General features: G+C 43.6%; 49 protein-coding genes, 1 tRNA gene, 1 pseudogene and 1 riboswitch (1 of these 52 cut by a window edge). Of the genes and pseudogenes, 17 read left to right on the forward strand and 34 right to left on the reverse strand.

What is annotated here, in order from left to right; all coding sequences use genetic code 11:
- Positions 1–235, forward strand: partial view of an OsmC family protein gene (locus tag M3221_RS15660; protein ID WP_251272671.1) — the 3' portion only. Its footprint begins 212 nt before the window's first position; 235 of the gene's 447 nt are visible here — the last part of the coding sequence; its start codon lies off the left edge, out of view; its stop codon occupies positions 233–235.
- A gap of 44 nt (positions 236–279) precedes the next feature.
- Here the strand turns inward: M3221_RS15660 and M3221_RS15665 are convergent, their stop codons facing one another.
- From M3221_RS15665 to M3221_RS15680, 4 genes are all read right to left on the reverse strand, one after another.
- Positions 280–858, reverse strand: a complete 579-nt coding sequence (locus tag M3221_RS15665) for an SCO family protein (protein ID WP_251272672.1) — start codon at positions 856–858, stop codon at positions 280–282.
- A 17-nt stretch (positions 859–875) separates the two neighbouring features.
- Positions 876–1,319, reverse strand: coding sequence for a hypothetical protein (locus M3221_RS15670; RefSeq protein ID WP_251272673.1), 444 nt, complete (start codon positions 1,317–1,319; stop codon positions 876–878).
- Positions 1,320–1,324: 5 nt separating this feature from the next.
- Entirely contained in the window at positions 1,325–1,744 is a 420-nt protein-coding gene (locus tag M3221_RS15675) for a hypothetical protein (protein ID WP_251272674.1), read from the reverse strand.
- Between the two features lie 161 nt (positions 1,745–1,905).
- A complete protein-coding gene (locus M3221_RS15680; RefSeq protein ID WP_251272675.1) occupies positions 1,906–2,451 on the reverse strand; it encodes a hypothetical protein in 546 nt (181 codons plus the stop codon).
- A gap of 329 nt (positions 2,452–2,780) precedes the next feature.
- Between M3221_RS15680 and M3221_RS15685 the strand changes: the two genes are divergently transcribed.
- The 4 genes from M3221_RS15685 (at position 2,781) to M3221_RS15700 (ending at position 8,141) form a co-directional block, all read left to right on the forward strand.
- On the forward strand, positions 2,781–3,539 hold the full coding sequence (locus tag M3221_RS15685) for a hypothetical protein (RefSeq protein ID WP_251272676.1): 759 nt from the start codon (positions 2,781–2,783) through the stop codon (positions 3,537–3,539).
- 79 nt (positions 3,540–3,618) lie between these two features.
- Positions 3,619–4,152 (forward strand): hypothetical protein, encoded by a 534-nt coding sequence (locus tag M3221_RS15690; RefSeq protein ID WP_251272677.1) that lies wholly within the window; start codon positions 3,619–3,621, stop codon positions 4,150–4,152.
- 27 nt (positions 4,153–4,179) lie between these two features.
- Positions 4,180–4,476, forward strand: a complete 297-nt coding sequence (locus M3221_RS15695; RefSeq protein WP_251272678.1) for a hypothetical protein — start codon at positions 4,180–4,182, stop codon at positions 4,474–4,476.
- A 14-nt stretch (positions 4,477–4,490) separates the two neighbouring features.
- Entirely contained in the window at positions 4,491–8,141 is a 3,651-nt protein-coding gene (locus tag M3221_RS15700) for a multicopper oxidase domain-containing protein (RefSeq protein ID WP_251272679.1), read from the forward strand.
- An 84-nt stretch (positions 8,142–8,225) separates the two neighbouring features.
- On the opposite strand, the gene M3221_RS15705 is transcribed toward M3221_RS15700, so the two are convergent.
- Positions 8,226–8,681, reverse strand: coding sequence for a hypothetical protein (locus M3221_RS15705; RefSeq protein WP_251272680.1), 456 nt, complete (start codon positions 8,679–8,681; stop codon positions 8,226–8,228).
- A gap of 274 nt (positions 8,682–8,955) precedes the next feature.
- On the opposite strand from M3221_RS15705, the gene M3221_RS15710 reads away from it, so the two are divergent.
- Both M3221_RS15710 and M3221_RS15715 read left to right on the forward strand, forming a co-directional pair.
- Positions 8,956–9,822 carry an LSm family protein gene (locus M3221_RS15710; protein WP_251272681.1) on the forward strand — a complete coding sequence of 289 codons (867 nt, stop codon included), beginning with the start codon at positions 8,956–8,958 and terminating at the stop codon, positions 9,820–9,822.
- Between the two features lie 302 nt (positions 9,823–10,124).
- The gene (locus M3221_RS15715) at positions 10,125–11,585 is read left to right on the forward strand and encodes a YndM family protein (protein ID WP_251272682.1); all 1,461 of its coding nucleotides are present in this window, start codon (positions 10,125–10,127) and stop codon (positions 11,583–11,585) included.
- A gap of 103 nt (positions 11,586–11,688) precedes the next feature.
- Here the strand turns inward: M3221_RS15715 and uvsE are convergent, their stop codons facing one another.
- Positions 11,689–12,660 carry a UV DNA damage repair endonuclease UvsE gene (gene uvsE / locus M3221_RS15720; protein ID WP_251272683.1) on the reverse strand — a complete coding sequence of 324 codons (972 nt, stop codon included), beginning with the start codon at positions 12,658–12,660 and terminating at the stop codon, positions 11,689–11,691.
- Positions 12,661–12,781: 121 nt separating this feature from the next.
- Between uvsE and M3221_RS15725 the strand changes: the two genes are divergently transcribed.
- Positions 12,782–13,969: a DHH family phosphoesterase gene (locus M3221_RS15725; RefSeq protein ID WP_251272684.1), complete on the forward strand. Its 1,188-nt coding sequence runs from the start codon at positions 12,782–12,784 to the stop codon at positions 13,967–13,969.
- Positions 13,970–14,016: 47 nt separating this feature from the next.
- Here the strand turns inward: M3221_RS15725 and M3221_RS15730 are convergent, their stop codons facing one another.
- From M3221_RS15730 to M3221_RS15740, 3 genes and pseudogenes are all read right to left on the reverse strand, one after another.
- Positions 14,017–14,643 (reverse strand): YdcF family protein, encoded by a 627-nt coding sequence (locus M3221_RS15730; RefSeq protein ID WP_396120288.1) that lies wholly within the window; start codon positions 14,641–14,643, stop codon positions 14,017–14,019.
- 145 nt (positions 14,644–14,788) lie between these two features.
- Positions 14,789–16,095, reverse strand: a pseudogene (locus M3221_RS15735) (ammonium transporter).
- On the reverse strand, positions 16,095–16,457 hold the full coding sequence (locus tag M3221_RS15740) for a P-II family nitrogen regulator (protein ID WP_251272685.1): 363 nt from the start codon (positions 16,455–16,457) through the stop codon (positions 16,095–16,097). Before M3221_RS15740 ends, M3221_RS15735 begins: the two are co-directional and overlap by 1 nt.
- Positions 16,458–16,694: 237 nt before the next feature.
- Here M3221_RS15740 and M3221_RS15745 point away from each other — a divergent pair, with 237 nt between their 5' ends.
- Together M3221_RS15745 and M3221_RS15750 are read left to right on the forward strand one after the other, a co-directional pair.
- Positions 16,695–16,925: a DUF2188 domain-containing protein gene (locus M3221_RS15745; protein WP_251272686.1), complete on the forward strand. Its 231-nt coding sequence runs from the start codon at positions 16,695–16,697 to the stop codon at positions 16,923–16,925.
- 171 nt (positions 16,926–17,096) lie between these two features.
- Complete coding sequence (locus M3221_RS15750; RefSeq protein WP_251272687.1) at positions 17,097–17,705, forward strand: hypothetical protein; 609 nt, start codon at positions 17,097–17,099, stop codon at positions 17,703–17,705.
- Between the two features lie 392 nt (positions 17,706–18,097).
- Here the strand turns inward: M3221_RS15750 and M3221_RS15755 are convergent, their stop codons facing one another.
- The 9 genes from M3221_RS15755 to nikA all read right to left on the reverse strand — a co-directional run bounded on the left by M3221_RS15755 (position 18,098) and on the right by nikA (position 27,087).
- The gene (locus M3221_RS15755) at positions 18,098–18,874 is read right to left on the reverse strand and encodes an NERD domain-containing protein (protein ID WP_251272688.1); all 777 of its coding nucleotides are present in this window, start codon (positions 18,872–18,874) and stop codon (positions 18,098–18,100) included.
- A 151-nt stretch (positions 18,875–19,025) separates the two neighbouring features.
- Positions 19,026–20,867 carry a DHA2 family efflux MFS transporter permease subunit gene (locus tag M3221_RS15760; protein WP_251272689.1) on the reverse strand — a complete coding sequence of 614 codons (1,842 nt, stop codon included), beginning with the start codon at positions 20,865–20,867 and terminating at the stop codon, positions 19,026–19,028.
- 8 nt (positions 20,868–20,875) lie between these two features.
- Positions 20,876–21,529, reverse strand: coding sequence for an HlyD family secretion protein (locus M3221_RS15765; protein WP_251272690.1), 654 nt, complete (start codon positions 21,527–21,529; stop codon positions 20,876–20,878).
- Positions 21,526–21,969 carry a MarR family winged helix-turn-helix transcriptional regulator gene (locus M3221_RS15770; protein WP_251272691.1) on the reverse strand — a complete coding sequence of 148 codons (444 nt, stop codon included), beginning with the start codon at positions 21,967–21,969 and terminating at the stop codon, positions 21,526–21,528. The genes M3221_RS15765 and M3221_RS15770 overlap by 4 nt, the downstream gene beginning before the upstream one ends.
- 243 nt (positions 21,970–22,212) lie before the next feature.
- Positions 22,213–22,974 carry an ABC transporter ATP-binding protein gene (locus tag M3221_RS15775; protein ID WP_251272692.1) on the reverse strand — a complete coding sequence of 254 codons (762 nt, stop codon included), beginning with the start codon at positions 22,972–22,974 and terminating at the stop codon, positions 22,213–22,215.
- The gene (locus tag M3221_RS15780) at positions 22,971–23,771 is read right to left on the reverse strand and encodes an ABC transporter ATP-binding protein (RefSeq protein ID WP_251272693.1); all 801 of its coding nucleotides are present in this window, start codon (positions 23,769–23,771) and stop codon (positions 22,971–22,973) included. Before M3221_RS15780 ends, M3221_RS15775 begins: the two co-directional genes overlap by 4 nt.
- On the reverse strand, positions 23,768–24,616 hold the full coding sequence (gene nikC / locus M3221_RS15785; protein ID WP_251272714.1) for a nickel transporter permease: 849 nt from the start codon (positions 24,614–24,616) through the stop codon (positions 23,768–23,770). The genes M3221_RS15780 and nikC overlap by 4 nt, the downstream gene beginning before the upstream one ends.
- Positions 24,616–25,560 carry a nickel ABC transporter permease gene (gene nikB, locus M3221_RS15790; RefSeq protein ID WP_251272694.1) on the reverse strand — a complete coding sequence of 315 codons (945 nt, stop codon included), beginning with the start codon at positions 25,558–25,560 and terminating at the stop codon, positions 24,616–24,618. Before nikB ends, nikC begins: the two co-directional genes overlap by 1 nt.
- Entirely contained in the window at positions 25,561–27,087 is a 1,527-nt protein-coding gene (gene nikA, locus M3221_RS15795; protein ID WP_396120290.1) for a nickel ABC transporter substrate-binding protein, read from the reverse strand. It lies immediately after the preceding gene.
- A 365-nt stretch (positions 27,088–27,452) separates the two neighbouring features.
- On the opposite strand from nikA, the gene M3221_RS15800 reads away from it, so the two are divergent.
- Together M3221_RS15800 and M3221_RS15805 are read left to right on the forward strand one after the other, a co-directional pair.
- Positions 27,453–27,614: a hypothetical protein gene (locus tag M3221_RS15800; RefSeq protein WP_251272695.1), complete on the forward strand. Its 162-nt coding sequence runs from the start codon at positions 27,453–27,455 to the stop codon at positions 27,612–27,614.
- Positions 27,615–27,830 carry an ATP-grasp domain-containing protein gene (locus M3221_RS15805; RefSeq protein WP_251272696.1) on the forward strand — a complete coding sequence of 72 codons (216 nt, stop codon included), beginning with the start codon at positions 27,615–27,617 and terminating at the stop codon, positions 27,828–27,830. It abuts the gene before it with no gap.
- Positions 27,831–28,505: 675 nt separating this feature from the next.
- Here the strand turns inward: M3221_RS15805 and M3221_RS15810 are convergent.
- The 5 genes from M3221_RS15810 to M3221_RS15830 form a co-directional block, all read right to left on the reverse strand.
- On the reverse strand, positions 28,506–29,861 hold the full coding sequence (locus tag M3221_RS15810) for an arsenic transporter (RefSeq protein WP_251272697.1): 1,356 nt from the start codon (positions 29,859–29,861) through the stop codon (positions 28,506–28,508).
- A gap of 1,300 nt (positions 29,862–31,161) precedes the next feature.
- Entirely contained in the window at positions 31,162–32,247 is a 1,086-nt protein-coding gene (locus M3221_RS15815) for a CotH kinase family protein (RefSeq protein WP_251272698.1), read from the reverse strand.
- A gap of 537 nt (positions 32,248–32,784) precedes the next feature.
- Positions 32,785–33,174, reverse strand: coding sequence for an SET domain-containing protein (locus M3221_RS15820; protein ID WP_251272699.1), 390 nt, complete (start codon positions 33,172–33,174; stop codon positions 32,785–32,787).
- Between the two features lie 185 nt (positions 33,175–33,359).
- Positions 33,360–33,848 carry a hypothetical protein gene (locus tag M3221_RS15825; protein WP_251272700.1) on the reverse strand — a complete coding sequence of 163 codons (489 nt, stop codon included), beginning with the start codon at positions 33,846–33,848 and terminating at the stop codon, positions 33,360–33,362.
- Between the two features lie 689 nt (positions 33,849–34,537).
- Positions 34,538–35,731 carry a nucleoside transporter C-terminal domain-containing protein gene (locus tag M3221_RS15830; protein ID WP_251272701.1) on the reverse strand — a complete coding sequence of 398 codons (1,194 nt, stop codon included), beginning with the start codon at positions 35,729–35,731 and terminating at the stop codon, positions 34,538–34,540.
- 161 nt (positions 35,732–35,892) lie between these two features.
- Positions 35,893–35,993: riboswitch (purine riboswitch) on the reverse strand.
- A gap of 261 nt (positions 35,994–36,254) precedes the next feature.
- On the opposite strand from M3221_RS15830, the gene M3221_RS15835 reads away from it, so the two are divergent.
- Positions 36,255–37,436 carry a DUF4317 domain-containing protein gene (locus M3221_RS15835; protein ID WP_251272702.1) on the forward strand — a complete coding sequence of 394 codons (1,182 nt, stop codon included), beginning with the start codon at positions 36,255–36,257 and terminating at the stop codon, positions 37,434–37,436.
- A gap of 263 nt (positions 37,437–37,699) precedes the next feature.
- Positions 37,700–37,948, forward strand: a complete 249-nt coding sequence (locus M3221_RS15840; RefSeq protein ID WP_251272703.1) for a site-specific integrase — start codon at positions 37,700–37,702, stop codon at positions 37,946–37,948.
- 148 nt (positions 37,949–38,096) lie between these two features.
- On the opposite strand, the gene M3221_RS15845 is transcribed toward M3221_RS15840, so the two are convergent.
- The 3 genes from M3221_RS15845 to groES form a co-directional block, all read right to left on the reverse strand.
- On the reverse strand, positions 38,097–38,594 hold the full coding sequence (locus tag M3221_RS15845) for a hypothetical protein (RefSeq protein WP_251272704.1): 498 nt from the start codon (positions 38,592–38,594) through the stop codon (positions 38,097–38,099).
- Between the two features lie 350 nt (positions 38,595–38,944).
- The gene (gene groL / locus M3221_RS15850) at positions 38,945–40,576 is read right to left on the reverse strand and encodes a chaperonin GroEL (RefSeq protein WP_251272705.1); all 1,632 of its coding nucleotides are present in this window, start codon (positions 40,574–40,576) and stop codon (positions 38,945–38,947) included.
- Between the two features lie 79 nt (positions 40,577–40,655).
- Positions 40,656–40,940 (reverse strand): co-chaperone GroES, encoded by a 285-nt coding sequence (gene groES, locus M3221_RS15855; protein WP_050184120.1) that lies wholly within the window; start codon positions 40,938–40,940, stop codon positions 40,656–40,658.
- Positions 40,941–41,157: 217 nt separating this feature from the next.
- Here groES and M3221_RS15860 point away from each other — a divergent pair, with 217 nt between their 5' ends.
- Together M3221_RS15860 and M3221_RS15865 are read left to right on the forward strand one after the other, a co-directional pair.
- Complete coding sequence (locus M3221_RS15860) at positions 41,158–41,901, forward strand: CPBP family intramembrane glutamic endopeptidase (RefSeq protein ID WP_251272706.1); 744 nt, start codon at positions 41,158–41,160, stop codon at positions 41,899–41,901.
- Positions 41,902–41,916: 15 nt separating this feature from the next.
- On the forward strand, positions 41,917–42,111 hold the full coding sequence (locus tag M3221_RS15865; protein ID WP_242237722.1) for a YdiK family protein: 195 nt from the start codon (positions 41,917–41,919) through the stop codon (positions 42,109–42,111).
- 12 nt (positions 42,112–42,123) lie between these two features.
- On the opposite strand, the gene tatC is transcribed toward M3221_RS15865, so the two are convergent.
- From tatC to M3221_RS15880, 3 genes are read right to left on the reverse strand one after another with little or no spacing between them, the layout of a single operon-like run.
- Entirely contained in the window at positions 42,124–42,885 is a 762-nt protein-coding gene (tatC, locus tag M3221_RS15870) for a twin-arginine translocase subunit TatC (protein WP_251272707.1), read from the reverse strand.
- A gap of 18 nt (positions 42,886–42,903) precedes the next feature.
- Positions 42,904–43,080, reverse strand: a complete 177-nt coding sequence (locus M3221_RS15875) for a twin-arginine translocase TatA/TatE family subunit (RefSeq protein WP_242237718.1) — start codon at positions 43,078–43,080, stop codon at positions 42,904–42,906.
- A 55-nt stretch (positions 43,081–43,135) separates the two neighbouring features.
- A complete protein-coding gene (locus M3221_RS15880; protein WP_251272708.1) occupies positions 43,136–43,789 on the reverse strand; it encodes a redox-sensing transcriptional repressor Rex in 654 nt (217 codons plus the stop codon).
- 149 nt (positions 43,790–43,938) lie between these two features.
- Here M3221_RS15880 and M3221_RS15885 point away from each other — a divergent pair, with 149 nt between their 5' ends.
- Entirely contained in the window at positions 43,939–45,861 is a 1,923-nt protein-coding gene (locus M3221_RS15885) for an ABC-F family ATP-binding cassette domain-containing protein (RefSeq protein WP_251272709.1), read from the forward strand.
- Between the two features lie 165 nt (positions 45,862–46,026).
- Here the strand turns inward: M3221_RS15885 and tsaD are convergent, their stop codons facing one another.
- The 5 genes from tsaD to M3221_RS15910 form a co-directional block, all read right to left on the reverse strand.
- Positions 46,027–47,046, reverse strand: a complete 1,020-nt coding sequence (gene tsaD, locus M3221_RS15890; RefSeq protein WP_251272710.1) for a tRNA (adenosine(37)-N6)-threonylcarbamoyltransferase complex transferase subunit TsaD — start codon at positions 47,044–47,046, stop codon at positions 46,027–46,029.
- On the reverse strand, positions 47,046–47,513 hold the full coding sequence (gene rimI, locus M3221_RS15895; RefSeq protein ID WP_396120289.1) for a ribosomal protein S18-alanine N-acetyltransferase: 468 nt from the start codon (positions 47,511–47,513) through the stop codon (positions 47,046–47,048). Before rimI ends, tsaD begins: the two co-directional genes overlap by 1 nt.
- Positions 47,485–48,195: a tRNA (adenosine(37)-N6)-threonylcarbamoyltransferase complex dimerization subunit type 1 TsaB gene (tsaB, locus tag M3221_RS15900; protein WP_251272711.1), complete on the reverse strand. Its 711-nt coding sequence runs from the start codon at positions 48,193–48,195 to the stop codon at positions 47,485–47,487. Before tsaB ends, rimI begins: the two co-directional genes overlap by 29 nt.
- On the reverse strand, positions 48,176–48,655 hold the full coding sequence (tsaE, locus tag M3221_RS15905; protein WP_285880845.1) for a tRNA (adenosine(37)-N6)-threonylcarbamoyltransferase complex ATPase subunit type 1 TsaE: 480 nt from the start codon (positions 48,653–48,655) through the stop codon (positions 48,176–48,178). The genes tsaB and tsaE overlap by 20 nt, the downstream gene beginning before the upstream one ends.
- 104 nt (positions 48,656–48,759) lie before the next feature.
- Positions 48,760–48,836: transfer RNA gene (locus M3221_RS15910), tRNA-Asp, on the reverse strand.
- Positions 48,837–48,882 lie beyond the last annotated feature (46 nt).

The following is a 48,882-nucleotide window of genomic DNA, read 5'->3' on the forward strand; positions in this document are numbered from 1 at the left end:
TGACCTTCAATCCATGGAGATGGATGTAAAAGGCGCACTTGATCCGCTCGGTATGCGGGGAGAGCCAGGAGTTCAAGTGTTTTTTGAAAAAGTTTCCTTTAAAGCAAAGGTTTCCACAAGCGAATCGGAAGAACGCCTTGCGGAATTACAAGAAAAAACCGACGCCCGGTGCCCGGTGCTGACGATGATGAGAGCAGCCGGCATTGAATTAGAAACCGAATGGGTAAAAGCGTAAATGATATCCCAGTCAGCCCAATTGAATCATTTGGGCTGACTTTTTTATTCGATTAACTGTATAAGATGGTCGGCTGCTTTCTCAATATCCACTCTTTTGTTCCCCGATGCCATATCATGAACGGCTCTTATCCGGCCATCCGCGTCTACCATGTACATGGAAGTTGAATGCGTAATGACGCCCTCCTCGCTTTTTTCATATACCATGTTAAATTGCTCAGCGTATTCTCTCGTTTGCTGTTCAGTGCCGCGCAGAAACAGCCAGTTTGATGATTGAATATCAAAGGCTTCCTTATATTGCAAAATGACTGGGACGGTATCAAACGCCGGATCAAGCGTAACAGATAAGATACTATACTGCGCTTCTTCTATTCCTTTTTCCGCCAATGCTCGCTGAAGCTTTTTTAAATCCTGTATCGTAAAAGGGCAGACGTCCGGGCATTTTGTATAAAAAAACGACACAAGCATCGGCTTGCCGCTTACCGAAAAGTCATTTCCGCTTACCTCCTGCAATGAAAAATCATCCACTTCACCAAGCTTGGGCAGTTCTGACAAGGAAGTCCATACATAATAAAAGAAAAAACACCCTATAACAACGGCAGCGGCGAGTGCTGTTTTCTTCATCGCATCTACTCTCCTTTCTACATGCGAAGCGAATAGCGAATAGATAACAGAATACAGGCATAAAAGCAGGAAGCAGCAAATGGAATAGTGTACAGATCCATAGCGGCGGCTGATTCGACCGGTATTCTACATAAAGCCGGGTTCTGCAGAACAGCACCAAGCATCGTACCCATTGCGCCTCCGATTGCTCCATTATATAACCCATTCAATTGAGCTGGATTTCGCAGCAATTTGCCAAAATTCCAGCCAACCCATGCCCCGAAAAGCAAAGAAGCGCCATAAAAGCCTGGAAAAAGCAAAATCAAGTACATACTAAAAAGGAAGGAAGTCAGCATCGTGATAGTCATACAAATGACAAGTGTAAAATGATCGTCAAAAAGCAGCCGCTTTTTCTTCAATAAATGATAAATGCGATATAATTCAACTCCATTCCAGCTGCTTAATAATAAGATGAATAGCAATTTCCTCACGACCTTTGAATAGAGATAATAATAAAAAAGAAGCAGAACAAAAAGAGACCGTGAACGAACAAAATGATTTGGCCTGGCATATCTAGTACTGATCCCAGCATAGGAGCCATAATACCAACCATGAAGCCGTTTGTTACTCCAGCTAAACAGGTTTGATAATCAAAAAGCAGCCCAAACGCTGCGCCTGCTGCAGCACCGATTGCAGCGGAAGCGATTGTAATCAGCGAAAAATGAAAAGGAAAGGCCAAAATCAAAACAATCCCAGCTAGCAGAGCCGCGACTCCGCCCATCACCTGGCTGATATTCATTCCAAGTTGAATGCCGACCCATTTTTTCCGGCGAAATACATACACGAATAGAATACTGCATAATAGTATGTCTATAGTTAGAAGATACAGCAGAGTAACTTCCTTCATTCTTGCACCTCACTTTCACAGGCTGAATAATTTAATAAAAACAACTTTCTTTGCAATTTTCGCTTTTTATAGCTATGCGTATTCTTAAACAGATATCTCTTGCTCACACAAATAAGACCCCTTCTAGCTCAGGGGTCTTACAAAACATCAATAATGCTGTTTTACTTCTTTTCCAGCAAAACAAAATCTTTGAATGAGAATAAAGCGGCTGTTACTGCTGCGCCTGCTGCCGGCTCTTCTTCCTCTTCTTCTTCCAGTCCTAGCACGTCAATTTCTTCTACCGGCTCTGCTGCTTCTGCTTCTGCGCTGTAAGAAACAGCATTAAAAACAACTTTTGCATCAGGATCCTTACTGATGACTGTGATGCGAATTTCAAATGAAAGAACCGGTGTTGCCATAGGACCGCCATTTAGTAAGTCTGCAAAAAAGTGCTGCGTCTGATGGCATGGAATTTTCGTTTTTTCTGCCGGCATGACCGGTACAGCCATCGCTTTCATTGGAACAGCCATACCAACAGGTGTAGTCATAAGTCCAGCAGAAATAGCCGGGTCGCCCCAGTTCAATACTTCTACTTTCACCTGTACAGAATCTTTGTCAAAGTTTGTGGCAGATACCCATAGTTCTTGGGCGACCTGAGCCCCTGCTGCCGCATTCGAAATAGGCCCCGTCGTATATACTTTTTTGTGTTTTTGCTTTTTACACTCCATATCCTTTTCCTCCTTTTTATAATAATAGGCATTGCAACGTTTGCAATTTTTCACCTTATCGTCATTCTTAGACTTGCAATGATAACATTTCCAACTACCCATGTATTCGTTAACCCCCTCCCTATTTATTCCAAGTTTTTTCTTGGTTCTATATCGTATGAACGTACTTACAGCCCCGTATAATGCATCTAACCATTTTTACTGATTTTTTAAAGTTAATCACTCAGCAGAGTACAAAAAACAACCTGCTGTCCTCGATGTTTTTTATAAGAATAATCATTCTGCGTGTACATATACATTTTCTGTAGTTTGGCATAAGGGGGAACATAATGAAAACCCATATGAGATTTGATCAATACCTTTCCGCATTGCTCGAAAAAAGAAAACAGGAACCGCGAACTGAAAGCAAAACAGACGAAACAAAAGAAAGATTCAGCTCTCCTGCTGGAGCAGCGCCTACAGAAGAAATACGCTTGTTTACTGAATACAAAGAACAGGCGAATCTGCTGCAGATCGCAAAATTTGCTCCTCAAAAAAGAAAGTTTTTAATACTGAAAAAATTCTTTAAGATGAGACGAAATCAGCAGGTAATCGTTTTTCTGAAAAACAGTAGGCAAGTTGTTGAAACAACGGGCAAAGTGAATGCGGTTGGCCGTGATTTTGTGATGCTCACAAATGCAAAAGAGCGGATTTGGATTCCTTTTCAAGCAATTGAATCCGCTAATATTCCAACAGGTATTCCTCTTTATTCCACTACCCACCAAAACCTTATTTATGATAATCAGCTAAAACAGCGTTTACTTTCCAATTTTGGTGAGACCGTTGCCGCGAGAGATGTACTCATTCAGCAGTTTTACGAGGAAACACTTTTAACAAATTTGAATTCCTGGAAGTACTTATGGGTGAAGGTCGAGACTGAAAAAAAAACTTTATTCGGAAAAATGAAGGATACGGACAGCCAAACTCTCCGTCTATCTTTTTGGAAGGAAAAGCACGAAATTGAGATTGCGCATATTGTTACAATTCAAAGCATACGTTACATAAGTCTATTTCCATTAATTGTAACAAGGCTTTCCCGAATATTTTAAGTGAATGTGTTCCCCATTTCTCACTGCCTCAGCCTTCACATGTCTTGCCTGCGGATTCTTTTAGTAAAGGAGAGATAGAATGAGCAACAAACGGGATGAGAAAGAAAAACAAGATGAAAACCTAATTGCCGCGGAAAATGAAAATACGAATAAAGAACTTGAGATATCAGAGGACAACACGGAAGAAAAGGAACATGCAGCAGAACAAGGAAACGATAAAAAAGAGGATGAGGAAAAAGACCGCGAGGAGCAAGAAGAAGAAGAAGAAGAAGAAGAAGAAGAGGATGAGGAAGACGATGAGGAAGACGATGAGGAAGATGAAGACGACGAAGACGATGATGAATTTTTTGAAGAATTGACCACTTTGATAGGCCAAAGTGTATTAATTATTACCGAAGCGTCTCAACTAAATTTGCTTGGCCAGACATTCAGACCTATTTTTTGCGGACCGATTGTTGAAGTGGAAAGAAGCCACCTGACGATTGATCCGGTCACCATTAAAATTTTGAATGCACCATTTTTCCAGTTTCCGCTGCCGCTGTCCATTCCTTTTGAAAAAATTGCCCAGCTGACGCCTTGTTTTGATTGCAGTGAGCGGTTTCCGCTTATTTAAAATCAGGAAGAAAGGAAGTGTAAAAAAATGACGCCTAGATCTTCCGGTTTAAATGACCATAACGGTATGCATGATGCTGCGCTGGTGGAACACTTCAGGGCAGCCATTGGCCAGAGGGCTTTTCTACTGACTCCTTCTTATCCCTTTATGTTTATCGGTGAAATTGTTTCCTTGATAGGAGACCAGGTAGAGCTTGCAGTCGAAACGACCCACTTTGCTCAGCTGGAAAACCGAAATTGGCTCATTCATATTCATAATATCGAAGTGTTTTATATCGAGTTTCCTGGCGATCCGCGCATCCCAGAGTTAAATGACATGCTGTAACGAGGAGGAAAACGATGATACGTCGTTATCATGTAGTCGCGATTCCCATCCGGATGGTGGTAAACAATTTTGGCGACCATAACCCTGATGGACAGATGTATGTGTTAAAGGAAAATGAAGCAAAGATAAAAGAGCTGATCCGCAAAAACCCTTTTACCCCGGTAGACCTGGTGCAGCCGCTGACAATCAGGGCGAACGAAGGGGATACTGTCGAAATTCTCTTTGAAAATCAGCTTCCTTTTGCAGCGGGCATGCATTTTCAAGATATTGATTATAATGTGCTGACCTCAGACGGAGCCAATGTCGGCTTTAATCCGAGCTCACTGGCTGAATGCGGTGAAAAGCTTCTGTACAAGCTGGAGGCTACGTATGAAGGAATTTGCTTTTTCACCGATGTCGGCAACGTATCGAGTACCGAAGAAGGCTCCAGTATCCAGGGCCTTTTCGGTACTCTGCTCGTTGAAAAAAGAGGCTCCTGGTGGACCGACCCCGTAACAGGCGGGCCGATCAACAGCGGCGTGTTCGCGGATATTCACAACCCTTTTCTTCCCTCCTTCCGTGAGTATGCATGGTTTTTCCATGATGAAATGGAAGTCGATGATTTAACGGGCAACCGGCCGCTTAACCCGATGACCAATCAGGAAGCTGAATCGTTTCACGGTGTTAACTACCGATATGAACCGCTTCATAACCGCCTAAAGCTGATAGAAGAAGGTGTTGTATCTCCCGAGGTTGAAGGGGAAGAAGTTCATCACGATTCCTGGATGTTCGGTGATCCTGCAACGCCTATTTTGCGCGGGTACCGGGATGACCCGGCTACTATCCGCCTTATTCATGCGGCTTCAAAAGAAACACACGTCTTTCACTACCATGCGCACCAATGGCTGAGAGATCCAAGTAACGTTCAGTCTGAAATCGTGGATGCGCAGGCGATCAGTCCGCAATCCCACTACAGCGTTCAGCCTTTATACGGACTTGGAAGTCTGCCTGGTACAATCGGGGATGTGATTATTCACTGCCACCTGTATCCACATTTTGAAGCCGGCATGTGGGGGATGAACCGGATTTTTGATACATTGCAGGACGGGAGCCAATGCTACCCAAATGGCAAACCCATTGCACCGCTTCAGCCGCTGCCGGACCGCCCTTGTCCGCCGCGCCCAACAAAAGAAAGACCGGGATTCCCGAACTTCATTCCCGGAAAAGTCGGCTGCAAGGCACCCCGCCCTCCTCTCGGCATTGTCGGCGGCCGCGAAATGACCGAGCTTGAGAAAAATGCCGCTGTCCCGAATGCAAGGCCGGGAGCTGTTTTTGTAGATCCGTGCATGAATAACCCGGTTGTTGTCGAGTTTAATATATCCGTCATTGAAATGCCGATCGTTTATAACAAACAAGGCTGGTATGACCCAAAAGGCAGATTCTATGTACTGGATGAAGACCTGGATGACGTGCTTTCCGGAAAAAAAGAACCTGAACCGCTTGTTTTGCATGTACCAGCCGGCACCTGCATCCGAATCAACTTTACGAATCGGCTGCCTCATATTTTGGATGGCGACGCTTTTCAGCTGGTGACCCGGACCTATGAGGTCGGTTTCCACATTCATTTCGTAAAATTCGATGTTCTTGTATGTGACGGCGCTAACGTAGGCTGGAATTATGACAGCTCTGTTTTGCCAAATGAAACTGCCCGGTATGAGTATTTTGCCGATACGGAATTAAAAGCCTTTTTCGTTCATGACCATTTGTTTCCTGTTTCTCATCAGCAGCATGGCATTTTTGGAACGATTATTGTACAGCCGCGCTTTTCTCAGTTTTTGGATTCTAAAACAGGCGAAGAAACGGATCAGGGAGCCGAAATTACCGTCCGCCACCCATTTATCGCTGATTATCGTGACTTTGCACTGTTTGTCCAGGATTTCGCCTTATTGTTTGATAAAGATGGCTGCCCGATTCAGCCGCCGCAGTTCCCCGGCTCACAGGATGATCCCGGTATTTTTGCGGTCAATTACAAAAATGAGCCGCTGCAGTTCCGGCTCGGCAAAGACTGTGACCCTGCCTACTCTTTCAGCTCTTATGTAAATGGAGATCCCCTCACCCCTGTTTTCCGGGCATATGAAGGAGATTCCATCCGCATTCGGCTGCTGCAGGGTGCCCATGAGGAATCGCACAGCTTTAACCTCCATGGACTAAGGTGGAGATCAGAACGGCCCAGCAATGATTCCCAGATCCGTTCGCAGCAGCATATCGGCATTTCAGAATCTTTTACGTTTGAAATGGATATTCCCAGAGCCGGCGATTATTTGTGGGCTTTTGAAACAGAAGAAGATATCTGGAACGGCACGTGGGGACTGATTCGTGCATACGATCAAGAAGTAGAGGATTTAATCCCGCTGTCTGGCCAGCCTTTGCCGGAACCAAGAACAAAACCGCTGCCTAAAGTAACCGGAAAGCCGCCGGCTCCTGCCGATCCGCAGTCTACCCTTCCGCCTGAAGTAGCGCACAATGCACCGATTCGCCGATACAGTGTTGTTGCTTTTCAAACGCCCATTTTATACAACTCGTTTGGGGACCATGATCCTTACGGCATCGTGTTTGCTTTAGAAGAAGATGTAGAGGACATTCTGTCAGGCAAAAAAAATCCGGAGCCGCTTGTGCTTAGAGGAAACGCCGGCGATCTTGTGGAAGTGACACTGACAAGCCGGCTCAAGTTTGACTTGTTCCCGTTTCCGGATGGCATTCATCCTTATCCGCCAGTAAAAGAGCAGGCTTTTTACCCGCCGTCCCTGCGGATTTCCCTGCATGTCAATATGCTGGACTATGATGTGACCACATCAAGCGGCGCCACGGTCGGTTTTAATCCAGATCAAACGGTAGGACCTGGCGAAACGATCACGTACCGCTGGCATGTGCAGGACAGCATGGGCACCTGCGCCATGTGGGATATGGCTGACTTGCGCAATCACCGCTCCTTTGGAACATTTGGGGCTTTTATAGCGGAACCACGCTTTACCACCTATCTCGATCCTTACACGCTGGAACCTGTGCGAACGGGCACAAATGTGCTACTTCAACACCCACTCAACGACAGGTATAGAGAATTTGTGCTGGTGATGCATGACGGTGTTCGTCTAGAAGATAAGCATGGCAAAGTGATTATCGATCCACTGGACGGCGTCATTCCAAAACCTGATCCTGAAGACGATGAAGTAGACACCTATGATTTCGGGTCACGCGGATTCAATTACAGGACAGAACGATTAATTAACCGCTTTAGAAAACATCCTGTTTTAGGTGATTTATTTAGTTCAGAGGTACACGGTGATCCGGCCACACCTGTTTTTGAAGCGTATCCTGGTGATCCGATCGTAATCCGGCTCACTAATCCGTCCGAACGCAGAAGGGCCCATACATTCCATCTGCACGGTCACAATTGGAAATTCGACCCGAGAGATATTGAATCCCGCATTGATTCATACACCGGCCACATGGTGCCAGGTGTTACTGAAGATTTGCTTTTAATTGGCGGTGCCGGAGGAACGTATAACTATCCGGGGGATTATATGTATCGGGCCGGCAACATTCGCTGGGATATCGAACAGGGAATGTGGGGAATCATTCGGGTTCACAGCAAAGTACAGCCCCATTTGCCGCCTTTATCTCATTGACACTGATAAGATTAAACGGTTTGTTTCCTTTTCACACGGAAAAGCGGTGTTCCATAAGGAATACCGCTTTTTTCATAGAGCTTGTCAGCAAAATTTATCAAGCCGTTCTACCCATTTGATTTGATCAAATTGGACAAGGAACACTTTTTTCTTGAATCCATGATTAGGCTTCTCTTTTTTCACTTTCACAACAATCTCAATAAAATCATTGCCTACAAAAGTAATTCTCCCTTGAACAACCTTTTCTTCTTCAAGGATAACCTTAACACGCTCACCGATCAGCTGCCGCAAACGAAACGCCATACTGCTTCTTAACCCGCTCAAGCGGACGCGGAAACGATCGTCACACAAGCATTTATCCATAAAATGATGGTTCACATGCCCGTGTCCACAGCGGCTGCATAAACCGTGATGCTGGAAATCGTGATGCTGGTGGTGGTTGTGCGAATGAAACTGGCTGAAAGAATGGCCTTTGTTGCAGCCGCAGGAATGATGATGGTCTTTGCCAAAATCATGACAATTACAGTTTAGCATACTCATATTTTTCCTCCTTTCCCATTACAATGAAGTATTAGGACTGAGAAAAGCGCAGGCTGTAAACCGTTTTGCTGCTTTCATCTGCTTCTCACAGTCTACTATCATCCTATGCTTAACTAGTAAATCCGAATAAACTACCGTCCCCTTTTCTAGAAAAAAATAGAATTATTTTTCCAAGTCACCAGCGAAAAATGATCACATACGATATGAAGAAAGAGTAACGTTGTTTCTTTACGCGCGATAAAAAGGAAAGCTTGAGCAAAAAGGAAGTGACTCCATGCAGGAACATTCACATTTCGATGATTCTTTTAGCCATAAAGAGGACTGTTCAAAGAGCGAAAACAGACCGGCTTTTCCATCCCCTCCTTCCTGCCTCCCTGAGAGACAGCAAGAGGAGCTCGAAGCCAAAATTGATGAAACGAACGCATTACTGCTTAACCTTGCTTTGTCGAATGAACAGTCAGAAGAAGGACGAAGAGTATCATTTGAAGGATTAGTCGGCCAGTGGGCAGAAGTTGTGCTTACGCGTGAAGGAGAAGCAGGCCTGCGGGCTGTTAAAAAAGGTAATCGAACAAAAATAAAAAACAGTAAAGAAAGTTTATTTAAGAAAAAGCTGGAAGCGAGAAAGCGCAGAAAAAGACGGGCTGTCCGGCCGAAAGCGCATGCCGGCAAAAAAAAGCTGCCGCAGACAGCATTACCCAAAAGCAGCGTGCGCCTTTACAAGCAATCCGGGCGTGTTCAGCTGGCTGGACGTAATTTTGTGCTTCTCAAGAAAAAAGAGCGGGAAATGATCATTCCTTTTTCAAAAATACAATCGATCAAGTCCTTTACACGCCATCCCGGACTCGAAAAAAAGCCGGCTTTGCTTGACATTGACCCCGCTCTTCGACGTGCACTTATGTTTAAATTCGGGGAAACGGTTGCTTCTTCTCCTGAATTGATTCACCTTTTCTTTAAAATGACACTCCCTATTTTCTTATTAGGTTACATCGACAAAAAGGTAAATATTGTATTATCCAAAAAAGCCATATCCGGCCATATTCATGAAGTGGATGAAGAAACAGTTACGATCGTCACAGCTAAAAAAAAGCAACGTGTAATTCCTCTGGATTCCATTTATTTAATTGTTTCATCATCCCATTAATACAACAGCTGCCTTCTTTTCTTTATTTTTCTTTTCCGGATCCGTTTTATACTGACTCATTGATAAAAAAAAGCCGGCCCTTTCAAACAAAGGGCCGGCTTTTTTTTATTGCCCAAACTCCTGAATCCTTAAAAAGCAAAAAACAAAATAAATTTAAATATTTTCACCGCCAACTCCACATCCTACGTAAAGGCATGACCAATCAGTGATGGTCCATCCGCTGTTTACCCGGTATTGCGCTCTTATTGTATGCAGGAAAGCATAACGGCCACGATTCTAAAGATGGAGGAGGAACGAACACGATGAAATATGTATCAGCATTGTTAATAAAATTTGTCATGGTAACGCTCGTTCTTTGGATTATTCTAGGCGGATTCTTTAATATTTCCTTGGGTGACATCTTCACAATCAGCGTTCTGCTCACTGCCGCCGGCTTTCTGATCGGTGATTTATTTATTTTACCGAGATTCGGAAATCCTACAGCATCTGCTGCTGATTTTGGCTTAACACTTATTGGTGTCTGGCTGCTGGGAGCCCTTTTGTTTGAACCGCGTATTTCATTATGGGCAGCCGCTCTTTTATGCGCCGTTGTCATTGCGATTGGCGAGTATTTTTTCCATATGTATATGCTAAAGCAGGGACCCGCTGGACAATCTCAGCAAAACAAGAAAAAGGCCGGCGGCCAAAATGCTGGCAAAAACGCCAACCAGGCTGTATCTACTTATAAATATCAAACCGAAGCCGGCTCCGATATGGCCGTTCGGCCGAATGTCAACAAAGCCAATATTGATCAACAAGGCGCCGTCATTCAAGATCAAAAAAAGAAAACCATTTCAGTGGACCGATACCAAACCGAAGCCGGCTCCGATATCTCTGTAAAACCGGCTGACGAGCAAAATAAAAAGAACAAGCAAGGCGAAGCGGCAAAGTCTGAGAAAAAACAAAAAGATTCAACCGGCCAATACGGGACAGAAGCCGGCTTAGATATGTCCTTCGCTTCCCGTATTCAAAAAACCGGGAAGAACAGCAAGAAAGGCGTGTCAGCACAATCCGGGAAAAACCAGCAGAATTCGTCTGATCAGTATGGCACAGAAGCCGGTTCCGATATGTCCGTTACTTCCGGCAATCAAAAAGCCGGGCAAAACAACAAGCAGGGCGGCTCGGCACAATCTGGGAAAAATCAGCAGAATTCATCCGATCAGTATGGTACAGAAGCCGGCTCGGATACGTCCTTTACTTTCGGCAATCAAAAACCGGGACGAAGCAACAAACAGGGCAGCTCTGCACAGACTGGAAAAAGCCAGCAAAATGCGTCGGATCAATATAGTACAGAAGCCGGCTCGGATACGTCCTTTACTTTCGGCAATCAAAAACCGGGACGGAGCAACAAACAGGGCAGCTCTGCACAAGCCGGGAAAAGCCAGCAGAATTCATCCGATCAGTATGGTACAGAAGCCGGCTCGGATACGTCCTTTACTTTCGGCAATCAAAAACCGGGACGGAGCAACAAACAGGACAGCTCTGCACAAGCCGGGAAAAGTCGACAGAATGCCTCAGATCCGTATAGCACAGAAGCCGGATCTGATATGTCTGTTGCCTCTTCTAACCAACAAGCTGGTACGAGCAATAAACAAGGGCAGCCATCACAGTCCGGAAAAGCGGATCAAGGCTCAAGCGATCCATACGGTACAGAAGCCGGCTGTGAGCTGACTATTATAGATGTACCAAGAAAACGCAAGAAGATGAACCTGAAACGAAAATAAGGCAGGACCATATAAAGCCAATCCTTTATTAAAAAGGATTGGCTTTATGTTTTGGCACCTGTTTTAAAGATCAAATATGCGTTTATACATATTCTTCTTTCCTTTATCCCTGTAAATAAAAGCTGGCTCCATCCACTTGTTCAATTCCTTCTTTTTTCAATCCCCTCATCAAGGCAAAAAGAGCATTATCTTTTTGTTTCGCTTCAATCATGACATCGATTTGCGGCACGCTTCCTTTCACACGATGAAGAAAATGCAGAAATTCCTTTTCATCAATAAAATCCGCATGGGCTCTGAAATCTTCTTCTGACTTCGGACTCGACATATGCATTTTCACTGGCAGCGCAGAGGATTGCCATGTAGCGGTGACGCGCTCCCATGCCGCCTCCCATTCTGCTTCCTTTTCATGGTTGGCTGCATGGTGATGATAATCGAACACCGCCGGAACACCAAGCTTTTCACATAAGTACAGCGTTTCATTGATCGTAAAGGTTTTATCATCATTTTCAAGCATCATCATGCGCTGCAAAGGAGCGGGAAGAAGCCCCCAATTTTCCACGAACTGCTCGAGTGCCGCTTCTTTGTCACGATAGCCGCCGCCTACGTGTACAACACATCGGTGTTCGGGGGCAATCCCCATTCCTTTTAACAGCAGCCGATGCATACGGAGTGTTTGAACAGCCGTTTTTAAAATATCAGGTTTCGGTGAGTTTAACACAACAAAATGATCCGGATGAAAGTCAATCCGCATGTCCTGATGCTCTTTTAAATACGAGCGAATCGCCTTCAAGCTTTCTCCAAGCGGCTTTATGTAATTCCAATCCGAAAGTTCCGGGTGATTCGCCATTGGAATCAGTTTGGAACTAAGCCGAAAAAAGTGAATATCATGCGCCGCATTGTGCCGAAGCAGGCGCAGACAATTATGGAGGTTTGACATCGCAATACGTTCTAGTTTATGGATGGCCGCTTCCCTGTCCCCAATTTTCGAAAACTGAGCATGGGTCATTGTTTGAGAAGGAGAACCATTTTGAACATTCATGCTCATAGCTGCGTAACCGAGACGGACCAGCGTCATTCTTTCACCCCTTTTCTTTCTATTTTATCCAAAATAAAAGACGGCATACCCGTCAGAAAGAAAGAGCACTTTTCAATATTTTTTGCCCTTTGTCCTCATACTACGTTTTGAGGTGAAAAATATGTACAAACTGTTATCTCATAATGACCTGGACGGTGTTTCATGCGGGATTTTAGCAAAACTTGCCTTTGGCTCTGATGTAAGTGTCCGCTACAATTCCATTTCCGGACTAAACCAGGAAGTCGAATGGTTTTTAGAAAACGGAGATCCGGACACGTTTCTGTTTATTACCGATTTATCCGTGAACGAAGAAAACGAAGAAAAGCTGAATCAGTTTTATCAAAACGGCGGAAAAGTTCAGCTGCTCGATCACCATCAAACGGCACTGCACCTGAACAACTACAAATGGGGACATGTGGTGATTGAAGAAAAGGCAGACCGCCCAGCCTCGGCCACTTCTTTATTTTATGAATATCTCCTGAAACACGAACACCTTACACACTCGACAGCTGTAGCCGAATTTGTAGAGCTCGTCCGCCAGTACGATACGTGGGACTGGGAAAAGCTCAACAATCGAAAAGCCCAGCGGCTGAATGCCCTTTTCTTTTTAGTCTCCATTGACGAATTTGAAGAAGCCATGCTGAACCGGCTGAACACAGGCGACCACTTTTTCTTCAATGAATTTGAAGAGAAAATTCTGGATATGGAAGAAAGAAAAACAGAGCGATACATCCGCCGGAAAAAGCGCGAGGTTATACAGGCCTATGTCCACGACCAATGGGCCGGCGTTGTTCATGCAGAATCGTACCATTCTGAGCTTGGCAATGAACTAAGTAAAGAGTTTTCCCATCTCGATTACATCGCCATCATCAGTGTGGGCAGCAGGCGGATCAGTCTCCGGACTATTCACGATGACGTTGATGTTTCGCGCACTGCCGGGCTTTTTGGCGGCGGCGGCCATGCAAAAGCCTCGGGCTGCTCTTTATCAGCAGAAGCGTTTGAGCTGTTTGTAACAGCTGTATTCGGCCGCGAGCCGCTCAAAGAAGATGCGAAACGTAACCGCTACAACCTGCCAGAAAGTTCTTTTGGCGCCCTGTACACAAACAGGCAGAATGATGGCTTTTTACTGCATCCTCTGTCTTCTGAACAATGGGGTATTGAACAGAATCATGAACAGCGGCCGGAAACGTTCACAAGCTTTGAAGAAGGAGAACATTTTTTAAAACGGCAGGAATCCGTCTGGCTGGCTCGTGACGAAGTATTTGTCCAGTATTTAATGAATGCGAAAAAACGCCACTCTACTCATTAAAAAAGCCGTCCATCCTTTTACAGCAGGGATGGACGGCTTTATTTACACTAAAACAAGACCTTCATTCGTCTCTTGATATCCTCTAACGGTCGGCTTACCACATAGCCTATGTACAAAAACACTTCCCGGCAGAGAAACGGGATTTGGCTGTTGATCGTTTGATAAGCGGACGTCTGGGCAGGTGACGAATAAACATTCATTCCGATTGTTTTCGCCAGCAGCATAGCACGCTTCATATGCAGCGGATCACTGACAAGCGCAAAAGTTTTCAGCTTTTTTTCTTTCGCCAGCTCGTAAGCATATTGAAGGTTTTCTTCCGTAATGGCGGATTCTGTTTCAATCAAGATGTCATCCGTCTGTACGGCTTTCTTCATTGCATAGTCTCTTGCCGCCTCCGATTCCGCTGCTTTCTCTCCATCGCCTCTTCCGCCCGTAAAAATCAGCTTGTCCACATAGCCATTCTTATACAGCCAAAGGGCATGATCGACTCTTTCACGCAAAACAGGCGATGGCTTGCCGTTCCAGACCGCAGCGCCGAGTACAATAGCGGCATCGGCCTTTTGATATTCCACCTGGCTGCCAAAAGACCAGATGCGGAATGCTGTGAAGGATGTTATCAGAAGGTCGGCCGCCCCAAAAACGATCACAAGCTTCATCCATAATTTGTTGAACAAAAGTCTCCATCCTTTTATGTGATGCAAGTATTCTTAACAACCAATATTTACTATTTTAATGTATATTCTCATCATTGAAAACTGCTCATTTTAAAGAAAAAAACGATCATCCTCTTTCGTCAATAAAGGATGATCGTTTTTTCGCTTATTTAACTGCTGCTTTTTTGTTATGAACAGGCGCTACTGTAATCCCTGTTGTTTCTTCAAAATCATACAAGCTGGTTGGCACATCGGTAAAACGCTCCAACTCGTTGTAAGCCGGAATCCCGTGAAAAGACATATCCAGCCCTTCCTCTTCTTCCCGTTCGCTTACACGCAAACCAACTGTTTTTTCACAAATGACCGCCATGGTATGTCCGGCAGTCAGACCCCAGATAACGACTACCGCCGCTCCGAGCACTTGAACACCGAGCAGCTTGGCATCTCCTGTTGTAAAAAGACCTTGAGAAGAATCAAACAAGCAACAGCGATTGTACCAAACACCCCGTTGAAGCCGTGGACAGCTACCGCTCCAACAGGATCATCTACCTTCAAGCGGTCGACAAGCAATGTTGCATAAATGACAATGATGCCGCTGACCGCCCCAATGACGATGGCGCTCCAGCTTTCCACAAATGCACAGCCGGCTGTTACAGCTACAAGACCGGCAAGTACTCCGTTCATCGTCATACTCGGATCTGCTTTACCAAATTTGCTCATCGTCAGTAAAAGAGCCGTCGTTCCGCCGCTCGCTCCCGCCAGCATGGTATGCAGGGCAATCGCTGCTAAGGAAGCATTGGTTGCATCAAGTGTACTCCCCGCGTTAAACGCAAACCAGCCGAACCATAAAATAAAAGCGCCGGCAGATGCTAATGGAATATTACTTGGCGCAAATACGTTGACGCTGCCATCTGAATTAAACCGGCCCTTTCTTGCTCCTAAGCGCTTTGCCATGGCAAATGCCGCAAAGCCGCCAAGTGCATGAATTGCCGCAGAACCGGCAAAGTCCTTCATGCCAAGCTGTGCCAGCCAGCCGTCGCTGTTCCAAATCCAGTGGCCGGACAGCGGATAAACAAGGACACAAATCATCGCTGCTGTTAACATGTATGCTTTAAAGCTCATTCGTTCTGCTACTGCGCCGGATACAATAGATACGCAGGCAACCGCGAAGCCCATTTGAAACAACACAAATGCCGCACTAGGCAGGTCGATGGATAGAGCAATATTTTCCGGGCTGCCAAACAAGCTTGTCCCAATCAAACCAAATGCATCTTTTCCATACATAATACCAAATCCGACCATCCAAAACGCCAGTGCGCCAATTGTTAAATCGACAAAGATTTTCATCGTCACATTGACCGCGTTTTTTGTCCGCACAAAACCTGCTTCCAGTAAACTAAAGCCGCCTTCCATAAACAGCACCATAGCGGCTGCGATGACGACCCAGATTGTATTCAAATGGATGACTTCCATCAGCTTCGTCCTCCCTGCTTCACATCATCAATTTCAACGTCCGGCTGGCCTGTACGAATATTGTAAGCTTCTAGAATTGGGTACACATAAATTTTTCCGTCTCCGTCTTCCCCTGTTTGAGCAGACTTGATAATCGTATCGATCGTCGGCTCTACCATATAATCAGATAAAATGATTTCCAGCTTTACTTTCGGATGCAGTGTGACTTTATAGCTTTTCCCCCGATACACTCCCTGTGTATCTTTTTGTTTCCCCCTGCCTACTACTTGCGAGACTGTAAAACCCGTAACACCAATATGTTTTAACCCCTTGATTGTTTCCGTGATTTTTTCCGGCCGAATAATCGCTTCGATTTTTTTCATGTCCCTCACCCTTTGTTAGATTTCCTAACATAGATTTGTTCATAATTATAACAAGATATTTCATAGAGTCAATGGTTTCATCTGGAAGTCCCTCGAAAAAGATCATCTTAAATCAACATACTGAAGAGAAAAACATGCTAATCTACTTCCCCCTTACGTTTGTTCCTTTTTAAAAAAGGAAAAACAGTGAAGAAGAATAAAAACGCAGTTTATAACAGCAAAAAGGAGTGACGTGTTATGGCAGACAAAAAAGAGCCAGAGGTTCATACTGTTCCAAATTCAAACGGCGGCTGGGATAACAAACAAGGAGGGGAAACGCTCAGCCATCATTCAACCAAAGCGGAAGCAGAAAAAGACGGGCGCGAAAAAGCGAAAAGAGATAAAACAGAACATAGAATTCATAAAAAAAATGGACAAATCGGAGAATCAAACAGCTACGGTCATGATCCCTATCCCCCGAAAGGATAACTGTTTCTTCTATAATAGGAGAGCCATTCAAGCAAGCGGCTCTCCTTTTCTCTGTGCATTCACAGCTATTGCCCTCTGTTTTCTTTGGGTATGAAAAGTGCGTTGAAGAGGGAGAAAGAAGGTGGCATACTGAAGCTACGTCATCTCTTAAAAAAGTGAGGAAATCCGAACGTGAAATCAGCACAAAACGAAGCAGGAAATTGGGACCTGACTGCCTTTAAACTGCTTCCTTCTGCCAAGCCCCCTCTTTTCCACGGCCATACGGTTCGCCAAATGGTCTCGTCTTTCTTTTGGCGGACGAAGCTGCGTCCTTTTATACTGGAGCAGCAAGGAAAACAATGTGGCATTTGTGGATGGAAACCCCAGCAGGAGCAGGATATGCGGCACCTTCACCTTCATGAAGTGGAGGAATACGACTTTACGAACAAGGTGTGCCACCTGCTCGACATCCAGCTTATTTGCCGAAAATGCCACGCTTTTCACCACATTATCCGGACGGAAATGGTTTCGACGAAAGAACAATGGCACGATTTAATGCAGCATTTTGTTTATGTAAATGACTGTTCTCCGGATGTTGTCGAAAAGTTTGACCGGATCACCGCCAAAGCCCTTCTGTCAGAAGGATTCGACTCCGAAGAATGGCACCCGCGATCAGCTGAAGAAGCAGCTGAGCTGGCAGCAAAGCCGGCCCGATATACGATTCATCCCAAAATTCCATTTGCAGAAGAGCTGGAAGGGCGAATCCGTAAAAAAGGATTGCTTTATCAAACCGAATCATAAAAGCAGATGCCGGCCGGCATCTGCCTAAACTGTAGGCAAATTATATGGATGACCGTGCACATGAATAGGATAGATCGGCGGCGTCCAGGCAGCTCCGCTTTCCATGGGGCAGGTGCTGAGCCCGACTTCGCCTGGCGGCTTCACCGGTCTCAGCTGCCCGCTAGTCCCATAGGAGTCTGTGCTGCCCTCCCGCCGCCAAGTGGCTTGCGACAAGATTGTATAGGGCTAATAAGGTCATATCTCTCTATTTTAAAAAAAGAAAATGTCTATTCAGTCCTTGCTTATGGATTTTCAACACCACTTATCGGCTCTTTTTTAAAAGCGAAAGACTTTGTCTACACACTGAGCAGACGCCGGCCGGCATCTGCTGTTTTTTTCGGCAGAAAAGCCAGCTAGTCTTCTCTTACTTTCGTAAACCGGCACTCCGGAAAATGGCTGCAGCCCTTGAAGGCTCCATACCTTCCAGTCCGCTTTACCAATGCCCCGCCGCATCTAGGGCAGACTCCCTCACTTTTGTTTCGTTCCCTTTGCCGTTTTCCACTTTTAATAGCCCGTACGTGCTTTTTTTCAATCGCCCGTTTTTTTCTCCTTCCCGCTTCATTAAAAGGCTCAAGCTTCTCGGCGAGCTCTCGCACAAGCACGGCATTCATGCGCTGTTTTCGGTGAGCACAAAAAGCTTCCACCAGCTGATCTGCATACAAAACACTTGCTTCCTTGAAAGGCTCTTCAAGCTCAAGCTGGGACTTTCTTGTAAAAGCGATGAATGAATAATATTTTATTCCATTCGAATGGCCAAAAAACTCTTTTAATGCACGAATATGACCTGCATTTTGCCAAATCGGATTGTAAAAGGTTTCTCTTCGTTTCAAGGTCTTTTGGATCCAATACTTTTCTGACTCATCACCGAAAATTCGGCCGCTGAAGTTTTTGGTTTCAATTACGAAAATACCGTGCTTTGACAAAACCAGGTGGTCAATTTGCGCCGTCCGGCCATTGCTTCTTGGAATATAAAGATCATGAAAAACGGTGTATACCGCTCGGTCGAGCTTGTCCAGCTCCTCTTGAACGGTTCTTTCACCAAGCACTCCTTTTTTACGCCTGGAACTGCCGGAAAACCTGGCGGCCGATATCATTATCGCGCCTAATAGAAGTAAAACAATAAAACCCATAAATCAATTCCTTCCCACCAAAATAGAACATCTGTTTTTATATCGGTCGAAAAGTACAAATATAAAGCTGGTTCAAAAAAGAAAGCCCTGTTTTAACCATAAAAAAATCCACCCTAAAAGGGATTGCCTTCTAGGGTGGACATTCAATTGATTATTGTTCTTTAATCCGTGCCCGTTTCACAAAAAATACAAGAATGAGGGCGAGCACAGAAAGCCCTGTCGCGACCATAAAAGCATCATTAATGCCGTCAATGGTCGATTGCTGTACGGCCTGGGCGTAAAGAAGCTGAGTTGTAAGCTGGTTTCCTGCCGCCCCCGGCAAGTGGGCCATAGCAGACAAGCTTTGGCTCATCTGCTCAAACTGATTGGAAAGAAAAGAGTTAGAGCTTGTAACCGTATTTTGATAGGCACCATAATGCGCCCCTTGTCTTGTGGTCATTACCGTGACAAGAAATGCGGTTCCAATACTGCCGGCAACCTGTCTCGCCGTATTGGAAGCGGCTGTTCCATGTGAACCAAGATGGCGGGGCAGCTGGTTGAGCCCTTCCGTCATTATAGTCATCATAATAAAGGACATACCGAACATCCGCAGTACGTATAAAACCAGCAGATGACTGTAACTTGTTGTCATGCTGAGCATCGTGAACTGCCATGTTGTTAAAACGGTAATCGTTAAGCCGATCACACCGAGCCATCTGGCACCGATTTTATCAAACAGCGCCCCGGCAATCGGAGACATAATCCCCATCACGATCGCACCCGGAAGCATAAGCAATCCGGATTCGAGTGCCGTAAAGCCGCGAATGTTCTGCAGATAAATCGGAAGCAGAATCATTGCACCAAACATTGCCATATTCACGATCATGCTGACGACCGTTGTCAGTGCAAAAATATCATATTTAAATACACGCAAATCAAGCATTGGCTTTTCTGTAGTCAATTCCCGCCAAACAAAAGCGATCAATGACACAATCCCGATCACAAGCGAAAGAACAACGACCGTGCTGTCCCAACCGTTATTTCCGGCTTCACTGAAGCCGTACAGCAGGAATCCAAAACCAATTGTGGAAAACAGGAACCCGGGTAAATCAAATTTCGGATTGGTTATTTTCGTAACATCTCTCATCCACAAAAAGCTTAAAACTAATACAAGCACGCCAATTGGAATAACGATGTCAAACAGCAGTCTCCAGGAATAATGGCCGATCAGCCATCCGGATAAGGTCGGGCCGATTGCAGGTGCAAAAATCATAACAACGCCCATAAGCCCCATTGCCTTTCCGCGTTTTTCCGGCGGGAACAGCACGAAAAATACCGTCATGAGAAGCGGCATAATAATCCCTGCTCCGCTCCCCTGAATTAGCCGTCCAATCATCAGCATGGTGAAGTTTACCGATAACGAACAAATGAGTGAACCGACCGTAAACAGAAGGATCGCCGTAATATACAGCTTCCTTGTTCCAAACTTTTCAATAAGAAACGCCGTAACCGGGATTAAAATTCCGTTCACGAGCATATAGCCCGTCGTCAGCCATTGAACGGTGTTGGCTGAAACACCCAGATCATTCATAATATGCGGAATCGCTACATTCAGCAGCGTTTGGTTTAAAATCGCCACGAAAGCACCAAGCATTAAAGCCGTTAAAATTCTTCCTGTGTGGAAGTTTTTTGGTGCTTCCGAAGCCGTTTGCTTCGGCTCCTCAACTATTTCTTCTTTCGGCTGAACATTTGCTTCTACATATTCCAATGCCGGCTCTGATACAGCGGAATTTTGAAGCACCTCTGCTGTTTCTTCGGATAAATCCCGTGGAAAAGCAGCCTCATCGTCTTCTTCTTTCCGATCCAGACGGGCTTCTTCAGGGCTTCTTTTACTTTCTTCACGTATCATAACCGGTTGATTCACGTTCTGTTTTCTTCGTTTCACCGCTCTAAAATTAAAGAGCAGCAGCACTAAAGCGCATAAAAGAACATAGACTGCTCCATATATTAACATGTGATCACCTACTTATGAATTCGCACGGTTACGTTCATACCAGGAACGATGGCTACGCCCTTGCTGTCATCAATCGATACTTCTACAGGAACGACCTGCGTGACTTTCGTAAAGTTCCCTGTATTGTTTGAACTTGGCAGCAAAGAAAATGTTCCAGCTGTTGCTGAGCCGATTTGTGTGACTTTTCCTTTTAACGTTGAATTCGGAAAAGCATCTACATAAATGTCCACGTCCTGCCCTACATCTACTTGATCCACTTCTGTTTCTTCAATATTAGCCGTAACCCATAAATTGTTTAAATCGTACGCTTTCGCAAGCGGTGTTCCAGCAGCAACAAATGAATTTTGAACGGCTGTGCTTTGAACAATCGTTCCGGCTGTTGGAAGTGTAATGTTCATCTGTGATGCTTGTCCATCTGTACCTGTGACAGAAAGCGTGCCAACTTTCGCGTCTTTAGAGAACTCTTCACCGACATTGCCTTTCCATTCTGTTAATTTTCCGTTTGCAGGTGCAGAAATAGTTACTTGCTGACCGGCGATTTGAGCGTTGTCTGTCGTTAAGTAATTGACAGCTTTATTGTAGTAAGCATAGCCGCCTACGCCGCCGCCTACTAAAACCAATAGGATAATAATGTTAATCAAAATTAAACGCTTTGCGTTCATGACTCCTGTTCCTCCTCTGATGAGAGCTTTGTTAAAACAATTTGGTGCAGGCGCAGAAGATGGGAAATTTCCTCTTCTGGCAGCTCAAGAATATCATTTAATTTTTTGACGAGCTTCGATTCAGACGAAACGATTTGCTCGAACACGGCTTTTCCTTCTTCTGTTAAATCAATAAACACACTTCTTCGATCCTCCTGCGGAATGATCCTTTCAGCCAGCCCGTTGTGAACAAGCCGCTCAATCACACCGCTGACCGTACTGTTTGTCAGCATCAGCCTTTCAGCTAATTCTCCCAGGCTTATATTTGGATTTAAATGAATGATATAAATGGCTTTCAGCTGCACAACCGTAATGCCAAGCCGATCCGCGTCTTGCTTTATTAATTTATTGATCGCTTTATTGATCCTCCAAAAGGAAGCCAAAATTTCATTGTTCAACACGCTGCTTATTCCCCCTTTCTTCTGTCTCTTTTATTTTCTACCGAAACATTTCGTATACGAAATGTTTCCTCACGAAGAAAAATTATAATCACCTGCAACGGCATTGTCAACTTAAAATACTTGAAAAAACAGCTTCCTCTTATCCTTTGCTCTTCGGCTGTTTTTAGCCCTTTTTTGCTGATGGCAATAAAAAAGGCCCGGCGCAAGTGATGTTTACTTGCGCCGGACCTTGGATCATGTTTTTTAAAAAATAGAAATCAGCTCTTTTGTATAAGAATGGCGTTCTTCCGCCCATAGCTGCTCCCGGCTGAATTGGTCGACCAGTTTCCCTTCCTTCATGACTATGATGCGCTGGCTCATTTTTTGCACAGCGGCCAGGTCATGGGAGATAAATAAATAAGAAAGACCGAGTGTGCGCTGCAGCTCTGTTAATAAATCAAGAACAGCTCCCTGGGAAAGTACATCAAGGCTCGCCGTAGGCTCGTCTAACACAATCAGCTCTGGTTCAATGCTGATCGCCCGGGCGATTGTAACCCGCTGTTTTTGTCCACCGCTTAATTCATGAGGATACCGGTTTGCCAAATCCTCTGGCAATTCAACCGCCTCTAAAAGCTGTTTAACAAACGTTTTTTTGGACGTATACGAAAAGCGGGCAAGCTTTAACTCTTTCTTGTACTGTTCATACGGGTCAATGAGAGAATCCTTTACTTTCAGCTTTGGATTCAAAGCAGCCGACGGGTTTTGAAACACGATTTGCATTTGCTTTCGGTAAAGATACAATTGGCGTTCGGTGTGCCTTTCAATCGCTTCGCCTTTAAAACGAATAGAGCCGCTGTCAATCGACTCTATTCTCAGCAGGCACCTAGCCAATGTACTTTTGCCACAGCCGCTTTCCCCTACAAGCCCAAGACATTCGCCTTTATCTAATTCAAAAGACACGTCATTTACAGCCGTTTTTCCTCTGCTGTATGATTTCGTCAATTGCTGTACGGCAAGAAGCTTCATGCTTTCCCCTCCTCCTGTAAACCGGATGGCAGGCGGTGGTCAAGCACAGGCGCCGCCTTGATTAACTGCTTTGTATAAAGGTGCTGCGGATGATCAAGGATACGATGCTTTCCTCCTGATTCAATGATTTCGCCTTCCTTCATGACGGCAATCCGGTCCGCATAACGTCTTACATGGCGCCAGTCATGTGTAATAAACAAAATGGCACAGCCGGTTTCCTGCTGCCTCCTGGCAAGCAGCTCTAAAATCTGATTCCCGGATACACTGTCGAGCGCGGTGGTGATTTCATCGGCAATCACCAAATCGGGAGCCAGCAAAAGAGCCATCGCAATCGACACGCGCTGCAGCTGGCCGCCGCTCAGCTGAAACGGATAGCGTCCGGCCAGCTCCTCACTTAAACCGACGGATTGAAGTGCTTTCCCCACTCCAGCCATACGGGCTTGCGGCGAATGAATGCCATGGGCTTTTTGATATTCATCGAGGTGCTGGCCAATCGTGCGAAATGGTGTGAAGGAGCCCTGGTAATCTTGAAAAATATAAGACAGCTTCCGGCCGCGGACTGTCCGCATTTCTTTTTTGGACAGCTCCAGTACATTTTGTCCGTTGAAAAAAATGTTTCCTTCTACATTCAAGCCGGGGGCAAGCATTTGTCCAACAGCTTGTGACAGGATGCTTTTTCCGCTGCCGCTCTGCCCAACAAGAGCAAACCATTCTCCTTTTTGAATCGCGAGGGAAACGTTTTGCACGAGCTTTTTCTGCCTGCTGCCAATCGTTACCTGCTCAACGGATAAAATCATGACTGCCCCTCCTTTTTTACATCAAAACGATCACGCAAATAATCACCCAGCATATTCGCCAGCAGTACAACAAGGACAATCGCAAGGCCCGGATAGATCATTAAAGCCGGCATCGATTGAAAATACGGGCGTGCATCATTCAGCATAGCTCCCCATTCCGGCGTTGGCGGCTGGGCACCAAGACCGATATAAGATAAGGAAGAAATCAGCAAAATAATTTTGCCAAGGTCGAGGCTGGCCAGTACAAGCACGTTTCCTGCTATGTGCGGAAACAAATGTTTACACATAATTTTTCGTGCGGACAGCCCATTAATCCGGGCAATGAGTACGTATTCCTTTTGTGATTCAGATAAAACCGTGCTTCGAACAAGCCGGGCATAGCCGACCCATTTCACCATCACGATGGCGAGCACAAGGTTGCCGATTCCCGGTCCAAGCAGCCCGCTCAACACGATCGCCACGATCGTGTCCGGAAAAGCTAAAAAACCATCGGCAATCCGCATAAAGACGCGGTCAACCCAGCCCCGCTTGAAGCCTGCAATCAATCCTAGCGGAATCCCGATGGCGAGAGCGGCAATCAGAGCTAAAAAGCTGGAGCCGATTGTTTGCTGCCCTCCTAAAAAAAGCCTTGTTAATACATCACGGCCAAGATGGTCGGTGCCGAGCGGATGCTCCAGGCTCATCCCCTGCAGCCGGCCGCTCATATTTGTCAAAGTCGGATCATGCCGCAAATAAAAGAAAGCATACAGGGTACCTGCCAGCACAGCAGCCAGGATCAAAAAAGCAGCGGCTCCCTGCCAATTTTGCTTTTTTCCTTTTGGCAGTTGTATAGAAAAACCTCTCATCATGGTGTGTTCCTTTCTTTTAATTTCATTTCCGGATTCAAATACCGATACGAGACATCCACGCATGTATTCACCACAAACACGATGACGGCCATGACCAAAATGTATCCTTGTATAAGCGGGTAATCACGCTGGCGTATCGCATCAACGACCATTTTTCCAACACCGGGATACGCAAACAACACTTCAATCACCACAACACCGCCAATTAAGCTGCCTAAACTAACGCCAAACACCGTAATAACAGGCGGAAGGCTGTGTCGCAGCGCATGAACGAAGAAAATGCGCCCTTCTGACAGCCCCCTCGCTCTTGCGGCACGGATAAACTCCTGACTAATCGAGTCAAGCAGGCTGGAGCGAAGCAGACGGACGTACACACTTGAAATCGCCAGCCCAAGTGTGATCGACGGCAAAACCAATGACATAAACCCGTCTCTTCCCATCGTGGGCAGCCAATTCAACTGAACACCAAACAAATGGATCAAAATCAAGCCAAGCCAAAAGCTCGGAATCGCCGCTCCGACAATAGATGTAACCCGGCTTATATGGTCGATCCAGCTATCCCGGTAAAGAGCTGACAGGGAGCCAAGCGGAATCGATACGATCAGCATCACGAACATGGATCCGGCTGCCAGCTCAAGAGTAGCAGGAAGGCTCATCGCAACCATGTCTGCCACCGGCTGGCCAGTCACATAAGACTGTCCAAAATCAAGCTGAATAAAACGAAAAAGCCAAAGCCCGTATTGAACGAGCAGCGGCTTATTAAACCCCATATCCTCCCGCAATGCTTCTACTTGTTCCTGGCTTACAGAAAGCTCATCCACATTCAAGATCGTTAACACGGGATCACCTGGTGCCAGACGAACAAACAGAAAACTGATAAAAGTAATAAACAGCAGGAAAAGAGTTACTTCAAGAAATTTACGGACAAGAATCTGAAGCATTTATTTCACATCCAATTGGTTCGTTATCATATAATACTCGCTCCGGGTTGTGACCCAGTTTTTCACTTTATCATCGTTATACGCGACAATCGTGGATGGGTGCAGCACAAAAGAATTGATCACGTTCTCATGCACATAATCCGCCGCCTGCTCTGCCAGCACTGCACGTTTCTTCTGGCCGACTGTTTGATTAAGCTTGTCAATCATTTTTGTCAGTTTCGGTTCTTCTGCACCGCTGAAATTCAAAGCACCTTTCGGATGATACGTTGCGTTTAAATAATAGCCGGCATCGCCACGCGGCGCTGTTAAATTACTGTATGTCGCCAAATCCCAGTCACGGTTAGACGCCATATATTCTTCCGGAATTTCAATTTGCTTAATTTTTATGTCGATGCCAATTCGTTTCGCATCAGATTGAAACACTTGTGCAATAAGCGGCAGGTCAGCTCTGGCGCTGTACGTGAGCAGCTCAAATTGAAGCGGCTTCCCATCCTTCTGCATCTTTCCATCCTTCAGTGTGTAGCCTGCTTTCTGCAAATATTGCACAGCCGCATCCGGACCGGATGGCGGGCTTTTCTCGTACGTTGGCGCAAATGGCAGGGAGGGCAAAAACGGCCCTTCTGCTGCTTCTCCGTATCCTAACAAAATCGTATCGACAATTTCCTGGCGGTCAATCAATGCATCAACCGCACGGCGTACATTGACATCTTTTAAACTTTCACGCTGCATATTCATCGTCATTTGATGAACACGGAAGGTCTCCGTCGATTCTACTTTCATGCCGGGCTGTGCTTTCAATGCCTCCAGGCTCTCCACCTCCGGCCGGTAGACAATATCGACCTGCTCGGATTGCAGGGCCATGGAACGCGCATTGGCATCTTCGTTAAACGAGAATGTAACCGAGTCCAGCTTTGCAGCCCCGTCCCAGTAGCTATCATAGCGCTTAAGCTCAAGCCGGCTTCCCGGAACAAAGGACGTCAGAGTAAAAGGTCCCGTGCCGACCGGTTTATTGACGATATCTTTTTCCGACACATCAATGATGGATACATTTGGATTCACCAGTTCAGAAATAAATTCAGGAAATGGTTCTGTATTTGAAATGCGCAATGTATAGCCGTCTACTTCCATTTTGTCGATCTTTAATGCATTTTGAACAGCTGTGCTTTCTGTCAGTGTCCGTTCTAGAGAAGCTTTTACTGCCTTCGCATCCATTTTCTTTCCGTTTTGAAAGGTGACATCTTCGCGCAGGTGAATCGTCCAATTTTGCCCGTCTGTACCTTCCCAGCTTTTTGCCAGCCATGGCGCGATCGTTAACTTCTCTTCATCAAGCCGGACAAGCGTTTCCGTTATACCGGCTCGCAGTGGAACGTAGCTTGAATCAACATGTGGATCTAAAGAATTGGTTGAGAAATTATAAAGAAAATGAATGTGCTTGTCTTCGCTTGTTGAAGCCGTCGTACTCGATGAAGACTGTCCGCAGGCTCCCAATAAGCCAAGACAAGCTGCTGCTATCCCTATCTTCAACAAGCCTTTCCATAAAACACGCTTTCTCCTCACCTTTACTGTCTGCACCCAACATCCCCCTTATTTCGTAATCATTACGTTTTAATATATCGTAATCATTACGTTTTATCAATAGCAGCGGGCAAAAAAACAGCAAAGCAATCCTCTCTTTTCTTCGGCTGGGCGGCAGATAAAAGCAGGATCTTTGAAAAATTTTACGAATAAAGGAAATTTACTTATACAATGAATCTAGCATTTGCATAAAATAATGAGACAGGGACAAAGGAGGATCAAGAACGAGTCTACTATTTTATTGATGTAAGCAGTAAGCAGAGAAATTTGATAGATGGAAATATCATAAATGATGTTTAAAGAGCTGATTCGTTTGTATGCAAACCATTATATTTTTAGGCAGTAATAAGTCCGGTTCCAGCCGTGAGGCCTTAAAAGCAGCGAAAAGTCTGGGGTATTTTACTGTTTTACTGACGGATAGAGAAAAATGGATCAAGCAGCAGCGGAAAGAATTTACGGACGTACATCAAATGATTTAGATGAGCAGCTTAACGGACAAAAAAGCGATTTTTGAAGAAGTTTCCTGCTTAAAAAAGCAGGGAAAACAAATCAAGGCCTTTATGAGTTTTATTGATCCACTGGTAAGCCTTGCAGCCGATATTTCCTGGGAATTAAATCTCGCCGGGCTTTCGGTAGGGGCACTTTATAATATAGAAGATAAAACAAGGTTTCGGGGATTATTAAAAGAAAACTAAGCCTCCCCTTTTTATGCTGTTTGTTCAATTGAAGAAAATGAGGACAATCTCATTAAAAAATATAGTGTACACCTCCCTTTCATTATAAAATCTCCTGTATCTAATGGCTCTAAAGATGTTCTTCTCGTTCCTTCAAAGAAAAGGTTTAAAGAAGCGATCAGGCATTTCCAAGAACGCTTCTCTGGTGTGCTGGTCTTAATGGAAGAATACCTTGATGGTCTCAATATTTAATTCTTTCCTAACTTCTTTAACAGCCACTTCAGCTAGTCTCATCTGTACAGCCTTCATTTTATTTCTGCTGGACAACTGACTCCCGTACCCATATAGAAAAACACCTTCAAGTTGGCTTTTCAGGTCATTACATACCCGTTTTTCAACTTAAAGGTGTTTTGTTCGTCTCAATTTATAAGGTATTCCCTAATTCAAAGTTTAATGCTTTTACGAGGCTTAGCTGATTATTACCTAATGGATGTGGTGGCTGGATTTATAAGAGAGGTTAATATAAGTAAAAGTATATGTAGAAAAAAGCTCTAGATTCTAAAAATCCAGCCCTTTTCCAATACATATACTAACACTTATATTGTATTTAGATTTCTAATCCCAAATACGAATTCGTTTCATACATTTTTAATCTCTAACTATTTTCTGTTCTATTTCCTGCGGGAAGATCAGAAACTAAGTGAAAATCACCTGTACCCAATAGAATAACAAGAATAATGTGACGATCGTTGTCAAGGGTATAACAATCAATGACACGCTTAAATAATCTTTCCAAGAAACATGAATTTTATTTTTCTTTAAAATATCCATCCAAATTAGGGAGGCGAGAGTTCCGATCGGCAATAACAAAGAGCCCATATCACTGCCAATAATGTTCGCAAGATAAATCGTCTTTAAAGTAATAGGGTCTATCCCCATTTCTGTTAAAGTAATGGTTCCAATCATTAAGGCAGGATGGTTATTGAAAAGATTGGATAAAATCGAGACTAATCCGCCCATCATAAGGCTCGCCTGGAGCAGTCCCTGGTTAACAATCGGTTCACATGCCCTTACAAGTATGGCCGTTAATCCTGCATTGTGGAGCCCGTAAATAATGACATACATAGAGAAGGCAAAAAGTAAAATGTGCCATGGAGTCTTTTTTAAAATATCCAGCGGGTTTGTTCGCAAATGGTACCATCTCCATGCAAGCAAGAGGAAGGAGCCAAGCACTGCCACCAGCTCAATTGGAATGGACAGATAGGATGCCACAAAGAGCAGGCAGCGTACCACAAACACAAACAGTAAAACCTTTAACATAAATTTTGTGCGTTTATGTTTTGTTTCAACAGACAGTGTCCCTTTTAATGGATGAAAATTTTTAGTGAAAAAGTTTTCTTCTATGTCCTGCAAAGAAGCAGGCAGCGTTTTGGGTAATTTCTTCTTCACTACAATAAACATTAAAGTTGACATGAACAATAATCCAAGTGTTCCAGGCACAAACATCATGGCAGTATGCATATAAAGAGTCATATGGACAATTTCCAATGCAATTAAATTGACAATATTGCTTACGCCAATCGGTGCACTAGAAGCGGTAGCGATCAGAGCGCCACTTAAGAGATATGGAAGCTGTTCAGATGGTTTTAGCTGAAGATTGTGAAGAAGTAAAATTAAAATGGGTGTCGTAATTAAGATACTGCCATCATTGTTAAATAAAAGTGTCATCAAAAAACATAAAAGCTGAATGTACCAATAGAGACGATAGCCCGAACCTTTAGCTAACTTTGCAAGCCGCGCAGCTGCCCAGTGAAAAAAACCGAAGCTTTCCAATACGACTGCCATGACGATCGTGGCTATAATCGTAATGGATGCACCGCCTATCTTATCGATAATATCTATAATATCTCCATAAGATACGATCCCCGTCAGCAAAATAATCCCTGCCCCAATCGACGCCGGCCATGCTTCATTAATCCCGCCTGGCCTTAAAAATATAACAAACATTGTCATGATAAAGATCAAAAAAGTCAATCCAATTTCAAAGCTCATTCGTCCCTTCCCCTTTTTGAAAAGTCGTCAATTAGAGTCCCTTCTTCTCCGTTTTATTACATTTATATTCACCTCTATTAAAAAGCAACTGTACAACCACCTAGTCTTTAAACTTATGCCGAAACAATTCTTAAACTTCTAGACATGAAAGACCCTGGATGGTCTATATACTTATCCAGACAAAAAATAAAGGTGGCGTACACTTGATCTAAAAAAGATGGGAATCCGGACATTTACGTTTCATTTCAACAAAGGCTTCTTTCTTCGACCGACTATGGAAGAAAGGCTATGCAGCTTTTATCAATACCTATTTAACATTATGGCTGAGATGCATAATTCTTTTAGCTATATGGGTCTGTTCTTAGAATGGATGAATCTCATTGAGAAAAATGCTTGCATAAAAGTCTACTACTTGATTATTTAACTACTTATCTTTGTTTTTCTGTTACTTCAATTGCTCTTGCTAAAGAAAGAATATACTTCTGTATCGTTTGCTTAATTTTTATTTTCACATTTGAGATAATTTCCATCCAGAGGGCGAATTCCATTTATTAAGACAGGATCTTTCTCTCCCTCGTCTGCTGTCTCTCCTGTTACTATGCAATTCTCCCTGGTGTCAAACAGAGCTAGTAGTGGAGTCGATTTGAGTGCACAGAGCTTACAACATAAGTATAAATTTAACGGTTCTTCCACCTGAAACTTCCGTTTTCATTCATTGGCCCCTTCTGAATCATTGTATGGCGTTTTTTGAAATGGAAATCGGAATCGAGGCTGAATAAACGAGCCCCTGTTCACTTAGAATGTAGATTCTCGACACAGTGAATCTACACTGCAGACCGACTTTAACTGTGCGGGGCCGTAAGTATGCCGATGTTGTTCAAAAATACGAATAATGACGCTCGTTACATCATGTTTAATCTGGTTCTTTTCAGTCATCGGGTAAATAACTTAAAAGCCAAGGGGAAAAGCATATTCCTTTTCCCCTTGGCTTTTCACCTGTACCATTTGCAATACTGAGTGTAACGATCGTCCCAAGTCCTATTTTCTTTTCATTTATTGTAAAACACGTTCCCTAAGGTGATTGATTTGTTTTTGTCTTATGCCTATTCCCTCATGACAAAGATCAATTTACATATGGGAGTGATGACAGAAATAAGAAACAAAAAGACCCTAAAAAGCAGCAAAGATAAAAAAGGAAAAGCGGCGGTGAGGTGGTTTGTTCCATTTTGTATAAAACAGAGAAGTCAGCATTGCTCTTACCATTAGAGTTAGAGTCTATAAACATAAAGTGAGAATTCTTTTAATTCAAATCGGCTAAGTGCTTTCTCAAATAGTTGCTGCGATCACGAATGAATTGAAAAATAAAATCTGGTTCGCTATCGAATACATCGATCGTTTTCTTTTTATAAGGGTCTAGAAGAATATGCGGACGTAAAGCTTGGTGCAGCAACATCACTTTGTTTTCCATGTATTCGACGGTAAACTTGGTTTCTAAGGTCTCCTCCAATATGTTTCGATAAAGTTCACGGTACTCCGGTACCTGCAGAAGCAGGCAGGAAAGGTGGTTGCCTTTCTTTCCTTCAATCGGAACGTAATCGTACCGCATCACCCCGCCGTCGACCTTTCTTCCCCAGGTTGCATCATAATCCCAGGGAATGATTTCAAACAAACCTGTCTCACTGTTGCGATACAGCGCGTAGTTATGAGTGAATCCATCATTATTCATTGTGCAGACAGCACCAGCAAGCCAGCGTAAATATTTATCAATATTGAGGTACTGAGGAATTTCATCAGGGAATTGAGAAAGGTGGGTATGGTTAATTTTCTCTATCAATTTTTGAAGAAAATCATCATCTGACGGGCTTCCAGACACTCGTTTATACCCCGAAAGAAGTGACTCTTTTTGCTTCTCATCTCTTGTTAAGGAGAAATTAGCATTATTGTTGACGGCATAATAAATAGGACCCAAAGGAAGGTCTCTCTTTTTCAAGAACAAATCATCGACGGATTCTAATTGCAAGTAGACACCTCTAAGAGAGTCATTTCGGATTAAATTGATATGCTGGCTGTGTGGAGAGAGAACACTAAGATCGCGGAATAAGTCCAAAGAAAGTTTATTGCGGATAAGAGAGGGGTCCTTGTACTCTGCATTGAGATGAATAACGCGGGCCCCGGAGTATGTTGACGGCTTGACGAATTCAATTTGGTAAGATCTTTTGCGAAATTTTCGTGTATAAGAACCCCGATAGGCAATATCGACATCATAGATGACTCCCTCTACTTGTAAATAGGCAGGAACAGGGGTATCGCTCCGCACATCTCGCCGCAGCTCTTCTAGGTCCCCTTCTTCGATTATCAAAAAATAAGACGGAATTAGATAGGACATATCATTTCTTTTCCTTTCTATATGCGTGATAAAATGATACGCTGGCATTGTACCTTTGTGGACAACTAATAAACCAAGTGATTTTAAGAGGGGGAAGAAATTTAGGCCCTTCTACAAAAAAACCCAGGAACGTATCCCTGGTTTTTTTGTTTGCCGATCTCTTGATCCAATCTACGTTCTTATTTGATCTATCCTCTGTTAATATTACATCTTTTACGTTTTTTCAAAGTTGATGTTACTTACCTTCCACTTTTCTTTTGGTAAAAAAACTCCTTTTAATCATCAATACATTATATTCAAACGGCTATAAAGGTGGTACCGAAACAGGACATTGGTGGAGATCTTGTAATCGCCTGCTCAGTGAAATAAATGTATAAAGAGGAAATCTTCTTTCATCCAAAAATAAGGGGATAAAGAAGACAAAATGCAGCTTCAATGCAGGTGAATTTGTCTATGGTCTGAAGAGCTTTTAATGACAGCACATTTAAATATAAGTGGAGGAGCAATAAAAATTTTTATTATTTTTGGGATGCAGCATCAAGTTATGTAATCAATTACCTCAAACCATACTGCAGAGTTATCTTCAGGATCACAGTTGTAATTTATTGTGATTTCTTCATTCCTGCTAATGTTAGTTATTGCATAAAAGTCTATAGATAAATTTTCTACATTATAAACAAACACAGCATTTGGCGTATAGGAATGATTAAACAGGGATCCATATCCTAAAGCAATCGCTGTTTGCTTATAATTTTTTCCCCAAGTGAAGCAGTAATCAACAAGCACTGTCTTTTCTATATATTCCCACTCATTTTGAGGCGATATTAAAACTGGGGAGACTTCAAAAAGCTCGCCTGTTTTAATATCACGCGCCGCATAAATTCCTCTGCCATACTTATCAGTGTTTCTTACGTATATCGGGTTCACAGTGTTTGCCCCTTTCTATAACACCAGAACGCATTTTTGATTTGCAGGTCGATAAAAACCATTACCGATTTATTAATTTGAATTCCCACTTTTACTATTCTTTTTGGAGTTGATAAGATTACTCTTTAAGCAGCAATTGCTTCTGTTTGATCAATTATTCATTGATCAAACAGAAGCAATTTTTTCTATCTTCGCCGACCTTTTTTAGGTCCTTTTTTAGGCCCTTTCTTTGGACCTGTTGTTGTATCGCCCGTGCTTGTCGTGCCCGTTGTTGTTTTGCCTGTGCTTGTCGTGCCCGTTGATGTATCGCCTGTGCTTGTCGTGCCCGTTGTTGTTTTGCCTGTGCTTGTCGTGCCTGTTGATGTATCGCCTGTGCTTGTCGTGCCCGTTGATGTATCGCCTGTGCTTGTCGTGCCCGTTGATGTCTTACCTGTGCTTGTCGTGCCCGTTGATGTATCGCCTGTGCTTGTCGTGCCCGTTGATGTCTTACCTGTGCTTGTCGTGCCCGTTGATGTCTTACCTGTGCTTGTCGTGCCCGTTGATGTCTTACCTGTGCTTGTCGTGCCCGTTGATGTCTTACCTGTGCTTGTCGTGCCCGTTGATGTATCGCCTGTGCTTGTTGTGCCTGTTGTATCACCTGTGCCTGTATGTTTCTTTTTCTTCTTTTCAGACATTTACCATCTCTCCTTTATATTCATGTTCGGAATACATTCTATTCAAAAAGACGTTAAAATGAACAGAAAGGTTGCTTCTCCAGCAATTTTTAAAAAATTTCTTTTTTCAGCATATAACGGAGTGTTAAACGATAAAAATTGAACGTAGTATTCAGCATTAAAAATTAATAATAGTTTTAAGGAGAGCCAGTACCGAATGGAAATCATAATTAGAAAGCCTTGTTATGCACAGGAAAAAGCCCTTATGTTAAAACATAAGGGTTAAGGAAAATTGATTACCGGTGTTGTTGCCTGTCAGCTGGTTCTTCTTTTTATCTTTGCTGGATAGCCACTCTTATGCTTACAGAAAAACACCTCCAAGTTGGTTTTTTAGATAATTACATACCCGTTTCTCAACTTAAAGGTGTTTTTATTTGTTTCACTTTATAGGGTCAGTCTCTCATTCAAGGTTTTACGCTTTTTATTTTCTTTATAATTTAAAAAGCCTATAAAAACTCATAATTAAATTTTATTTTTATCAGGATTTGTTAACCTTTCTATCCTATAAGGCACGCTAAGGGTAACAAAGGGGTAACATTTTCTTGAATAAGGATTTATTTAGAGGGTTTCCATAGGTTCTTTGAACTTTTGGAAATCCTCTTTTTTATCCAGCAGTTTATTCCTTATACTTTTTATTTAGGCATGTTCTCTTACCAAACAAATAAACCAACAAACATGGCACTCAAAAGCGAAACAGCAATGCCGCTCACTAAAAGCTTCCACACGTTTTTTCCGATGATCCGGGATTTTTCATCACCCATGATTGAACTGATCGTTCCATAAATCATCCCGACCGTACTAAAGTTTGCAAAAGACGTTAAAAACGTTGTCGCTACTGCAACCGTATGAGGCTGCAAAGAATGGAGATTTTTTTGCAGATCCATCATGGCCACAAATTCGTTTGTAGCAAGCTTGATTCCCATAAGCTGAGCAACGTACATCGCATCATGGCCGGACAGGCCGAGAAGAAAAGCAAACGGACTGAAAATAACAGAGAAAATCTTTTGGACAGTCAGCCCTTCTATCAAAAATCCTAAGATGCCATTTAAGCAGGCCGTTAACGCAACATAGCCGATTACCATTGCCAAAATCACGATCACCATTCGCATCCCGACAAGCATACTATTCGAAATGGTCGAGAAGAAATCGGTTCGTTCTTTTTTCGAAGGAACATAAACAATGTCTTCCTCTTTGCTCACTTCTATTGGGTTTAAAACGCTCGCAAGCAGTAAAGCATTCAAGCAGTTTAAAGGAATCGCCGCAAAAACATATTCTCCCGGAACCATGCTTAAATAAGCTCCGATAATCGATCCGCTGATACTGCTCATGCTCATAATGCCAAAGGTAAGCAGGCGATTCTCGTTCAGTACAGAAAGCTGCTGCCGGATCACAGCCAGGGCTTCCGTATTTCCGAGAAACATCATCTGCAGTGAAAAAAAGCTTTCAAGCTTAGGCAGTCCTGACACCTTGGAAATTACCCAGCCTACTTTATCAATAATCCATGTCAGGATACCGAAGTAGCCAAGAATGTCGAAAAAGGCCACGATAAAAATAATGGGCATTAACGCACTAAAGAAAAAATCAACTGTAGGATTTGCCATCACGGACGGAAAAACAAAAGAAATCCCCTCGTTTGCACAGTTTATGAGAAAAGTAAAAAACGAAGCAATTTTATCAATGACCCATGCTCCGATTTTCGTTCCAAGCATAAACCAGGTAATGAGCAGTTCCACAATGATTAAAGCAACAATGGGACGCCACTTTACCTGTTTCTTGTTGGGAGAACAAAGAAATACCAGGCCAAAAACCACTAGAATCCCAACAATATTTAATAAAAAAAACACACTAACAACTCCCTATATAGGATTCCCCGTACAAGTAAGCCCTTCGTTTCACCCACACAGCCACAGGCTGAAGCATGAAAAATAAGAGTTTCGGAAATCCCATTCAATACAGTGACCCACAAAGAACCCGTATGAAAGGAATAGTCTGCGTGTTTTCTCTTCGTTTGTTCATACTTCCCTGTAGTCCGGCATTTATGGCTGCCGGGTAGAAACTATCAGACCATTTCACTGATATTATACAAGGATCATTTTTTAGACCTGCTCATTTTATAACAAACGACAGAAAGCGACAATGTTTTCAGTAGAAGTTGCAATCATTTTACAACTATTAATACTTAGAACATTCAGTATAAAAAGAACGAACGAGAAGTCTGATGGAGAATGGCCCTCTCACAAGATTTTCAAACGTTAAAGAATATATCATTAAAAATGTTGTTTAAAACGAATGAGTCATGTAAAGGACGGAGGTTATTTGTTATTCTAGTACATATGCAAATCAGGCAGTTTAGGAGTGGATAAAACCATGAACAAAAAAGACATCGCACATATTCGGAAACAATTCAAAGCAGATAATGATTTACTTAAAATCTCTGACATTTTTAATGTGTATATTATGAAGGATTCAAGCGACATTTATCACCATCAAAGCCAACCTTTTGAAATGCTTGACCAGGATCAGCGGGAGTTATTTATGAATAACTTCAAAAAACTACTCGCCGGCCAGTTGGATGAGAAGCTTTTTGAGTTAAAGTTTCAACGGGAAGCGGAACATAACAGCCAGCTTATTTTACATCAAGGATTACTAAGCGCTGATGTAGAAGGCTGGAAAGAGCAAATGCTTCAAATCGTCGGCAAAATGCTTGCACTTCGGCAATATGAGAAGGATATTGTCGTCACATTTATTCGCGGAGAGTATTTCAAGCCAATGAAACGCCGTAATCAAGAAGCTGAAGAAAGCGAACGGGACACCGTTTATTCGCATCCGTTTATTTTATGCAGCATCAATAACACACAAGAGCCGAAAAAAGAACTGCTTTTTGACTATGTTGAAAAAGAGTTCAAATATCATTTTGTCCTTGATCCTATTATCAATCTTAATACCCCCCTTTCAGGCTTTCTGTTTCCCTGCTTCACCGATAATGCAGCAGATGTTAATCATATTCTTTATTCAGCAGGCAAGGTACATGAGCCCGATCACTCGTTCATTGAGGACGTATTGAACGGGGAAGAAACGATGACGGCAAAAGATGATAAAATCGTTTTTGAAGAAATCATTAAAGACGTAACCGGAGATCAGCTGAGCACATCTACACTCTCTAATGTGTACGAAGAGATTAACCGCATGATCGAGGAAAATGAAGAGGAAGAACCGCCAAAATTAGATTCCAAGGACGTAGAACGGGTTTTAAAGATGAGCGGCCTTGAAGACATCAATTCGGAAAAAATTGAATCAGCCTACCAAAAAATAATCGATGATGACAAGTATGAGATCAAAGCCAGCAGCATCCTGCCAAAATATACATCAAAATCCATTAAAATCAGCACGAAAGCAGCGAACATTTCAATCAGTCCACAGGATTTGGGCTATGTGAAACAAATTCTTTTCAACGGTAAACGCTACCTCATGATCGAAGTCGAAGAAGATACCGTGATCGAAGGCTTTACGATGATTCCAGAAGCTCTGGGCGGCGACATAGATCAATAATAGATAAATGTGCCAGGTGCTGCAATGACCCATGTTTCGGTACCTGACAAGCATATAGGACGGGTCTAAAACTTCTTAAAATAGGAAGTATTAGACCCGTCTTTTGTATATAAAACATTTGCATTGCTGCACCACGATTTAAAAAGGGATAAGTTAATTCACCTTCTTCAAACAGCCAAAACAGATGGTCTAAAGTACAACCTTTTCTATTTTACTATGCTCGCTTATACAAGACTTCGTATAGGTGAAATGATGGCTTTAAAATGGTCATATATCGACGCACATTAAAAGTGACCAAAACACTTTATATACCTGCAAACAACACGAAAAACTACAAGCTGCTTCCACCAAAAACGGGCAGCTCAAAACGAACCATCCGAATTGATGACGGCTTAGTTTCTCTTTTGAAGAAACATAAAGCGGAACAAAACGAGCATTTTTTGCAGAATAGAGATCATTATCATAATGAACAATTTATATTTGCGCGTGAAGACGGCTACCCAACTTCGTGAAAGTTGGTAGAAATCCGGCTAATCATTGGCTGAAGCCAATATACTTAACCTTACGCGGCCACCCTCTTTAGTTGTAAATGTAAATATAGCTGGGAAGAAACAGCTCGGTTGATCAGACAACTTTTCTTTAAGGTACCTTTCTGTTCATTTATATATCAAACTCAACTATTGTTTTCCTATACTCGTTATTCTCTAAAATAATTTGATAAGATTGCTTTTCATCAGGCAATGTGTAGTAATCATTAAAAGTGGTAGAGGAATTAGCTTCTACCTTAGATGGATCATTTGTAATTAATGGGTATTCCACTGGTTGATGGCCTATTTCACTACTTTCAATTACATTTAAACTTTTATTGTTTTCCATTGGCTCATCCGTCTTATTGGTTAGTGTATAATTAACCTTTAACACTCTATCTGCTTTAACAAGTTCATTTCTTTCTTGTGTAACCTCCACAGAATTTATCACTATATTAGAAGCAGATTCAGCTAATGGGTATTGTTCACCTATATGTATTTTTTCAATTTTCTGTTCAGGAGCAGGATTCGTTTTCTCCTTAAAGTGTGTATACGCTCCAAAAATAAATGCTAGAATGAAGAAAAAAATTATTGCTTTTATTGCATCCTCCATAGTCATGTAAATTCTCAAGTAAAATAACCTCCCAACAAATTAGTAACAATATTCCAATTATACATCAAATATTTCTTAAAACCACTTGCATAAAGACGAAAAAAGTAGCTTTAAAGCTGCTTTAAATACGTTTAACAGGACTATTAAAAATACCAGCTTATTGGCTGCCTGGCGTCATACTAATATTTATACTTGATTACGTTTGAATGACCTTCCTATTCTCTGCATGAATTTTAATATGGACTTCTACTTTAAGAAGACTGAGAAGTAATTTAATTTTTAACTATGAGCTTTTTTTAAATAAAAAGAAAATAAAAAAGCGTCAAACCTTTATGTATAAAGGTTTGACGCTTTTTCGGGGGATGATATTACATCATGCCGCCCATTCCACCCATGCCGCCCATGTCTGGCATGCCCATGCCGCCGCCTTCTTCTGGCTTGTCTGCTACAACTGCTTCTGTTGTTAGGAACAGAGCTGCTACAGACGCTGCGTTTTGAAGAGCAGAGCGTGTTACTTTTGTTGGGTCTACGATACCTGTTTCGATCATATTTACCCACTCGCCTGTTGCTGCATTGAAGCCAATGCCGACTTCTTCACGCTTCAAGCGGTCTACAATAACAGAACCTTCAAGGCCTGCGTTGCGTGCGATTTGACGAAGCGGCTCTTCTAGTGCACGAAGAACGATTCTTACACCTGTTGCTACGTCGCCTTCGCCTTCTACTTCAGCTACTTTGTTGTATACGTTGACAAGAGCTGTACCACCACCGGATACAATACCTTCTTCAACTGCTGCGCGTGTTGCGTTCAACGCGTCTTCAATGCGAAGTTTGCGCTCTTTTAGTTCTGTTTCAGTCGCAGCACCGACTTTGATTACGGCTACGCCGCCCGCTAGTTTTGCAAGACGCTCCTGCAATTTTTCACGGTCAAATTCAGAAGTTGTTTCTTCTAATTGCGCACGGATTTGGCTTACGCGGCCGCCGATATTTTGAGACTCGCCAGCGCCTTCAACGATTGTTGTGTTTTCTTTTGTTACCACTACTTTCGCTGCGCGGCCAAGTTGTGTAATGTTTGTTGTTTTCAGGTCAAGGCCAAGCTCTTCTGTGATCACTTCGCCGCCTGTCAGGATCGCAATATCTTCAAGCATAGCTTTACGGCGGTCACCGAAGCCTGGTGCTTTAACTGCTACTGCGTTGAATGTACCGCGAAGTTTGTTCACAACAAGTGTTGCAAGTGCTTCGCCTTCTACGTCTTCAGAGATCAATAGAAGCGGCTTGCTTTGTTGGACAACCTGCTCAAGCACTGGAAGGATTTCCTGAATGCTTGTGATTTTTTTATCTGTGATTAAGATGTATGGATTGTCTAAAACAGCTTCCATTTTATCAGAATCTGTGATCATGTAAGGAGATGCATAACCACGGTCAAACTGCATACCTTCTACTACATCAAGCTCTGTTGTGAAGCCTTTTGATTCTTCGATTGTGATAACGCCGTCGTTTCCAACGCGCTCCATCGCTTCTGCAATCAATTGGCCTACTTCTTCGTCAGCAGAAGAAATCGCTGCTACTTGTGCGATTGATTCTTTGCCTTCGATTTGTTTAGAGATGTTTTGAAGCTCTGTTATAGCTGCTGCTACCGCTTTGTCCATTCCTTTGCGGATGCCGACTGGGTTAGCGCCTGCTGTTACGTTTTTAAGACCTTCGCGGATCATCGCTTGCGCTAGAACCGTTGCAGTTGTTGTACCGTCACCGGCTACATCATTTGTTTTGCTTGCTACTTCTGCTACAAGCTTCGCACCCATGTTTTCAAACGCGTCTTCAAGCTCGATTTCTTTAGCGATCGTGACACCGTCGTTTGTAATAAGTGGAGAACCGAATTTTTTCTCCAATACAACGTTGCGTCCTTTCGGTCCAAGCGTTACTTTTACCGCATCTGCAAGCTTGTCTACACCAGCAAGCATTGCGCGGCGCGCGTCTTCACTGAATTTAATGTCTTTAGCCATGTTAAAAGTGCCTCCTTTAAATGATGGTTCTATTAGTCGTTCATTTTGAATGTTAAATTAAGCCGCTTTTTGCGGATTGTTAGCCAATTACAGCTAAAATGTCATTTTCGCGGAGCAATAAGTAGTCGTTTCCTTCAAACTTTACTTCTGTTCCTGCGTATTTTGAGAAGATAATGCGGTCGCCTTCAGCAACTTCAAGTGCTACACGCTCTCCGCTGTCAAGCACACGTCCTGTACCCACGGCCACAACTTTTCCTTCCTGTGGCTTTTCTTTTGCCGAATCTGGAAGTACAATTCCGCTGGCTGTTTTTTCTTCAGATTCTACTAGCTCAATTACTACGCGGTCACCTAGTGGTTTTAACAAGTGAAACCCTCCTCAAAAATGGTTGATATATTTTTATTAGCACTCTACTCTAATGAGTGCTAACACAATTATTATAATAAAGGATGCCCTATCCTCTTTGCAAGCAGAAAGCGGAAAAATTTTCAGACTCCTTATTTGAAGCGGCTTTCGTTCAATAGTACAATAAAAAGAAGAACGCCGGACGTTGCGTTTTTTCTATCAGTAAAGGGGTTTTTTTGTGAAAAAAGAATACGGGTTCATTTTGATTACGTACATTGTCATGCAGCTTTCCGCTTTTGTCGGCCAGCCGCTCCTGTACGAGGCAGGACTCATCGCAGGAGTAGAGCCCGACCGCCTGAAAGCGCTTGTCCCAGGTTACTGGACGGTAATCGCATTTGCGCTGGCAACGGCGATTGTGCTGCTTATTTTATGGCGTTCTACGTATCGAAACTCCATTGAACGTCAGGCGCCTGTTCCTCCTGGCTCTGCAATGGTCTGGGCTATACTTGGCGTATTTATGGCGTTTGCTGCCCAGTATGCGGCCATTATGGTTGAAACGTTTCTTCTCGGTATCGAGCCGGGATCGCAAAACACACAGGATATTATTGAGCTTGTCCAGGGAATGCCGGTTGTTGTCCTGGCCGTAGCGGTATTTGGACCAATTTTAGAAGAAATTGTGTTTCGTAAAATCATTTTCGGCTCGCTTTACAACCGGATGCCGTTTTTCTTCGCGGCTTTAATCAGCTCGCTTATTTTCTCTGTCGCTCATATGGAGCTGGAGCACACAATATTATATGCGGCAATGGGTTTTACATTCGCTTTTCTTTATGTAAAAACAAAACGAATTATCGTACCGATTGTCGCGCACGTGTCGATGAATACATTTGTTGTGCTGATGCAGTATGTGTTTGCGGATGACCTTCAGGAAATGATTCGCAAAGCAGAGCAGATGGAGCAGCTGTCCCAATGGATCAAGTGGTAGTAAGGGGGAAATCGCGTGCAGTCTTATTTAACAAGAGGCATTTTTTTTAGTGTCCTTGGTGCTTTTTTTGTTCTTTTTGCCATTCAGGATGTAAATGCAAATGGGTTCGGTCCCTTTACATACCTGCTGATTCTGCTGGCTACTATGGATATTGGCACAGGCATCCGCCTTATCTTTACCCATATAAAACGGCAAAAAAGCCAAAAATAAAATCCGTCCAGGTTACTGGGCGGATTTTTCTTCGTTTTCTGCGGTGAGGGCTTCTGTCTGCTGCGCTTTTTTGTAGCCGATTCTTGAGATCCATACACTCACTTCGTATAGTAAAAAAAGTGGTACGCTCACTATGGCAAACGACATAATATCAGGCGGAGTGATAAGCGCCGCGATAACCAGCAGGACAAAATAAGCGTAGCGCCGAATCTGCCCTAGCAGCTGTGGAGTGACAATGCCAAGTCTCGTTAAAAACAAGGTAATGACCGGCAGCTGAAAAAGAAATCCAAACGGAATCGTTGTTTGAAATAAAAAGTGAAAATATTCATTGATGCCGATTACCTGTTCAATATTCAAATCGCCAGACAGCTTCATCATAAAATGAATAATGTAGGGAAACAACACAAAATAGGAAAACGAAAGACCACCAAGAAACAGCAGTATCGATGCCGGAATATAGCTGAGCGTAACCCGGCGCTCCCGTTCATGGAGGCCCGGACTGACAAATGCCCAGAGCTGATATAAAAGAACCGGCGAAGTTAATACAAGTCCAATCACAAAAGCCATTTGAAAATAAACTTTCAGCGGATCGGTTACACGAAACGCATTCATCGTTAAGGCAGCCGCTTCATCTGCATGCTGTAAATACTGGATGATCGGCTTGGCCAAAAAAAGCCCGCCGATTGCCGCAATAAAAAAGAAAACAATCACAATGATGAGGCGCTTGCGCACTTCTTCTAAATGTTCATATATTGTCATGTCCTGCTGGCTCATTTGTCTATCATCCTAACATTACTTGGACTCTTTTTTGTCCTCTGTCCGTTCTTCATCATCGGCCAGTCCTTTTGTTGAGTTTTTAAACTCACGAAGTGTATCCCCTGCTGCCCGTCCGAGCTCCGGGAGCTTTTTCGGTCCGAAAATCAAAAGTGCTGCCGCGCCAATCACAACCATGCTTCCAATCCCTGGCATTGGCATCCGCCTCCTTTTTCCTAATCATAACTGATTTAAGAACGCAATACTATGATCATTTTTCGACAGATTCATCTGGATAGTTTTTCAGGAAATAAACGAGCGATTGCAGCTCAACCGCCAGGTCAATGTGATGCACCCGAATCTCAGGCGGCACATTTAGTCTTGCAGGTGTAAAGTTTAAAATTCCTTTAATATCTGCTTTTACCAGCCGGTCCGTAATGGACTGGGCCGCTGCCTGCGGAATCGTTAAAATCGCGACTGGCACTTCTAACTCAGATAATACCTCTTCTAATTCATCCATATGATGAATGGGCACGTCTCCAATTTTTTGATTGACCTTGCTCTCTTCAACATCAAAAGCCACCAGGATCTTTGTATTGTTGTTTTTTAAAAAGTTATAATTTAAAAACGCTGTTCCTAAATTTCCGACACCAATAAGCGCTACATTGGTCACTTCATCCTGATCAAGGGTTTTGCGGAAAAAAGACAGCAGATAGCTCACATTGTATCCATATCCTTTTTTGCCAAGTGCGCCAAAGTATGAAAAATCGCGGCGGATTGTGGCCGAGTCTACTTTCACTGCTTCACTCAGTTCTGCCGATGACACCCGCTGTTTTCCGGAAGAATGCAGGTTTTGAATAAATCGATAATATAAAGGCAGACGCTTTGCCGTCGCCTGAGGTATTTTCATCGAATCGTTGTTCATTTTTTTCCCTCCAAGGTGATACCGCTTCCATGTTTGTTTTCTTTTCTTAATACAATCATAAATCTTTGTAGCGTTTTTCACAAGAACCGCTTCTTTTTCATTGCCCAAGGCGCTGAGCTCAAGTAAAGTGGAAGGTGAGGTGAAAAACAATGATTCTTCTACAAGTACAGCAGCTTTCGAAATATTATGGAGCTGAACTGATTTTATCTAATATTAAGCTTGAAGTGCAGACAGGCGACCGCATTGCTCTTGTTGGACGTAACGGAGCCGGCAAATCGACTCTGCTGAAAACGATTGCCGGACAGCTTTCTTATGAAGAAGGCGCCATTATGAAGCCAAAAGACGTAACCATCGGCTATCTGGCACAAGATACCGGGCTTGAATCGGACTTATCTATTTGGGATGAAATGAACAGTGTATTTGACGGCCTGCGCGAAATGGAACAAAAGCTGCGGGCACTTGAAGCCAGCATGGCCGATCCTGATGTGTATGAAAATCCTGCCCGCTACAACCAGGTCATGACTGCTTACGATAGTCTGCAAAATGAATTTAAGGAAGCAGGCGGCTATCAATACGAGGCTGATCTCCGATCGGTCCTGCACGGATTTCGTTTTCATGATTATGACTATGATACCCGCATTTCCACGCTGAGCGGCGGACAAAAAACACGCCTCGCCCTTGCCAAGCTTCTTTTAACAAAGCCGGATATTTTAATTCTCGATGAACCGACCAACCACCTTGATATCGAGACACTTTCCTGGCTTGAAAACTATCTGCAAAGCTATTCTGGTGCGATTTTAATTGTCTCGCATGACCGCTACTTCCTCGATAAAACTGTTAATCAGGTATATGAAGTATCCCGTCATAAAATCCGCCGTTTTACCGGTAACTACAGCAAATACTTAACCCAGAAAGCCGAGCAGTTTGAACGGGAAATGAAGCAATATGAAAAACAGCAGGAAGAAGCGGCAAAGCTGGAGGAGTTTATTCAGCGAAACATCGCACGTGCCTCTACTACAAAACGGGCGCAAAGCCGGCGCAAGCAGCTTGACCGCATGGAAATGATGGCTCGGCCGGACGGAGACGAAAAGCCGCCGGGCATGCTGTTTGATATCGATCGTCAGAGCGGCAGTGAAGTACTGCATGTAGACCATGCATCTATAGGCTACAATGGTGAAAAAATTGGCGCAGATCTGTCTTTCTCCATTACACGCGGTGATAGCATTGCCCTTGTCGGACCAAATGGAGCCGGCAAGTCGACCCTGCTCAAATCCATTACCGGTGCTCTTCCGCTGATTGGCGGCGATATCCGTCATGGAGCTGGAGTGGAAATCGGCTACTACGATCAGGAGCAATCTCATTTGAACCGGGCTAAAACCGTGCTGTCCGAACTGTGGGATGACTATCCGGGCACACCGGAAAAAGAAATCCGTTCGATACTAGGCACGTTTCTGTTCTCAGGCGATGACGTCTTAAAGCCAGTAGCTGCTCTTAGCGGAGGCGAAAAAGCGCGCCTTGCGCTGGCCAAGCTGACGATGCAAAGGGCCAATTTCTTAATTCTCGATGAGCCGACGAACCATTTGGACCTTGATAGTAAAGAAGTGCTTGAAAACGCCTTGATCGATTATCCGGGTACTCTTTTATTCGTGTCTCATGACCGGTATTTTATTAACCGGATTGCTACAAAAGTGATTGAGCTCGACAAAGAAGGCGTAACCGTCTATTTAGGTGACTACGATTATTATGTAGAGAAAAAAAATGAGCTTGAGGAGCTCGCTGCGCTTGAAGCAGACGAAAAAACAGTCACAAAAGCCAAGCCGGCATCAGCGGATTCTTATAAGACAGATAAAGAACAGCGTAAAAAAGAACGGCAGCGAGCGCGGCGGATTGAAGAAATCGAAACAGAAATTGCCGCTCAAGAAGAAAAAGTAACGGAAGCAGAAGAATTGCTTTGTCTGCCTGAAGTATATGAAGATCACGAAAAATCGCTGGAGCTGCAGCAGCAGCTTGATCGGGCAAACGAAGCGATTGAACAGCTTATGACAGAATGGGAACAATTGCAATCTGAGTAAAGAAGAGGCTATCCACAGCCTCTTTTCTTTTTATCCACATAAAAACAGCGAATACTCTGTTTATTGCAAAGGTTTCCACAGATTTATACACATTACCCACAGGTTGTGAATGAATTTATCCCCTTTATGCACAAAAAAAGGCATTCCAGCCAGAATGCCTCTTTTCTAAAAAGCTTCAATATCTAAGCCGGGATGACCATTCATATCCATCCCATCTCGTTTTCCCTGCTCGAATAAAATGGTGCCTGCTGCTGCAATCATCGCCGCGTTATCTGTACATAAAGACAGTGGCGGAATCACAAGCTCAATGTTTTTAAAATCAGCAAAAGCGTTTTCTAAAGAAGCACGAAGACCTTTATTGGCCGCAACGCCTCCAGACAATAGCACTTGTTTTACTCCATACTCTTTAGCAGCACGGATCGTTTTTTCGGTTAATACATCGACAACACTTGCTTGAAAGCTTGCCGCGAGGTTTTCCGGCACAATCTCTTCCCCCCGCTGCTCTGCATTATGAACCGTATTAATAACCGCTGATTTTAAACCGCTGAAGCTGAAATCGTAAGAACCCTCTTCAAGCCGGACACGCGGAAGCTTGTACGTATCTTCTCCTTGAGCGGCAAGCCGATCAATATGCGGACCCCCTGGATAAGGCAGGTTTAGTGTACGTGCTACTTTATCGTATGCTTCGCCTGCTGCATCATCGCGTGTTTCACCAATGACTTCAAATGATCCATGTTCCTTCATATAAACAAGCTCCGTATGTCCGCCTGAGACGACGAGAGACAAAAGCGGAAACGCCATTTCCTTCACCAGACGATTTGCGTAAATATGTCCCGCAATATGGTGGACACCAATAAGCGGCAGGTTGTGGGCAAAAGCGATTGCCTTTGCAGCATTTACACCAATTAATAGGGCACCTACAAGGCCTGGACCTTTCGTCACAGCGATTGCATCCATATCTTTAAACGTCAGACCTGCCTGTTCAAGTGTTTCGTTCAGTACAGCGATAATTTGTTCTACATGATGGCGGGAAGCAATTTCAGGCACAACACCGCCAAACCGCTTGTGGCTTTCAATCTGAGAAGAAACAACATTCGCCACAATTTCTGTACCATTTCTTACAATGGCTGCCGCCGTTTCATCGCAGCTCGTTTCAATTCCAAAAACATATGTGTTTTTTTCCATTATAAATTCACCCACATTACTAAAGCATCTTCCTGGTTGTCGGTATAATATTGCTTCCGGATTCCACCCGGCTGCAAACCGAATTCTTTATACAATGTCATTGCTGCTGTATTGCTGACACGAACCTCAAGTGAAAGAACAGCTCCACCGTACTCCCTTGCTTTTTGGATCATAAAACCAAGCAGTTTTTTCCCATATCCTTTTCCACGGAATCGAGGCAAAATCGCGATATTGGTAATCTGCACTTGATCGTACACAACCCACATTCCGCAATAGCCGATAACAAGGCCCTCTTGTTCGACCGTATAATAATGAGCATAATCATTTAATGCAATTTCTCTTTCAAAGGCTTCTTTTGGCCAGGGAAGGGAAAAGCTTGCCTGCTCTACTTCGAGCACAGCCGGAATATCTTCTATTACCATTGGGCGGATTACTGCATCACTCACGGCCAGCCGCCTTCTTTTCATTTGCCTCAATCCACTTAGCTTCTGCTTCAGCAAGACGTGCATAATTTGGTACAACCTCTGTCGGGTTGTTACTTTCCACTGCCGCCCCGAGCGCTAAAAGAGCAGCCGGGCGGGTATAGGGAACGGCTCTGCCGGCAAATACAGCCTGCTCACCCATTTGTTCAGCAATTACTTTCTCATAAATTTTACTTTCTTGCCCCACAAATAAAACCGGCTCCTTTTGAAGAAGCAGCTCTGTGCACCATTCCGCCACCGAAACATTCCGATCTTCCAAAACGGGCTGAACCGCGCCATTTGACAAGCGGTATAAGCCCGTGAAAATGCGTTCACGCCGCGCATCAAAAACCGGGCAGACAAGTCCATCTACCACGGGAGCTGAAGCAGCCAGTGAAGCGAGACCAGAAACGGCAGCCAGTGGAATATTTAATGTCCAGGCCAGCGTTTTGGCGATCGTTACACCAATACGAACTCCTGTATACGAGCCCGGACCATTTGTTACAATAATCTTTTCCAAATCTTCCGGCTTTATGTCTGCTTCAGTCATTAACGTTTGAATAGCCGGCATTACCCGGATAGAATGATTCTTTTTCACATTTGTTACCTGCTCCGCCAGAATGACGTCTCCATCTGCGAGACCGATCGACAGCGTGTAAGTAGAAGTATCAATCGCTAATATTTTCAAATGTATTCACCTTCTCAAGAATGCGGACATATCGATCCCCATTCACTGTTAATTGTACTTTTCGCTGCCCTTCTACACCAGTGTGGAAGAGATTGATTTGTATGTACTCTTCCGGAAGCTGGTCTGCGATTAAATGGGCCCATTCCACGACCGTAATGCCATTACCATAAAAGTATTCATCAAAACCCAGATCTTCTGATTCTTCCCCTAGCCGGTAAACATCCATATGGTAAAGAGGATAGGTGCCTTCATATTCTTTGATGATGGTAAATGTTGGACTGTTTACGTTTTTCGTGACACCTAATGCTTTTGCCAAATGTTGTGTAAATGTTGTTTTTCCTGCTCCTAAGTCGCCTTCAAGCAGCAAGACGTCGCCTGGACGAAGCGTATCAGCCAGCGCACTAGCAAATGCGCTCATTTCTTCCAAATTGTTTAACGTCCATGTATAAGAAGATGTCATGTGTCCGCCTTCTTTCCTCGAAAAAAAACCTTAGGATAATGATGATCCTAAGGTTTCTGATTGTATCTTTATTATATCGAATAATTGCGTATTCTAAAAGAAAATGGCGGTCCGGACGGGACTCGAACCCGCGACCTCCTGCGTGACAGGCAGGCATTCTAACCAACTGAACTACCGGACCAACGATTGCGGGGGCAGGATTTGAACCTGCGACCTTCGGGTTATGA

Source organism: Domibacillus indicus, from assembly GCF_023715895.1.
Classification (GTDB): Bacteria; Bacillota; Bacilli; order Bacillales; family Domibacillaceae; genus Domibacillus; species Domibacillus indicus_A.

What these genes read in the sequence shown, in the direction of transcription:
- M3221_RS15675 (WP_251272674.1), bottom strand. Translation starts at nt 1,744, where the DNA reads ATGAAGGAAGTTACTCTGCTGTATCTTCTAACTATAGACATACTATTA.
- tsaD (WP_251272710.1), bottom strand. Translation starts at nt 47,046, where the DNA reads ATGGAAAAAAACACATATGTTTTTGGAATTGAAACGAGCTGCGATGAA.
- tsaE (WP_285880845.1), bottom strand. Translation starts at nt 48,655, where the DNA reads ATGACATCTTCTTATACATGGACGTTAAACAATTTGGAAGAAATGAGC.
- M3221_RS15700 (WP_251272679.1), top strand. Translation starts at nt 4,491, where the DNA reads ATGATACGTCGTTATCATGTAGTCGCGATTCCCATCCGGATGGTGGTA.
- nikB (WP_251272694.1), bottom strand. Translation starts at nt 25,560, where the DNA reads ATGCTTCAGATTCTTGTCCGTAAATTTCTTGAAGTAACTCTTTTCCTG.
- M3221_RS15695 (WP_251272678.1), top strand. Translation starts at nt 4,180, where the DNA reads ATGACGCCTAGATCTTCCGGTTTAAATGACCATAACGGTATGCATGAT.
- M3221_RS15810 (WP_251272697.1), bottom strand. Translation starts at nt 29,861, where the DNA reads ATGAGCTTTGAAATTGGATTGACTTTTTTGATCTTTATCATGACAATG.
- M3221_RS15740 (WP_251272685.1), bottom strand. Translation starts at nt 16,457, where the DNA reads ATGAAAAAAATCGAAGCGATTATTCGGCCGGAAAAAATCACGGAAACA.
- M3221_RS15765 (WP_251272690.1), bottom strand. Translation starts at nt 21,529, where the DNA reads ATGAACGCAAAGCGTTTAATTTTGATTAACATTATTATCCTATTGGTT.
- M3221_RS15880 (WP_251272708.1), bottom strand. Translation starts at nt 43,789, where the DNA reads ATGAACAACGATTCGATGAAAATACCTCAGGCGACGGCAAAGCGTCTG.
- M3221_RS15665 (WP_251272672.1), bottom strand. Translation starts at nt 858, where the DNA reads ATGAAGAAAACAGCACTCGCCGCTGCCGTTGTTATAGGGTGTTTTTTC.
- M3221_RS15745 (WP_251272686.1), top strand. Translation starts at nt 16,695, where the DNA reads ATGGCAGACAAAAAAGAGCCAGAGGTTCATACTGTTCCAAATTCAAAC.
- nikC (WP_251272714.1), bottom strand. Translation starts at nt 24,616, where the DNA reads ATGAGAGGTTTTTCTATACAACTGCCAAAAGGAAAAAAGCAAAATTGG.
- M3221_RS15710 (WP_251272681.1), top strand. Translation starts at nt 8,956, where the DNA reads ATGCAGGAACATTCACATTTCGATGATTCTTTTAGCCATAAAGAGGAC.
- M3221_RS15875 (WP_242237718.1), bottom strand. Translation starts at nt 43,080, where the DNA reads ATGCCAGGGATTGGAAGCATGGTTGTGATTGGCGCGGCAGCACTTTTG.
- M3221_RS15715 (WP_251272682.1), top strand. Translation starts at nt 10,125, where the DNA reads ATGAAATATGTATCAGCATTGTTAATAAAATTTGTCATGGTAACGCTC.
- uvsE (WP_251272683.1), bottom strand. Translation starts at nt 12,660, where the DNA reads ATGACGCTGGTCCGTCTCGGTTACGCAGCTATGAGCATGAATGTTCAA.
- M3221_RS15840 (WP_251272703.1), top strand. Translation starts at nt 37,700, where the DNA reads ATGGTCATATATCGACGCACATTAAAAGTGACCAAAACACTTTATATA.
- M3221_RS15760 (WP_251272689.1), bottom strand. Translation starts at nt 20,867, where the DNA reads ATGTTAATATATGGAGCAGTCTATGTTCTTTTATGCGCTTTAGTGCTG.
- M3221_RS15755 (WP_251272688.1), bottom strand. Translation starts at nt 18,874, where the DNA reads ATGGGTTTTATTGTTTTACTTCTATTAGGCGCGATAATGATATCGGCC.
- M3221_RS15725 (WP_251272684.1), top strand. Translation starts at nt 12,782, where the DNA reads ATGTACAAACTGTTATCTCATAATGACCTGGACGGTGTTTCATGCGGG.
- M3221_RS15685 (WP_251272676.1), top strand. Translation starts at nt 2,781, where the DNA reads ATGAAAACCCATATGAGATTTGATCAATACCTTTCCGCATTGCTCGAA.
- groL (WP_251272705.1), bottom strand. Translation starts at nt 40,576, where the DNA reads ATGGCTAAAGACATTAAATTCAGTGAAGACGCGCGCCGCGCAATGCTT.
- M3221_RS15825 (WP_251272700.1), bottom strand. Translation starts at nt 33,848, where the DNA reads ATGTCTGAAAAGAAGAAAAAGAAACATACAGGCACAGGTGATACAACA.
- rimI (WP_396120289.1), bottom strand. Translation starts at nt 47,513, where the DNA reads ATGAAAAGAAGGCGGCTGGCCGTGAGTGATGCAGTAATCCGCCCAATG.
- M3221_RS15805 (WP_251272696.1), top strand. Translation starts at nt 27,615, where the DNA reads ATGAGCAGCTTAACGGACAAAAAAGCGATTTTTGAAGAAGTTTCCTGC.
- M3221_RS15780 (WP_251272693.1), bottom strand. Translation starts at nt 23,771, where the DNA reads ATGATTTTATCCGTTGAGCAGGTAACGATTGGCAGCAGGCAGAAAAAG.
- M3221_RS15690 (WP_251272677.1), top strand. Translation starts at nt 3,619, where the DNA reads ATGAGCAACAAACGGGATGAGAAAGAAAAACAAGATGAAAACCTAATT.
- M3221_RS15775 (WP_251272692.1), bottom strand. Translation starts at nt 22,974, where the DNA reads ATGAAGCTTCTTGCCGTACAGCAATTGACGAAATCATACAGCAGAGGA.
- M3221_RS15885 (WP_251272709.1), top strand. Translation starts at nt 43,939, where the DNA reads ATGATTCTTCTACAAGTACAGCAGCTTTCGAAATATTATGGAGCTGAA.
- tatC (WP_251272707.1), bottom strand. Translation starts at nt 42,885, where the DNA reads ATGAGCCAGCAGGACATGACAATATATGAACATTTAGAAGAAGTGCGC.
- M3221_RS15705 (WP_251272680.1), bottom strand. Translation starts at nt 8,681, where the DNA reads ATGAGTATGCTAAACTGTAATTGTCATGATTTTGGCAAAGACCATCAT.
- M3221_RS15815 (WP_251272698.1), bottom strand. Translation starts at nt 32,247, where the DNA reads ATGTCCTATCTAATTCCGTCTTATTTTTTGATAATCGAAGAAGGGGAC.
- M3221_RS15680 (WP_251272675.1), bottom strand. Translation starts at nt 2,451, where the DNA reads ATGGAGTGTAAAAAGCAAAAACACAAAAAAGTATATACGACGGGGCCT.
- M3221_RS15800 (WP_251272695.1), top strand. Translation starts at nt 27,453, where the DNA reads ATGCAAACCATTATATTTTTAGGCAGTAATAAGTCCGGTTCCAGCCGT.
- M3221_RS15835 (WP_251272702.1), top strand. Translation starts at nt 36,255, where the DNA reads ATGAACAAAAAAGACATCGCACATATTCGGAAACAATTCAAAGCAGAT.